Annotated in this window: 50 protein-coding genes (2 of these 50 cut by a window edge); 23 read left to right on the plus strand and 27 right to left on the minus strand. The window is 32.0% G+C overall.

What is annotated here, in order from left to right; genetic code table 11:
* The 7 genes from B0A65_RS07820 to B0A65_RS07850 all read left to right on the plus strand — a co-directional run.
* On the plus strand, positions 1-62 hold the 3' end of the coding sequence (locus B0A65_RS07820; protein WP_074660578.1) for a type III pantothenate kinase. The gene continues 673 nt to the left of window position 1, outside the view; only the last 62 of its 735 coding nucleotides appear in the window; the start codon falls outside the window, past its left edge; its stop codon occupies positions 60-62.
* Positions 55-1284: a hypothetical protein gene (locus B0A65_RS07825; protein ID WP_074660367.1), complete on the plus strand. Its 1230-nt coding sequence runs from the start codon at positions 55-57 to the stop codon at positions 1282-1284. The genes B0A65_RS07820 and B0A65_RS07825 overlap by 8 nt, the downstream gene beginning before the upstream one ends.
* 52 nt (positions 1285-1336) lie before the next feature.
* Entirely contained in the window at positions 1337-1888 is a 552-nt protein-coding gene (gene lptC / locus B0A65_RS07830; RefSeq protein WP_074660368.1) for an LPS export ABC transporter periplasmic protein LptC, read from the plus strand.
* 7 nt (positions 1889-1895) lie between these two features.
* Positions 1896-2090 carry a hypothetical protein gene (locus tag B0A65_RS07835; RefSeq protein ID WP_072970349.1) on the plus strand — a complete coding sequence of 65 codons (195 nt, stop codon included), beginning with the start codon at positions 1896-1898 and terminating at the stop codon, positions 2088-2090.
* 2 nt (positions 2091-2092) lie between these two features.
* Positions 2093-3352 (plus strand): hemolysin family protein, encoded by a 1260-nt coding sequence (locus B0A65_RS07840; protein WP_074660369.1) that lies wholly within the window; start codon positions 2093-2095, stop codon positions 3350-3352.
* 108 nt (positions 3353-3460) lie between these two features.
* Complete coding sequence (locus B0A65_RS07845; protein ID WP_074660370.1) at positions 3461-5560, plus strand: peptidylprolyl isomerase; 2100 nt, start codon at positions 3461-3463, stop codon at positions 5558-5560.
* A gap of 266 nt (positions 5561-5826) precedes the next feature.
* Positions 5827-6270, plus strand: coding sequence for a hypothetical protein (locus tag B0A65_RS07850; RefSeq protein ID WP_074660371.1), 444 nt, complete (start codon positions 5827-5829; stop codon positions 6268-6270).
* A gap of 32 nt (positions 6271-6302) precedes the next feature.
* On the opposite strand, the gene B0A65_RS07855 is transcribed toward B0A65_RS07850, so the two are convergent.
* Together B0A65_RS07855 and B0A65_RS07860 are read right to left on the minus strand one after the other, a co-directional pair.
* Positions 6303-7223: a GYDIA family GHMP kinase gene (locus tag B0A65_RS07855; RefSeq protein ID WP_074660372.1), complete on the minus strand. Its 921-nt coding sequence runs from the start codon at positions 7221-7223 to the stop codon at positions 6303-6305.
* A gap of 101 nt (positions 7224-7324) precedes the next feature.
* Entirely contained in the window at positions 7325-8647 is a 1323-nt protein-coding gene (locus tag B0A65_RS07860) for a hydroxymethylglutaryl-CoA reductase, degradative (protein WP_074660373.1), read from the minus strand.
* A 181-nt stretch (positions 8648-8828) separates the two neighbouring features.
* Here B0A65_RS07860 and B0A65_RS07865 point away from each other — a divergent pair, with 181 nt between their 5' ends.
* The 6 genes from B0A65_RS07865 to B0A65_RS07890 all read left to right on the plus strand — a co-directional run bounded on the left by B0A65_RS07865 (position 8829) and on the right by B0A65_RS07890 (position 16116).
* Positions 8829-11000 carry a S9 family peptidase gene (locus B0A65_RS07865; protein WP_074660374.1) on the plus strand — a complete coding sequence of 724 codons (2172 nt, stop codon included), beginning with the start codon at positions 8829-8831 and terminating at the stop codon, positions 10998-11000.
* A gap of 34 nt (positions 11001-11034) precedes the next feature.
* Positions 11035-12711, plus strand: a complete 1677-nt coding sequence (locus B0A65_RS07870; protein WP_074660375.1) for a peptide MFS transporter — start codon at positions 11035-11037, stop codon at positions 12709-12711.
* 1 nt (position 12712) lies between these two features.
* Positions 12713-14200 (plus strand): peptide MFS transporter, encoded by a 1488-nt coding sequence (locus tag B0A65_RS07875; protein WP_074660376.1) that lies wholly within the window; start codon positions 12713-12715, stop codon positions 14198-14200.
* A gap of 52 nt (positions 14201-14252) precedes the next feature.
* Positions 14253-14723 carry a thioredoxin family protein gene (locus B0A65_RS07880; RefSeq protein WP_074660377.1) on the plus strand — a complete coding sequence of 157 codons (471 nt, stop codon included), beginning with the start codon at positions 14253-14255 and terminating at the stop codon, positions 14721-14723.
* A gap of 217 nt (positions 14724-14940) precedes the next feature.
* Positions 14941-15393, plus strand: a complete 453-nt coding sequence (locus tag B0A65_RS07885) for a hypothetical protein (RefSeq protein ID WP_074660378.1) — start codon at positions 14941-14943, stop codon at positions 15391-15393.
* Positions 15394-15663: 270 nt separating this feature from the next.
* Positions 15664-16116 (plus strand): thioredoxin domain-containing protein, encoded by a 453-nt coding sequence (locus tag B0A65_RS07890; protein WP_074660379.1) that lies wholly within the window; start codon positions 15664-15666, stop codon positions 16114-16116.
* A 3-nt stretch (positions 16117-16119) separates the two neighbouring features.
* Here the strand turns inward: B0A65_RS07890 and B0A65_RS07895 are convergent, their stop codons facing one another.
* From B0A65_RS07895 to surE, 5 genes are all read right to left on the minus strand, one after another.
* Entirely contained in the window at positions 16120-18156 is a 2037-nt protein-coding gene (locus B0A65_RS07895) for a ComEC/Rec2 family competence protein (protein WP_074660380.1), read from the minus strand.
* A gap of 53 nt (positions 18157-18209) precedes the next feature.
* A complete protein-coding gene (locus B0A65_RS07900; RefSeq protein ID WP_074660381.1) occupies positions 18210-18704 on the minus strand; it encodes a C40 family peptidase in 495 nt (164 codons plus the stop codon).
* Positions 18705-18716: 12 nt separating this feature from the next.
* Entirely contained in the window at positions 18717-19835 is a 1119-nt protein-coding gene (lpxB, locus tag B0A65_RS07905; RefSeq protein ID WP_074660382.1) for a lipid-A-disaccharide synthase, read from the minus strand.
* A 66-nt stretch (positions 19836-19901) separates the two neighbouring features.
* Positions 19902-20174: a hypothetical protein gene (locus B0A65_RS07910; RefSeq protein ID WP_074660383.1), complete on the minus strand. Its 273-nt coding sequence runs from the start codon at positions 20172-20174 to the stop codon at positions 19902-19904.
* Entirely contained in the window at positions 20167-20946 is a 780-nt protein-coding gene (gene surE, locus B0A65_RS07915) for a 5'/3'-nucleotidase SurE (RefSeq protein ID WP_074660384.1), read from the minus strand. Before surE ends, B0A65_RS07910 begins: the two co-directional genes overlap by 8 nt.
* 211 nt (positions 20947-21157) lie before the next feature.
* Here surE and B0A65_RS07920 point away from each other — a divergent pair, with 211 nt between their 5' ends.
* Positions 21158-23341 (plus strand): carboxy terminal-processing peptidase, encoded by a 2184-nt coding sequence (locus tag B0A65_RS07920; protein WP_074660385.1) that lies wholly within the window; start codon positions 21158-21160, stop codon positions 23339-23341.
* A gap of 94 nt (positions 23342-23435) precedes the next feature.
* Positions 23436-24224, plus strand: a complete 789-nt coding sequence (locus tag B0A65_RS07925; protein WP_074660386.1) for a DNA/RNA non-specific endonuclease — start codon at positions 23436-23438, stop codon at positions 24222-24224.
* On the opposite strand, the gene rpe is transcribed toward B0A65_RS07925, so the two are convergent.
* The 14 genes from rpe to B0A65_RS08000 form a co-directional block, all read right to left on the minus strand.
* Positions 24201-24863: a ribulose-phosphate 3-epimerase gene (gene rpe / locus B0A65_RS07930; RefSeq protein WP_074660387.1), complete on the minus strand. Its 663-nt coding sequence runs from the start codon at positions 24861-24863 to the stop codon at positions 24201-24203. The genes B0A65_RS07925 and rpe overlap by 24 nt on opposite strands.
* A 410-nt stretch (positions 24864-25273) precedes the next feature.
* Positions 25274-26137 carry a sigma-70 family RNA polymerase sigma factor gene (locus B0A65_RS07940; protein WP_007804760.1) on the minus strand — a complete coding sequence of 288 codons (864 nt, stop codon included), beginning with the start codon at positions 26135-26137 and terminating at the stop codon, positions 25274-25276.
* Positions 26138-26277: 140 nt separating this feature from the next.
* On the minus strand, positions 26278-28011 hold the full coding sequence (locus B0A65_RS07945) for a hypothetical protein (protein WP_074660389.1): 1734 nt from the start codon (positions 28009-28011) through the stop codon (positions 26278-26280).
* The gene (locus B0A65_RS07950) at positions 27999-29201 is read right to left on the minus strand and encodes a DUF4249 domain-containing protein (protein ID WP_074660390.1); all 1203 of its coding nucleotides are present in this window, start codon (positions 29199-29201) and stop codon (positions 27999-28001) included. Before B0A65_RS07950 ends, B0A65_RS07945 begins: the two co-directional genes overlap by 13 nt.
* Before the next feature lie 5 nt (positions 29202-29206).
* Positions 29207-31948, minus strand: a complete 2742-nt coding sequence (locus tag B0A65_RS07955) for a TonB-dependent receptor (protein ID WP_074660391.1) — start codon at positions 31946-31948, stop codon at positions 29207-29209.
* Positions 31949-31968: 20 nt separating this feature from the next.
* On the minus strand, positions 31969-32685 hold the full coding sequence (locus B0A65_RS07960) for a hypothetical protein (protein WP_074660580.1): 717 nt from the start codon (positions 32683-32685) through the stop codon (positions 31969-31971).
* 206 nt (positions 32686-32891) lie between these two features.
* Complete coding sequence (locus tag B0A65_RS07965) at positions 32892-34640, minus strand: hypothetical protein (protein WP_083370457.1); 1749 nt, start codon at positions 34638-34640, stop codon at positions 32892-32894.
* A gap of 20 nt (positions 34641-34660) precedes the next feature.
* Positions 34661-35887 carry a DUF4249 domain-containing protein gene (locus tag B0A65_RS07970; protein ID WP_074660393.1) on the minus strand — a complete coding sequence of 409 codons (1227 nt, stop codon included), beginning with the start codon at positions 35885-35887 and terminating at the stop codon, positions 34661-34663.
* Positions 35888-35899: 12 nt separating this feature from the next.
* On the minus strand, positions 35900-38677 hold the full coding sequence (locus tag B0A65_RS07975) for a TonB-dependent receptor (RefSeq protein WP_074660394.1): 2778 nt from the start codon (positions 38675-38677) through the stop codon (positions 35900-35902).
* 2 nt (positions 38678-38679) lie between these two features.
* Positions 38680-39453, minus strand: coding sequence for a hypothetical protein (locus B0A65_RS07980; RefSeq protein ID WP_074660395.1), 774 nt, complete (start codon positions 39451-39453; stop codon positions 38680-38682).
* A gap of 180 nt (positions 39454-39633) precedes the next feature.
* Complete coding sequence (locus tag B0A65_RS07985; RefSeq protein ID WP_074660396.1) at positions 39634-41769, minus strand: polyribonucleotide nucleotidyltransferase; 2136 nt, start codon at positions 41767-41769, stop codon at positions 39634-39636.
* Positions 41770-41988: 219 nt separating this feature from the next.
* Complete coding sequence (gene rpsO / locus B0A65_RS07990) at positions 41989-42255, minus strand: 30S ribosomal protein S15 (protein ID WP_026983900.1); 267 nt, start codon at positions 42253-42255, stop codon at positions 41989-41991.
* A gap of 90 nt (positions 42256-42345) precedes the next feature.
* Positions 42346-43296: an energy transducer TonB gene (locus B0A65_RS07995; RefSeq protein ID WP_074660397.1), complete on the minus strand. Its 951-nt coding sequence runs from the start codon at positions 43294-43296 to the stop codon at positions 42346-42348.
* 36 nt (positions 43297-43332) lie between these two features.
* Positions 43333-43788 (minus strand): GAF domain-containing protein, encoded by a 456-nt coding sequence (locus tag B0A65_RS08000; RefSeq protein ID WP_074660398.1) that lies wholly within the window; start codon positions 43786-43788, stop codon positions 43333-43335.
* 71 nt (positions 43789-43859) lie between these two features.
* Here B0A65_RS08000 and xrtF point away from each other — a divergent pair, with 71 nt between their 5' ends.
* The 6 genes from xrtF (at position 43860) to B0A65_RS08030 (ending at position 48592) form a co-directional block, all read left to right on the plus strand.
* Positions 43860-44396, plus strand: coding sequence for an exosortase family protein XrtF (gene xrtF, locus B0A65_RS08005; protein ID WP_074660399.1), 537 nt, complete (start codon positions 43860-43862; stop codon positions 44394-44396).
* Positions 44386-44832 (plus strand): exosortase F system-associated membrane protein, encoded by a 447-nt coding sequence (locus B0A65_RS08010; protein ID WP_074660400.1) that lies wholly within the window; start codon positions 44386-44388, stop codon positions 44830-44832. Before xrtF ends, B0A65_RS08010 begins: the two co-directional genes overlap by 11 nt.
* A gap of 45 nt (positions 44833-44877) precedes the next feature.
* Entirely contained in the window at positions 44878-45276 is a 399-nt protein-coding gene (locus B0A65_RS08015) for an HYC_CC_PP family protein (protein ID WP_074660401.1), read from the plus strand.
* A 115-nt stretch (positions 45277-45391) separates the two neighbouring features.
* Positions 45392-47398 carry a TonB-dependent receptor plug domain-containing protein gene (locus B0A65_RS08020; RefSeq protein ID WP_074660402.1) on the plus strand — a complete coding sequence of 669 codons (2007 nt, stop codon included), beginning with the start codon at positions 45392-45394 and terminating at the stop codon, positions 47396-47398.
* A 33-nt stretch (positions 47399-47431) separates the two neighbouring features.
* Positions 47432-47773 (plus strand): heavy-metal-associated domain-containing protein, encoded by a 342-nt coding sequence (locus tag B0A65_RS08025; RefSeq protein WP_074660403.1) that lies wholly within the window; start codon positions 47432-47434, stop codon positions 47771-47773.
* Between the two features lie 132 nt (positions 47774-47905).
* The gene (locus B0A65_RS08030) at positions 47906-48592 is read left to right on the plus strand and encodes a DedA family protein (protein ID WP_074660404.1); all 687 of its coding nucleotides are present in this window, start codon (positions 47906-47908) and stop codon (positions 48590-48592) included.
* A 242-nt stretch (positions 48593-48834) separates the two neighbouring features.
* Here B0A65_RS08030 and rodA read toward each other — a convergent pair whose 3' ends face one another.
* From rodA to purH, 6 genes are all read right to left on the minus strand, one after another.
* Positions 48835-50070, minus strand: coding sequence for a rod shape-determining protein RodA (gene rodA / locus B0A65_RS08035; protein WP_074660405.1), 1236 nt, complete (start codon positions 50068-50070; stop codon positions 48835-48837).
* A 15-nt stretch (positions 50071-50085) separates the two neighbouring features.
* The gene (gene mrdA / locus B0A65_RS08040; protein WP_074660406.1) at positions 50086-52047 is read right to left on the minus strand and encodes a penicillin-binding protein 2; all 1962 of its coding nucleotides are present in this window, start codon (positions 52045-52047) and stop codon (positions 50086-50088) included.
* On the minus strand, positions 52044-52550 hold the full coding sequence (locus tag B0A65_RS08045; RefSeq protein WP_074660407.1) for a rod shape-determining protein MreD: 507 nt from the start codon (positions 52548-52550) through the stop codon (positions 52044-52046). Before B0A65_RS08045 ends, mrdA begins: the two co-directional genes overlap by 4 nt.
* Positions 52543-53367, minus strand: a complete 825-nt coding sequence (mreC, locus tag B0A65_RS08050; protein WP_074660408.1) for a rod shape-determining protein MreC — start codon at positions 53365-53367, stop codon at positions 52543-52545. The genes B0A65_RS08045 and mreC overlap by 8 nt, the downstream gene beginning before the upstream one ends.
* A gap of 110 nt (positions 53368-53477) precedes the next feature.
* Positions 53478-54506: a rod shape-determining protein gene (locus B0A65_RS08055; protein ID WP_072954825.1), complete on the minus strand. Its 1029-nt coding sequence runs from the start codon at positions 54504-54506 to the stop codon at positions 53478-53480.
* Between the two features lie 55 nt (positions 54507-54561).
* On the minus strand, positions 54562-56088 hold the full coding sequence (gene purH, locus B0A65_RS08060; RefSeq protein WP_074660409.1) for a bifunctional phosphoribosylaminoimidazolecarboxamide formyltransferase/IMP cyclohydrolase: 1527 nt from the start codon (positions 56086-56088) through the stop codon (positions 54562-54564).
* Between the two features lie 165 nt (positions 56089-56253).
* On the opposite strand from purH, the gene B0A65_RS08065 reads away from it, so the two are divergent.
* Positions 56254-57501, plus strand: coding sequence for an ABC transporter permease (locus tag B0A65_RS08065; protein WP_074660410.1), 1248 nt, complete (start codon positions 56254-56256; stop codon positions 57499-57501).
* Between the two features lie 87 nt (positions 57502-57588).
* Positions 57589-57671, plus strand: the beginning of a protein-coding gene (locus B0A65_RS08070) for a cupin-like domain-containing protein (protein ID WP_074660411.1). Its footprint extends 811 nt past the window's final position; only the first 83 of its 894 coding nucleotides appear in the window; it begins with the start codon at positions 57589-57591; its stop codon lies off the right edge, out of view.

Consider the following 57671-nt stretch of genomic DNA (forward strand, 5'->3'; position numbering starts at 1 on the left):
ATTCAAATTTCCTTCTGGAAAGTTTGAACCAAACATTTCAATATAAAATCGACAATGATTAAAAAAATTATAATAAGTGCTTGTTTACTTATCTCGTTCGTTTCATTTGCTCAGCAGGGTACAGCTTCTCCTTATTCTTTTTACGGAATTGGTGATGCAAGATTCAAAGGTACTCTTGAAAACAGGTCTATGGGTGGCGTATCAGTAGAGCAGGATAGTATTCACCTGAATATTGATAATCCTTCAAGTTATGCGAGTTTAAAACAAACTACATTTACGGTTGGAGGAAGTTTTGGAACATCTACATTAAAAAATACGAACCAATCTGAAAAAGCACAAAGAGCTACTTTTGATTATTTGGCAGTAGGAATACCGATGGGCAAATTTGGAGCAGCTTTTGGTTTGGTACCCTTATCTTCTGTTGGTTATAAAATCATGGATAATAATTCTGATGTATCCGGTGCAACAAACAGTCAATTCGAAGGAAAAGGTGGTGTTAATAAGGTATTCTTTGGTTTGGGATATAAAATTTTACCAAATTGGAATATTGGAGCGGATGCACAATATAATTTTGGACAAATTACAACAACAAGTGTTGAAGGAATAACAGATGTTGCGAGTGCAACCCGAGAAACAAATCAATCTGATTTATCAGGTTTGAATTTCAATATTGGTACGATGTATCAAAGAAAGATTTATAAAAAAACGACTTTATTTACTAGTTTAAGTTACACTTTTGCCAGTACTTTAAGATCGAATAATGCAAGAGTTATTTCGGTTTCAGGAGATCCTGATCCTTATCAATATCCATCAGTAGAAACAGATTTAAAATTACCTAATAAATTAACGATTGGTCTTGGTATAGGAGAGGCAAGAAAATGGTTAGTTGGTACTACATTAGCTTTTCAGGGAGACGGACGCTATGCAAATTACTATAATGCTAGTGACGATGTACGTTACGAGAAGTATTCGAAATACGCAGTTGGAGGATATTATATTCCAAATTATACTTCGTTTTCAAATTACTTCAGTAGAATTACTTACAGAGCTGGTTTGAAATATGAAAAAATTGGTTTGGTGGTTAATAATCAATCAATTAATGATGTTGGAATGACACTGGGAGCTGGTTTTCCTATTACAGGATCTTTTTCAAATGTGAATTTAGGTCTTGAATTTGGTAAAAGAGGTACTACAGCTGCTGGTTTAATTCAGGAAAATTACTTCAATTTTAGTTTAAGCTTCTCTTTTAACGACAGATGGTTCGTGAAGAGTAAATTCAACTAATCATAAGCTTTTATGTTTTTTTAAGCTCGATACAATTTACTACATTTGGCAAATGAATTTACCAAAGAAATATATTATAAACGCTGTCACAGTTCTTGCTGTGACACTGTTTTTTGGGTGTGAAAGTAATTTTAAGGAAGTTCAAAAAATTAACTTTTCAGAATTTGTTCCAGGAAGTGATGCGGATACGGTTAGTATAAAATATACTGATTCAGGACGTATTACCGGAATTCTAAAAAGCCGAAAAATGCTGGATTATTCTAATCTTGAATTTCCATTTACTGAATTCCCAAAAGGAATTGACGTTACACTTTATGATAAAAAACAAAAGCGTACTTTTATAAAATCAAATTATGCTGTTTCGTATAAAGAAACCGGAATTATAGATTTACAGGGAAAAGTGAAAATTACTTCAGAAACAGGTCAGATGCTCGAAACAGAGCAACTCTATTTTGATCAGAAAAATGAATGGTTTTATACTGAAAGAAAGTTCAAACTTACCGATGCTAAAGGTGTTTCATACGGTCAGGGAATCGATTTTAGTAAAGATTTTAAAGTGATAAATTCACAACGAATAACAGGCGAATTAGAAGCCAACGAATAATATAATTATGGGTTACTTAAAATATACACAATACGTTTACATTGCTTTCGCAGTTTACTTTATTTACGATGGAATTATAAAGTTAAATGAAGGTAGTGAGAATTACGCTTTGAGCTTTATCATTGCCGGAATGGCAGTTTTTATGTTTTTCTTCAGAAGAAAATTTGTTAAGAAATTTGATGATCGTAATAAAAAGCAGTAAAAATGGAAATTAGTATTATAATACTTTGTTTAATACTATCAGCCTTTTTTTCAGGAATGGAAATAGCTTTTATTTCCTCGAACAAAATTTATCTCGGAATAGAAAAGAAACAAGATAATTTTGCTTCCCAAATTTTAACCAAACTTACAGAAAACCCCTCAAAATTTATTGCAGCAATGTTAATTGGTAACAATGTTGCGTTGGTAATTTACGGGTTTTTTATGGGTGATTTAGTACTAAGATGTATCACCAAATTAGGATATCATTTCTCTGATATAACCAGTTTATTGGTTCAGACTATAATTTCAACTTTTATTGTTTTAATTACGGCTGAATTCCTTCCGAAGGTTTTCTTTCAGATTTACGCCAATTCGTTAATTAAGATTTTGGCTGTCCCTGCTTATTTATTTTACAGGTTATTCTATTACATTTCAACTTTTTTTATCTGGATTTCAGATTTTGTTTTGAGGAAATTTTTCAAAACAGAAGGAGATCAGGTACAGTTGTATTTTAGTAAAGTGGAGCTGGGGAATTACATCACGGAACAAATGAATTCTGTTGAAGATGACGAAGAGGTAGACTCTGAAATTCAGATTTTTCAAAATGCTCTGGAGTTTTCAGGTGTAAAAGCGCGTGACATTATGACGCCACGTACTGAAATTGTTGATATTGATTTATTTGATAGTATAACAGATCTGAAGGAGTTATTTATAGAGACCGGTTATTCTAAAATAGTGGTGAGCCAAAACTCGCTTGATGATATAGTAGGGTATGTGCATTCATTTGATTTATTTAAAAAGCCGAAAACAATAAAATCAGTTTTAATGACTGTGGAGTTTGTTCCTGAAACTATTTTGATAAAGGATGCTTTGAATCTTTTGATTAAAAAGAGAAAAAATGTTGCCGTTGTTTTAGATGAATATGGAGGTACTTCCGGAATTATTACTATTGAAGATATTGTGGAGGAGTTATTTGGGGAAATTGAAGATGAACATGATTTAGATGAGGAATTAATTGAGCAGGAATTGGGTGAGGGTAAGTATTTGTTTTCTACAAGATTAGATGTTGAATACCTGAATGAAACCTATAAATTAATGATTCCGGAAGAAGACTCATACGGTACTCTGGGAGGCTTTATTGTCAACTTTACCAAGGAAATTCCTCAAAAAGGAGAAGAAATTGTAATAGATAACTATCATTTTGTGATAGAAGAGGCAACAAATAAGAAAATTGAATTGGTAAAAATGACTATAAAAGAGTGATTTCTTTTATTAATTGAAAAAATTGTGCAAAATAAATTGTTAGTTGTATTGTTATTAACTAGATAATTGTATTTTCGCAAACTGAATATAAAATTAACGATAATAAAAATGGCAGTTTTAGCAAAAATTAGACAGCGTTCCGCTTTATTGATAGGAGTTATTGCACTTGCATTATTTGCATTTATAATACAAGATCTATTCACTAGAGGAACATTTGGTCAAAGTTCAAAAGATGTGGGAAGCATCGATGGAAAAGATATTTCATTTGAAGACTTTAGAGTTAAAGTTAGTAATGTTGAAAAAAGTGGGCAAGGGATAACTTCCACTGAAGCTGCAAACAGAGTTTGGGATCAAGAAGTTTCAATCGCATTATTATCAACTCAGTTTGATAAATTAGGATTGAGAGTTGGAGAAAAACACTTAATTGAAGTTTTGAAAGCAGATCCAAATATTGGAAAAAATCCAATGTTTTTAAATGCAGCAGGTATGTTTGACGTTGTGAAATTCAAAGAGTATTTCAAAACAAATCCTGAGGCAGCACAATACATTTCTGCAAAAGAAAAAGATGCTGAATTAAATGCAAAATTTCAAATCTACAACACGTTAATTAAATCTGGACTTTACACAACTGCTAGTGAAGGAAAGTTGAAATACGAAATGGAAGCTAACAAAGTAAACTTTGCTTATGCTGGTGCATTGTATTCTTCTATTAAAGATAGTGATGTAAAAGTTTCTGATGATGAAATTGTTGATTATATGAAGAAAAACGAGAAAAAATTCAAAGCGGATGAAACTCGTGAAATTCAATATGTTTTAGTAGAAGATAAAGCTTCAAAAGAAGATGAGGCTGAAATCAAAGCTAAAATCACAGGATTATTAAACGGAAGTGTTGTTTACAACGCTAAAACTGGTAAAAATGATACATTGGCAGGTTTTAGAAACGCAACGAATGTAGCTGAATTTGTAAACGCGAATTCTGATGTTCCTTATGATTCTACTTACGTACCTAAAAATAGTTTGCCTGCAGTAGATGCGGATAAATTATTCAGTTTGCCTGCTGGAGCAATTTACGGACCTTATGTTTTTGGAAGATACTACGCAATTTCTAAATCTTTAGGATTTAAAGCTGGAGTAAATGCAAAAGCAAGTCATATCTTAATTGCTTATGAAGGTTCTCAAACGCCAAGTCCAAAAGAAAAAAGAACTAAAGAAGAAGCTAAAGCTAAAGCAGAAGAAATTTTAGCTCAGGTTCAGGCTAATCCTGATAGTTTCATGATGTTGGCTTTTACAAGTTCTGATGATTCATCTGCACAACAAGGTGGTGATTTAGGATATTTTGGTCCAAATCAAATGGTGAAACCATTCAATGATTTTGTATTCAATAACGGAATTGGAAAAATTGGTTTAGTAGAAACTCCTTTTGGTTTCCATATTATCAAAATTACTGATAAACAAGACGGAATTCGTTTGGCTACAATCGCTCAAAAAATTGAGCCATCTGAAGCTACTTCTGATAAAGTATTTACATTAGCAACTAAATTCGAAATGGATGCTGCTAATAAAGATTTCGTTGCTACAGCAAAAGAATTAGGTTTAAAAGTAGCTGCTCCGGTAACGGCTAAAGCTATGGATGAGCAGTTTGGTCCTTTAGGAAACCAACGTAACATCATCAGATGGGCATATGACAAAGAAACAAGCAAAGGCGATGTGAAACGTTTTGAAATTGCTAATATTGGTCACGTAATTGCACAATACAAAAGCGAAAACAAATCAGGTTTAGTATCGGTTACTTTAGCAAGACCATATGTTGAGCCAATCTTGAAAAATAAGAAAAAAGCTGAAATCCTTAAAGCTAAATTGACAGGTTCAACTATTGAAGCTGTTGCAAAAAGCGCTGGTGTAGCGGTTCAACAAGCAACAAATGTTACAATGGATAACCCGGTTTTACCAGGTGGAGTTGGGCAAGAGCCAAAAGTTGTTGGTAATGCATTTGCATTAGCTGCAAACAAAATCTCTGCTCCAATTGAAGGAAATACAGGTGTATATGTTGTAAAAAACATCAGTACTGTAAAAGCTCCTGCAATTGCTAATCATGCAGAGTATGTTGCTAAAGTAAAAGCTCAAAGCGCATCTGATGCAAACAGAATTTTACCAGCGTTGAAAAACAATGCTAAAATTGAAGATAACAGACTGCAATTTAACTACTAGTATTTAGTACTTAATTACGATATAAAACCCGAAACATTTTAAATGTTTCGGGTTTTCTTTTTTAAACGCTTTTTGTACTAATTACCTACTCTTTTTCTTTAATTATATAGGAATAATCGAAATATAATTTAAAAAATTTGTGATATTCAAAATTATACAGTTAATTTGCTCGAATTTTTGTTTTAGGAAAGTTAAGTTGATTTAATGAGTGTTAAATAAAAATTGAGAAAAAATGATAAAAAATTACCTTAATAATCAAGTGTTTAATGTTTTTTGTGTTTAATCTTTTTAAAAGGAAGCCTAGAGTATATTCCAAAATTGAGAATCATATTTATGGAATAATAACGGAGCTTTTAAAAGTAAGCAGTACCGACATCAATGTTGATGAGCTGGGAGGTAAGTACTATTTAAGTAATGAAGAACAACATTTTAAAGTTACTATTTTAAGTAACGATTATGTTATTAGGTTAACTAATACTCGTGATTCTGTTGCTGAAAAGTACGATAAGATTTTTGTGGAAGATGTTTTAAAAGCAGTAAAAGAAGAAAAACATCGGCGGATGGAGTTAGTATATGATTCGATCAATAATAGTATCGAAAAAATGGCCGAACGTTTACACAATACACTCATAGAATCTAATGAGCAGGAAAGTCAGAAGGTTCGTCGTTTAGAGACGAAACATATTAAAAACAAAAAAGTGAATTATTAAATTCACTTTTTTGTTTTTAATAGTATCGCAATTTACATCTGTAAAATCATTTCATCATAAGTAAGGATTGTTTCATATCCTTTACTGGTAAAATAGTCCTTTGGATTCTCTTTTGAAACTGCCATTACAAAATCTCCGCCCCAGGCACCGAGACTTTTTATAACGCCATTAAAATTGGGAAAAGCAATTTCTTTAATCGTTTCTAGTTCCAGAATATTGCTCAAATGTATTTCATGTTTTTCTACAAAATGTGCAAACTCATTCAGTGTTTTTGCTTCGAGAATAGCCTTAGTTATTTTATTGTTATCCAAAATGTTTTCAGCTAAATTTTCATTTTTATTATTGTAATAAGCATTGATAGCTGCTTTACTACTTTGTTTTTTATTTAGGTAAACAAAAAATATATTTTTAGTGAAATCAGGATTAAATTCTGTTTTTTCTACAATTGGTAAATTTTGCTCTAATTGGTAGATAATAGGGGTACTGTTTTGAGCGCAGGCAATATCATATCCACTGCCTCCAAAACTATTCTTAAGTAGTGTGTACGCATCGATTTTGGTCCACTGTGCAATGTTGTTTAATAAGGTGGAGGAAGTGCCTAATCCCCAGTTTTTTGGAAATGTAAGATGTGTACTAATTTGGTATCCATCAGCATTACTAATAAAATCAGGATTTAAAAGATAAGCTTCATGTAAGATGGTAGTCAACGTAGTTTTTACAGTTTCGATTTTTGTGTCAACATTGCTGATGATTTCTGAAAAGGAAATAGAGTCTTCAAACCAAAGATGATCATCAAAATTGTAGCTTTTCCATATTATTTCTTTGTTAAAAGCTTTTTCAACAACTAAATCCTGACCAAATTTTGTGGGTAATGCAAATGCTTTAGCACCATCTAAAACTAGATATTCACCTGTTATTAAAAGTTTTCCGTTACTGTAAAAGGTCTCTTTCATTCTGTATTTTTTAACCCTGATATATCATATTATAATAAATTCCAAATCCCAACAATAATTGGAATTTGGGATTTTATTCGAAACTATAATATTTGGAATTTTTATTTATTTTCTTTTCTTAAGTTTTCGATAAATTCAACTACAGCACTATGAGAAACAGCATTTTTCTTAAAATGAGATTTAATTAAATGGCGCTCTTCTTCGTTGGCTTCAAATTGATTAATGATATTATTTAAGTGCATTTTCATATGACCTTCCTGAATTCCGGTTGTGGTTAAAGAACGTAAAGCGGCAAAATTTTGCGCCAAACCTGCAACGGCAACAATTTCCATTAGTTCTTGTGCTGAAGGTTTTTCCAGCATTTCTAAACACAATTTTACCAACGGATGCAAGGAAGTAAGTCCGCCGACAGTTCCTAAGGCAAGTGGAATTTCTAACCAAAAAGTAAATGTTCCGTTTTCGATTTTGGCATGTGATAAACTCGCATATTGACCATTTTTTGAAGCATAGGCGTGTACTCCGGCTTCGACAGCCCTAAAGTCATTTCCTGTGGCCAGAATTACAGCATCAACTCCATTCATGATACCTTTATTATGCGTTACCGCTCTAAAAGGTTCCACTTCGGCAATTTGAACAGCCTGAACAAAACGTTCGGCAAAATCTTGTGGATTAGTGATATGTTTTTCGGTTAGATCTTCAATTGGGCATGAAACTTCTGCTCTTACAAGGCAATTCGGAACATAATTGGATAAAATGCTCATAATTACTTTTATAGTTTCGTCATCTGAAAAGAGATCAGATTGCTGAAATTCTTCTTTTAAAGTCGTAGCAAATTGTTCTAAACAGGAATTAATGAAATTTGCACCCATACTGTCTTTCGTCTCGAAAGTCGCATGCAGCTGAAAGTAATTTTCAAGTAAACTTCTTTTGTCTTTAAGCTTAATATCTAAAATTCCGCCACCACGTTGTTGCATATTTTTGGTTATGCTTTGCGTTTCAGAGAAGAATTTAGGTTTTATCTGTTCGAAAAAAAATTGCAGTTTTTCAGCATCTCCATTAAATGTAAAATGAACCTGCCCAATTTTTTCGGTGTTAATAACTGTTGTTTTAAATCCTCCACGGGTTGCCCAAAATTTTGCCGATTTTGATGCTGCGGCCACAACTGAACTTTCTTCAATTGCCATTGGGATGGTTTTATATTTTCCGTTGATTAAAAAATTAGGAGCAACTCCAAGTGGAATATAAAAATTTGTAATGGTATTTTCGATGAATTCGTCATGCAATTGTTGAAGCTTCTCATCTGAATTCCAGTAATTTCTTATGATATTAAGTGCTTCATTTGGGGTAGAAAAATATTCATTGGCAATCCAGTTTATTTTTTCTTTTTTGGATAATTTAGAGAATCCAGCAACAGCATTGTTCATTTTCAGTATATTAAATAATAATGTAGCGACAAAGATACCAATTTAAGAGTTTTGTTTGCAATCTATTTGAAGTTTGAAAAGTACGCAATCGTTATTTTTTTTAACATTTAACACTTAAAATGTGTATTATGTTTATTTTTTTTACTAAAATTGGGCTCTTTTTATATTTAAAATAATTCTAATGAATACAAGTAAAATAACGGTAGTGCTTTTATTTTTAGTGGCTACTGTATTTGGACAACAAAAAATTACTGTCGAAAACATTTATGGAGGGACATTCAAGGCGAAAGGAATGGATGAGCTTCAATCACTAAAAAATACCGATCAATACACTGTTTTAAATGTCGATCAGACTAGCAGAAGCATGCAAATCGACTTATATGATTTTGCAACCTTAAAAAAAGTGTCCAACTTAATTGATACAAAAAATCATTCGGCACTTTCGAACGGAATTGACAGCTATACTTTTGATGCGTCAGAAAAGAAGATTCTAATTGCTTGTAATACAAATAAAATCTTCCGTCACTCCTTTACTGCAGATTACTTTTTATATGATATAGCTGCGAAATCACTAACGAAACTTTTCGATTTTCAGGTTCAGGAGCCAACTTTCTCTCCTGATGGAACTAAAATCGCTTATGCAAGAGAAAATAATCTTTACGTATATGATGTAGTTTCTAAAAAAACAACGGCAGTTACAACTGACGGAAAGAAAAATGCGGTAATTAATGGTATTACGGATTGGGTTTATGAAGAAGAGTTTGCGTTTGTCCGGGCTTTTGACTGGAGTAAAGACAGTAAAAAGTTAGCCTATATCCGTTTTGACGAAAGTGCGGTTCCGGAATTTTCGATGTCAATGTTTCATAAAGATTTATATCCAACAGTTGAAACGTTTAAATATCCAAAGGCAGGAGAGAAAAATTCAGTAGTTTCATTACATATATATGATGCGGCCGCAAATGCTACAAAAAAAGTTGACTTAGGAAATTATAATGATTTCTATATTGCGAGAATGCAATGGACAAATGATAATAATGTCTTATCAGCGCAGGTTTTAAATCGCCACCAGGACAATCTTGATTTATTATTTGTAGATGGAACAACGGCTGCAGCAAAAGTAGTTTTAAATGAAAAAGACAAGGCTTACGTAGATGTTACAGATAATTTGACATTCTTAAAAGATAACAGCTTTATCTGGACAAGTGAAAAAGACGGTTTTAATCATATTTATGTTTATGATAAAACGGGAAAACTTAAAAATCAGGTTACAAAAGGAAACTGGGAGGTTACTTCATACTACGGTTTCGACGAAAAAACAAAAACTATTTTCTATCAATCTACAGAAAATGGTTCAATCAACAGAGCAATTTACCGCATTGCATTAGATGGAAAAAATAAAGTAGCTTTAGCTACAAAAGTGGGTACAAATGCAGCTACTTTTAGTCCTAATTTCCAATTCTTTATTAATACATTCTCGAGTGCTTCTCAGCCAACTACTTATACTCTAAATGAAGCAAAAACCGGAAAAGAAATTCAGGTTATAGAAAATAATAAAGAGCTTTCCGCTAAACTTGTAAGCTATAATTTACCTAGCAAAGAGTTTTTTGTTTTAAAAACGGCTAAAGGTAATGAGTTGAATGCCTGGATTATGAAACCAAAAGATTTTGATCCTTCAAAGAAATATCCGGTTTTTATGATTCAATATTCTGGACCAGGATCACAACAAGTGGCTAATGCATGGGGAAGTTCGAATGAGTATTGGTTTATGATGTTGACTCAACAAGGTTATATTGTGGCTTGTGTTGATGGAAGAGGAACTGGTTTTAAAGGAGCTAATTTCAAAAAAGTAACACAGTTACAATTAGGAAAATATGAAGTTGAAGACCAAATTGATGCAGCAAAAGTAATCGGCAATTATTCTTATGTCGATGCTTCAAGAATTGGAATTTGGGGTTGGAGTTATGGCGGTTTTATGGCTTCAAACTGTATTTTTCAAGGGAACGATGTTTTCAAAATGGCAATTGCAGTTGCTCCGGTAACCAACTGGAGGTTTTATGACAGTGTATACACAGAAAGATATATGCAGACACCACAGGAAAATGCAAGCGGATACGATCAAAATTCTCCAATAAACCACGTTAATAAATTAAAAGGTAAATTTTTATTGATTCACGGATCAGGCGATGATAACGTTCATGTGCAAAATTCAATGCAAATGATGGAAGCGTTAATTCAGGCGAATAAACAATTTGATTCTCAGATATATCCGGATAAAAACCACGGTATTTATGGCGGCGCAACGAGAATTCAGCTTTATAATAAAATGACTAACTTTATCAAAGAAAATTTATAATATAACTTTATAACCTTAAACAATAATGAATAATATGGGAGAAACTCAAGTAAAAACTGCGCATCCAAAAGGACTTTGGGTATTGTTTGGAACGGAGATGTGGGAGAGATTCAATTTTTATGGAATGCGAGCTTTATTGACTTTATTTCTTGTGAACTCATTATTGATGAAAGAAGAAGAAGCTTCATTAATTTATGGTGGTTTCCTTGGACTTTGCTATTTGACACCAATGTTGGGTGGTTTTGTAGCAGACCGTTTTTTAGGAAACAGAAACTGTATTTTGTTGGGTGGATTATTAATGGCAACCGGACAAATGCTGTTGTTTACTAGTGGAAGTATTTTTGAAGGTAATTTAGAAATGGCTAAAGCTATTATGTATTGTGGTTTAGGGGTTATTGTTTTTGGTAACGGATTTTTCAAGCCAAACATTTCAAGTATGGTAGGAAGTTTATATCCTAAACAGGAAAAAACAAAATTAGATAGTGCTTTTACTATCTTTTATATGGGAATTAATATTGGAGCTTTCTTAGGGCAGTCCATTTGTCCTTTGTTGGGAGATGTTAAAGATGCCGGTGGAATTAGAGATATTCATGCTTTTAGATTTGGATTCTTAGCAGCTTCTGTTGCAATGCTTATTGGAACAGTTCTTTTTTACTTCTTAAAAAATAAATATGTGGTTTCTCCTGAAGGAAGACCATTAGGAGGTTTGCCTTCTAAAAATGAAGCTTCTGACTTTGAAGAAGGAGAAGCACAAAAAGCTAATTTTTCTACTAAATCTTTGACAATTGCAGGACTTGCGTTTATTGCGTTAGGATTCTTTTTTCATTATGTTGTGGGTCAGAATCTAATTTATACGTTGATTTATTCTAGTGGATTATCCTTGGCAGGATTAATTATTTCAGATACTTCATTGACTAAAATCGAAAGAGACAGAATTATTGTAATTTATATTGTATCATTCTTTATTATATTCTTCTGGGCAGCTTTTGAGCAAGCGGGATCTTCATTAACCTTTATTGCAGATAACCAAACAGACAGAAACTTCTTTGGTTTTTTAATGCCTCCATCAATGGTTCAGATTTTTAATGGACTATTTGTAGTAATTATGGCAGTACCGTTTAGTATTTTATGGGATACTCTTAGAGCAAAAGACAAAGAGCCTATTTCTCCGGTAAAATTGGCGGCAGGACTAGTTATAATTTCGATTAGTTTCTTTATGATTGCAACTCAGGTTTCTTACATTGGAACTTCTGGATTGTTATTGGTAAAATGGCTTATTTTATTGTATTTCTTAAATACATGTGCTGAGTTATGTTTGTCTCCAATTGGTTTGTCGTTAGTTGGTAAATTATCTCCAAAGCGTTTCGCTTCATTATTATACGGAGTATTCTTTTTATCTAATGCTTCTGGTTATGCTTTAGGTGGAACTTTAGGTTCGATCTTGCCTGCTACTGGAGATAAATTTGCAAAAGCAAAAGAATTAGGTATCGATCTTCAGGCTGTTTTAGATAATAAAATTACACCAACTCCTGAGCAATTAGCTTTACTGGATCAACACCAGATTAGTGCTCATAACCACTTTTTTGCCGGATTCGAAATTCATAATTTATATGAGTTCTTTATGGTATTTGTAGTTCTTACTGGTATCGCGGCAATTATATTATTTGCTTTGACTCCATTCTTGAAAAAAATGATGCACGGTGTTAGATAATATGGAAAACAATACAATTACTTTAGAGCAAATACAAAATTTTAAAGGCAAGTATCCAAAACAATTGTGGTACTTGTTTTTGGTTGAAATGTGGGAACGTTTTTGTTTCTACGGAATGAGAGGTGTTTTGGCATTTTTCATGGTTGATCAATTGGGTTTACTTGAAGGAAAAGCAAATCTTCAGTATGGAGCTATTCAGGCCTTTGTTTATGCTTTTACTTTTATTGGTGGAATATTTGCTGATAAAGTTTTAGGTTTTAAAAAATCCCTTCTTTTTGGTGGTATCATTATGATTTTAGGGAATCTGCTTATTGCGGCATCTCCTCATGACTTCTTTTATTACGGAATAACATTATCAATCATTGGAACAGGTTTCTTTAAGCCAAACGTATCTTCGATGGTCGGTGAATTATATCATGAAAATGATGGTCGTAGAGATGCTGGTTACGGTCTTTTTTATGCCGGAATCAATATTGGTGGAATGCTTGGGGGTGCTATACCTATTTATTTAGGAAAAAATTATTCCTGGAGTTTGTGTTTCCTTTCGTCGGCAGTCGTTATGATTATTGGAGTGGTGACATTTCTTTTAACTAAAAAACATTTGGCTCCAATTGGAAATTCTCCTTTAGAGGATCAAACTCCTAAGAAAAGGAGAATGAATGAAATTGCTGTTTATTTGGGATCAATAATTGTAATTCCGTTTATCTATATCATGGTGATTAATTCTGATTATACAGACTATTTCATGTATACGATTGGGGTAATTGCAATTGGTTATTTCTTGTTTGAATTGCTGCGAATTAAAGACAGAAAGCAGCAATACAAATTATTAGCGGCCTTCATTTTTATCTTTGGATATTTTATGTTTATGGCAATTTCTGAGCAATCAGGAGGATCCTTGTCATTGTTTGCAAAAGACAATTTATCAGATAAATTGTTGTTTTTTACTATCGATCCAAACGTAGTTAATAATAGTATTAATTCAATGTATGTTATTATTTTCAGTCCGTTAGTTGGTTTGTTGTGGATTGCTCTTTACAAAAGAAAAATTGAGCCCAATACAGTTATCAAATTCGGATTATCTTTTGTGTTGTTAGCAGCTGGTTTCTTTATTTTTTATAGCGCCAGATTTTTTATTGATCCAAAAGGGTTGAGTTCTTTAAATGTTTTTGCTTTGGGTTATTTGATTTATACACTTGGAGAATTATGTATTGGACCAATCGGAATGTCGGTAATTACTAAATTATCGCCGAAACGTTTGTTTGGAATGATGATGGGATTATGGTTTCTTTCTAGTGCTTTTGGACAATTAGCGGCAGGGAAACTTGGTTCTGAAATGTCAAATGCAAATACGGGAACAACTTTGATGTCTAAACTTATCGCCTATACGGATGGCTATTATCAATTGGCACTTTATTCTCTTGTTGCGGGTATCGTTTTGATCGTAACGACCCCACTAATTAAAAAATTAATGCAAGAAGTAAAATAGACGACATTTATCGATGGTTATTTTGTTTAAATTTGTATAAAATTAAAGCAGCATGAAAAAAATATTTTTAATTATTTTCTTTTTAACAGGTGTGTTTGCAATGCAATCGCAAGAGCTAAAATGGTATACTGATGTAAAAGAGGCAATTACAGAAAGTAATAAAGTACACAAGCCTATGTTGATGTTTTTTACCGGAAGCGATTGGTGTGGATGGTGTATTCGTTTGCAAAATGAAGTTTTAAAGACGCCTGAATTTACAAAATGGGCAGCTGAAAATGTAGTTTTGGTTGAATTGGATTACCCGAGACGAACGCCGCAAACCCCAGAGATTAAGAATCAGAATAGTGAGTTGCAACAGGCTTTTGGAGTTCAGGGCTTTCCTACTATTTATTTTACAAGTGCCGAGGCAAAAGACGGAAAGGTAAATTTTAAAGGTCTTGGTCAAACAGGATATGTTGCTGGTGGACCTACTGCATGGTTAGCAGTTGCGAATGGAATTGTGGCTCAAAAAAGCGTCAATTAGAGAATTACAAATTTAATATACTTTAAATCCTTATACTTTGTATAAGGATTTTTTTTGTTTAGTAGGAAAAGGTATCTTTAATTTGATGCCTTATTGTTAATTTGGTATTTTATTATAAGTAAAAAAACATATAATGTATTTTTTGTATTAATTAAAATTGGAAAATTAAAATAATATGTTAATTTCGTTTTACTAATCTAACCAAAACCAAAATTATATGACCAAAAAATTACTTATCCTACTATTTTTTTTCGGTTCATTTTTTACGCATGCTCAGAACTTAGTTTGGAAAACTAATATGACTGATGCAATTGCTATTAGTAATGAACAAAGAAAACCAATGTTAATTTTGTTTACCGCCTCAGGTGTGCCAGAAAATCTTCAGAATGAAATATTTAGAACACCGGACTTTGCAGTTTGGTCGCGTGATAATGTCATTTTAGTAAAGCTTGATTTGTCTGATTCATCGGCATCCGATGGTGATAAAGAGCAGAATTTAAAACTAAAAAATGCTTTTGGCGTTGAAGACCTACCGGAAGTGTGTTTTGCACTGGCATCTATCCGAAAGAACAAAACTACCTTTAGTGCTTTAGGAAAAATTTCCTATAAGCCCGGTGGAGCAAAAGCATGGATTGCAGAATCAAATGCTTTATTGCATCCAAGCGAATAGTATATTTTAAATTAACGTGTTTAATTTAATTTGTAGAATCCCTTTTTACTTAACGGTAAAAAGGGATATTTTTTTTGAACAAATTGTAATTATGGCAAATAGTTTTGTAATTTATTACATGATTTTTTTTCATTTTCTTAAAATTTTAATGTTTTATTAATAAATTCTGTTTTTTTATATTTTTATTAACTTTTTTGTTTAAATAAGGCTTGTTTGGTAGAGATATTATATTAATTTAGTCGCATTAACCTACTTAAACCCCAAATTATTATGACCAAAAAATTACTAATTCTGCTATTTTTTTTAGGTTCATTTCTTTTGCATGCACAGAACTTAGTTTGGAAAACAACTATGACTGATGCAGTTGCTGCAGGTATGGAACAAAAAAAACCGCTCCTAATATATTTTACGATTGAAGGTGCGCCACAAAAAATTCAAACTGAAATATTTAATACCCCAGATTTTGCAGTTTGGTCGCGAGACAATGTTATTTTAGTAAAACTTGATTTGTCAGATCCTAAGATATCAGATGCTGAAAGAGAGCAAAATGTTAAGTTAAAAGGCGCGTTTGGTGTCGATGAATTACCTCAGGTATGTTTTACGATCGGTTCTGTTAGAAGAGAGAAAACTACTTTCAATTTATTAGGTAAACTTCCTTACAGACCCGGAGGTGCAATTCCGTGGCTAAAACAGTCAAATCTTATTTTGAATCCGGAACAATAATTTTCAATTTAATTTGTAGAATCCTTTTTCGCTTGTAGAGTGAAAAAGGATTCTTTTTTTATGGCAGGATGTTTTCCAGTATTGCTGAAATGAATAGGTATTAGAACCGTCTGCTATAACTATTTTTGGTTGTAAATCTTCTAATATACGATCTAAGTTAATTTTTGGAGAAGCTGTCAATAAAAGAATATCTGGCTTAACTTTTTTTTCATAGATACCGGAGCTGTCAATCAATAAAATTTTCTTCCCATTAAAAAATAAGATGTTTTTAATTTTATTTGTCGATTTCAAAACTCCAAAATTGGCAACTAAATAAGTTTGCAAAACATCGTTTTTTGATTGTTTTTCTGAAGCGGCATTACTTGTGAAAAGTGTAATGCTTCTGCCAATTCTTTCCGTGATAATTGTTTTTTTCTTGACATGATATACAATTAATTCGTGCTTACTTTCAATTTCTTTTTTGGTTTGAATAAGTGAAAGCTGAACAAGAATTGTTGTTGTTAGGACAATTATAAATTTATTGTAATTAGGTTTTTTAAACCAGATAATGCTTGCAATTAGAAATAAGTAAAAAGAAATTAAGTGGTAAAAATTAAAACTAATGTTTTTAATTACAAAGGATTCGAATGAAGCTATATAATGAATAATTTGATTTAAAAGATAAATGCTTTTCTCAAAAACTTGAATTAGAATTAAAGGACAACTTGTGAACACAGAGATTAGCATAACGATAATACCAATTATCATAATAAAAGACAATACAGGTAAAATTAAAATATTGGTTACGAAAAAAAGGGCTGGAAATTGATGAAAATAATACAGACAAATTGGAAATGTACCAATCTGAGCTGCAAATGAAACTGTTAATGCTTCCCATAGATATTTGACGATTTTATTTTTTGGAAGCCAGCTATTTTTTAATAGTGGCTGCAACCAAAGGATAGAAAATAATGCGATATAACTCAATTGAAATCCTGCATCAAATAAAAAATAAGGTTCAAAAAGTAATAGCAATAAAATAGAAACCAATAAAGTATGATAGGTGTTGCTGTTTCTATGCAGATGATTTCCTGTTGCTAAAAACGAAAACATGACTACAGATCGTAATACTGGGGGAGAAAGCCCAGAAACAATTGCGAATAGTACTAATGAAATAATAATGGTAATTAATTTTATAAGTGAGCCTTTTTTAGTGTTCGGAATTGGTTTCAGCATAAATGATATAAATAACATGATGAAACCAACATGCAATCCTGAAACGGATAAGACATGCGTAACTCCTGAATATTGATAATCTTGTTTTATCTCAGATGAAATTTCTTGTTTCTGACCTAAAATTAAAGCCAGTGCAACATTCATTTCGGTTGTATTGAATTTTGCTTTCTCCAGGTTATGAATAATTCTTGCCTGTAAAGAAGAAGTATAAAACCATATGTCTTTCCTGATCTTTTTGTCAACAACGATAGCTGCTTTTGAAACATAAATCTGGGCATAAATTTGTTTGTTGTCCAGATAGTTGCTGTAATCAAATTGATCAGGATTTTTTGGCAGACTATTGTGTTGCAAAACTGTAGTTACACGAATACTATTTCCAGCAAATAAAGAATTTTTAATACTATCCCTGACTATGTTTATGATTATTCTGCCTGTATAATATTTAGTATCAATGCAATTTATGAAACCAATGTATCGATCATTATAAGCATTGCTTTTTAGTTTTTCCTTTATCGTGATATTGATATGATGTGGCTCCTTAAAAGCATTTTTAAAATGGATATAATTTGAGTTTTGAAGAGAGTTGGTGTTAATGGCTAATGCGATCATACCAATGCAAAACGAAGTATAATAAGTGCTTAATCCGAAAAAGAGATTCAGTTTTTTGTTCTTTTTTGATAAGAAATAAAAGATTGAAAGAAGTATAAATCCACTAAAAAGATATAGCAGGGAACTTAGAATTTGAGGTAGCCAAAAAGACGCAGCCAGAATGCCAAAAACAAAACTAAAAGTTATTTTAGTCAACGGAAAATCTAATACTTTCATTTTTTAAAAGTATTAAAAATTTGTAAGAAAAATAATATTTTTATTAAATAATATTACTCTACGATTCTGTTGATCTGGGCAAAAGAATTTTTGTAATACGGCTCTTTTGTTGATGAAATTATAACGCCCTTTGAAGTGGAGGAATGCACAAATTTTATTTCGTCTGGCTTTACCTCGGTAATTAATCCAACATGATTGATTTGTTTGCTTTTATTTGTCTTGAAGAAGATTAAATCGCCTTTTTGAGCATCATCAATATTGATTATTTTTCCAATTTTAGATTGCTCATAAGAACTTCTTGGGAGTTTTATGTTTTCAGATTCGAAAGAAGTATATACTAATCCCGAACAATCAAATCCGCTTTTTGTAGTTCCCCCGGCTTTGTATTTTACTCCAATATTATCAGTTGCATTCTCAATTAAGTGATTGACAATATGTTTGTTTTCCCGCTTTGTGTCTTTCGTGTCTTTATTGCTTACAGCAGTTGAAGTTGATTTACAAGATGTAAAAACGGCAGTTAATAGAAGAAAGATGAGTATTCTTTTCAAAACAAGAAATATTTAAGGTTGCTTTAAATCGGCTACAATTAATTTAGCCGTTTTTTTACTGGCACCAACTCCGCCTAATTTTTGCTCTAAAATATCATAATTTTTAAGCAGTTTTTCACGATACTGAGGTTCAAGTAATTTTTGAAGTTCCTCTTTGATTCGTTTGGTGTTGCAGTCTGCCTGAATTAATTCGGTTACAACTTCCTGATCCATAATTAAATTGACCAAAGAAATATATTTTAACGTAATAATGCGTTTTGCGATTTGATAAGAGATATTGCTTCCTTTATAACAAACTACTTCAGGAACTTTAAAAAGAGCAGTTTCCAATGTTGCTGTTCCTGATGTTACTAATGCTGCTGTTGAGGAACGTAATAAATCGTAAGTTTTATTCGAAACAAATGCGATATTTTCGTTAGAAATAAATTGTTTGTAAAACTCATATTCCTGGCTTGGTGCACCAGCAATGACAAATTCATAATTTTTAAAATCATCAACAACGCTCAACATTACACTAAGCATTTTGGTAATTTCCTGTTTGCGGCTTCCTGGTAAAAGTGCAATAATAGGTTTATCTCCCAATTGGTTTTCTTTTCTGAAAACGGCTTCGTCAAAAGGAGGCTGATTCTCAATAGCATCGATTAATGGATGCCCAACAAAGTCTACCGGAAAATGATGTTTGTCTTCATAAAAACTTTTTTCAAAAGGCAAAATCACAAACATTTTATCGACATCTTGTTTGATGGCTTTGATTCTGTTTTCTTTCCAGGCCCAAATTTGAGGTGAAATATAGTAATGTGTTTTGTAATTCAGTTCCTTGGCCCATTTTGCAATACGCATATTAAAACCCGGATAATCAATAAATATAATAACATCAGGTTTGAATTCTAAAATATCTTTTTTGCAAATAGTAATATTGCTTAAAATAGTTTTTAGATTAAAAACAACTTCAACAAAACCCATGAAAGCTAATTCACGATAGTGTTTTACTAAAGTTCCTCCGGTTTTTTGCATCAAATCACCTCCCCAAAATCTAATTTCGGCCTGAGGATCTTCCTCATACAATGCTTTCATTAAATTAGAACCATGTAAATCTCCAGAAGCTTCACCAGCTATGATGTAATATTTCATATGAATTTTTTTGACAGTAGTTTCTGTTTTAAGACAGAAATTATTTTTGCAATGCAAAGATAAGATTTAAATAAATAAAGTTGAAATTGCCAGAACAATCACAGCCAAAACAACTCCACGTGCCATCAGTTCTTTATTTTTTTTAAGTAAAATAAGAAAAACGGCAAGATCTAAAAGAGTACCTAAAGTGATTATCTTTCCTAAATAACCATAGTGTTTTATGGTTTGAATTCCGGATGAAATATCAAAAGTGGTAAAGAATGCGACAAACAAATAACTGCCAAGAAGAGCAGTAAAAATTCCGATAATAAAACCAATAATAATGTCTTTTTTATTCATTTAATTTCCATGTATTAAGTTGTTGCATAGTATGATGGGCTGTTAAATCAAATTGTACAGGAACGACTGAGATGTAGCCATTTTCGAGAGCCCATTCATCAGTATCTTCGCCTTTATCTTCGTTGGTGAATTTTCCTGTAAGCCAATAATAATCCTTTCCGTAGGGGGTTTGACGTTTGTCAAATTTTTGGGCATAGTAAGCTTTCGCCTGACGACAAATTTTTATACCCTTAATTTCTTTTTCTTTTAATTTCGGAAAATTTACATTTAATACTACTCCGGCCGGAAGTTTATTTGCCAGGGTTTCGAGGGTGATTTTTTTAACAAAGGATTTAATCGGTTCAAAATCGGCATTCCAGTCAAAATCTAATAAAGAAAAACCAATAGCCTGTATGCCTTCAATTCCTGCCTCAACCGCGGCGCTCATTGTTCCTGAATAAATTACATTTATAGAAGAGTTTGAGCCATGATTTATTCCTGATACACAGAGATCGGGTTTTCTATGCAGGATTTCATTTACGGCCAGTTTTACACAATCTACAGGCGTTCCGGAACAACTATATTGCGTAACAGGATCATTTTCTTTTGAAATTTTATCAAGAAATAGTGTGTTATTAATGGTTATAGCGTGTCCCATTGCGCTTTGAGGTTTGTCTGGAGCAACAACAACTACCTCACCAATAGTTTCCATGACACTAATCAAAGCTCTGATTCCGGGCGCCAGAATTCCGTCGTCATTAGTAACTAATATTAAAGGTTTTTCATTTTTCATGCCCAGATGTTATTTATGAATTGTCAAAATTAAAGCTTGTTAAAGCAAATGTAGTAACAGATTTTGGTAGATTACTAACAAATAAATAAAAATTGTCAACTAAATTAAAGAACGTTTTCGTGCATTAAACATTTTTATATCTTTAACAAAAAATTATAGTGAACTTGGCTGTCTTGGCATAGTTTTTACCGTAACTTAGATTAAAAAATTGATGAATGCTATTATTAAATTTATGAAAAGAAATTATAAAATACTTATAGCCGTATTATGCTTGTCATTGACTTTATTTGCTTTTAAAATAAATGCAGATAAGTCAGAAGATCCGGACCCAAATAGAGATAAAACACTTTTAGAATTACTTGCATTTGTTATTGAAAAAGGACATTATAGTCCGGCAGAAATAAATGACGAGTTCTCTAAAGGAATTTTTAAGGACTATATTGACGCTTTAGATCCTTCAAAAAGGTTCTTTTTACAGTCTGATATTGATGAATTTAAACAATATGAACTGCAATTAGATGACCAGTTTTTGAATAAAGATCTTACTTTTTTCAATTTGACTTATACCAGATTGATGAAGAGAATGGAAGAAAGCAAAAAACGTTATAAAACGATTTTGGCACAACCTTTCAATTATAACGTTGATGAAACATTTAATTCAGATTACGAGCATATTCCTTATGCTAAAAATACTGTCGAAATCAATGAAAGATGGAGAAAACAGATCAAATTATCTACACTTTCATCTTTAGTTACCAAGCAAAAACTAGAGGAAGATAAAAAGAAAACGGATCCTGCTTATAAAGCAAAATCTTTTGAAACTTTAGAAAAAGAAACGCGTGAGAGTTCTTTAAAATCTTTAGATGATAATTTCAGTTTAATTAAAGATTTGAATAAAGAAGATTGGTTTTCTGTTTATGTAAATTCGATCATGACCCGTTTTGATCCTCATACAAGCTATTTTGCACCGGAAGAAAAAGATCGTTTTGATGTTAATATCAGTGGAAAATTAGAAGGAATCGGGGCGAGGTTAACTAAGAAAAATGATTTTACTCAAATTGACGAGTTGATTTCTGGTGGACCGGCATGGAAAGGAAAACAACTTGAAGCTGGAGATTTAATTTTGAAAGTAGCACAAGGAAACGAGGAGCCTGTAGATGTTGTAGGTATGCGTTTGGATGATGTTGTGAAAAAAATTAAAGGGCACAAAGGAACCGAAGTAAAACTTACAGTTAAAAAAGTAGACGGTACTATTAAAGTAATTTCAATTATCAGAGATGTGGTTGAAATTGAGGAGACATATGCTAAATCAAGTATTGTAGAGAGAAACGGATTGAAATACGGCGTTATTTATTTGCCTAAATTCTACATTGATTTCGAAAATAAAGATGGGCGTGATGCCGGAAAAGACATTGCTCTGGAAGTAGAGAGATTGAAAAAAGAAGACATCAATGGTATTGTACTTGATGTTCGTGATGATGGTGGTGGATCTTTATCTACAGTAGTTGATATTGCAGGTTTATTTATTGAAGAAGGACCAATTGTTCAGGTAAAATCTGCTGGTAAAAAGAAAGAAGTTTTATACGATAAAGATAAAAAAATCGAATGGGACGGACCATTAGTAATTATGGTAAACAGTTTCTCAGCTTCGGCGTCAGAGATTTTGGCTGCTGCAATTCAGGATTACAAACGTGGAGTAATTATTGGAAGTAAACAAACTTACGGAAAAGGTACAGTGCAAAACGTTTTAGATTTAAATCAATTTGTTCGTAATGCAAATTATGGCGATTTAGGTGCTTTGAAAATTACAGGACAAAAGTTTTACAGAATCAACGGAGGGTCTACTCAGTTAGAAGGTGTTCATAGTGATGTGGTAATGCCAGATCGTTATGCTTACTTAAAAATGGGTGAACGCGATATTGATAATGCAATGCCATGGGATAAAATTGATCCGGCAGATTATAATATTTGGACTTCAAATGAGAAATTTAATCAGGCAATTGCAAATAGTAGAAATAGAATTGCAGGAAATGCCCAGTTTAAACTAATTGAAGATAATGCGAAGTGGATTGATGTTAAAAACAAGGAAAATACGTATAGTCTAAACATCACTAGCTTTAAAGCGACTCAGGAACAAGTTGAAAATGAAGGTAAAAAATATAAACCAATTGCAGATTACAAAAATGATCTGGTTTTTAAATCATTGCCTTACGAAGAGCTTGAAATGAATAACGATGCTACTTTAAAAGAAAAAAGAGAAGCTTGGCATCAGGCATTGGCTAAAGACGTTTATGTAGAAGAAGCATTAAATGTTTTAGATGATTTGCAAACTAAAGGTTATGTGAAAAATGCGGTTACTCCTAAAATGAAAAAAGATAAATTAGTGAAATCTTAATTTTAGAAAAGATATTTGTTGTTAAACGCTCCTGAAAATTTTATTTTTTGGAGCGTTTTTTTTGTAAGTTTAATAAACTAAAGATAGTGTGTAGATGAGAAATTGTTTTTTATTAGGTTTGATTGTTTTGATGTCTGTTTCCTGTAAAAAAGAAATGCCAGAAAGAAATGCCAATAAGGATTTAAAAGAGACGGAATCCAATTTTGTATCGAATGAAACCTATGCAGATTCAATTTATACTTTTGCTTATTTACCAACTTCAACAACCAAACAAATTGTAAAGCATAGATATTATACACTTTCATACAATGAAAAATTCGAACAGGCCGAATGGGTCGCCTATGAATTAAAGAGAGAATATCTTAAAAATAATGATTACAAAAGACCTTATTTTATAGAAGATCCCATGGTAACAACAGGTTCTGCTGATTGGAGAAACTATAAAAAATCTGGTTATGACAAAGGCCATCTTTGCCCTGCAGGCGATATGGAGTTTAGTAATGATGCTTATAATGATACATTTTATACTTCAAATATTTCACCACAAAAGCATGATTTTAATAGTGGAATCTGGAATAGATTAGAGCAGAAAACACGGTATTGGGCCGAAAAGTATAATGACATATATGTTGTAACAGGTGGAATTCTGAATGATTCAGACAGAAAAATAGGGACAGAAAAAGTTGCTGTCCCTAACTATTTTTATAAAATTATTTTGGCTAAATCAGGAAAGGAGCATAAAGCAATTGCTTTTTTGGTTCCGAATGAAGATAGTGATAAGTCACTTTATGAGTTTGTAGTTTCAATTGAAACTTTGGAAAAAATGACCGGAATTGATTTCTTCCCGAATTTAAAAAACTTAAAAAGTAGTAAGAGCTTTTAATTCAGCAATAGTTTGTGTTGGGTTTTCGGCTTTAAATACAAAGCTTCCGGCAACTAAAACATCAGCTCCGGCTTCTGCTAATTGTTTTGCATTTTTGCTTGTTACGCCACCATCAATTTCAATAATAGTCGATGCATTTTTACGAGTAATCAAAGCTTTTAGTTTCTCTACTTTAGTATAAGTGTTTTCAATGAACGACTGCCCTCCAAAACCAGGATTTACACTCATGATAAGTACTAAGTCAATGTCGTTGATTACATCTTCTAATAAATCAATATTAGTATGAGGGTTGATTGCTACTCCCGCTTTCATTCCTTCCGCTTTAATAGCTTGCAAGGTTCTGTGCAAGTGCGTACAAGCTTCATAATGTACAGTTAGTATATTAGCTCCTAAATCTGCAAAAGTTTTAATATAGCGATCCGGATCAATGATCATTAAATGTACATCAATTGTTTTTTTAGCATGTCTTGAAATCGCTTCTAAAACTGGCATTCCAAAAGAGATATTCGGAACAAAAACTCCGTCCATAATGTCAATATGAAACCAATCAGCCTGACTGTTATTGATCATTTCGATATCACGTTGTAAATTGGCAAAATCAGCTGCAAGAACAGAAGGAGCAATAAGTGTATTCTTCATTTTTTGTAGTTGTGTGTTATTTTGCAAAGATAAATTTTTAACCGCAAAGTTCGCAAAGGTTTTCGCAAAGTTTACTCAACCACAAAGGCTATAAAGGTTATACAAAGTTTGCAAAGAATTTTCGTAAGTTTTGTTAAAAAAGCTAAGTTCACAAAGCTTTGCGAACTCTGTAGTTTTCAACATTCCAAAAGATAAAAAAATCTTTGTGCACTTTGTGGTAAAAAAATCCAACCCAATAATAAATAAAAAACTCCGGTAATCAGCCGGAGTTTCAATCATCAATCAAAAAACGAACAGTCAATCAAACTGTTGTTTGCTTTACGGTCCAATATAGGCAGTTTCGCAATAAATTCCAAATTCCAATAAAATAATTGGGATTTGGAATTTCTAATATTGGATTTTGTGGGTTTTTATCCCAAATAAGTTTTAAGAATTTTACTTCTTGAAGTATGTTTTAATCTACGGATTGCTTTTTCTTTAATCTGACGTACACGTTCACGGGTTAAGTCAAAAGTTTCTCCAATTTCTTCTAATGTCATTGGGTGCTGATCACCAAGACCAAAGTACAAACGAACTACATCAGCTTCTCTAGGAGTTAATGTTTCTAATGAACGTTCAATTTCAGTACGTAATGATTCGTGAATTAATTCTCTGTCCGGGTTTGGAGATTCTCCAGAACGTAAAACGTCATAAAGGTTAGAATCTTCTCCTTCAACAAGAGGGGCATCCATTGATAAGTGACGACCAGAGTTTTTCATAGACTCTTTAACGTCGTTTACAGTCATGTCAAGTTCTTTTGCAATTTCTTCAGCAGAAGGCGGACGCTCATTAGATTGCTCTAATAACGCATACATTTTGTTGATTTTATTGATAGAACCAATTTTGTTTAATGGTAAACGAACAATACGCGATTGTTCAGCCAAAGCCTGAAGGATCGATTGACGAATCCACCAAACTGCGTAAGAGATAAATTTGAAACCACGTGTTTCATCAAAACGTTGAGCCGCTTTAATTAAACCTAAGTTTCCTTCGTTAATTAAATCGGGAAGCGTTAATCCTTGATTTTGATATTGTTTAGCAACCGATACTACGAAACGTAGGTTGGCTTTTGTAAGTTTTTCTAAAGCTCTTTGATCACCAGCCTTTATTCTTTGTGCTAATTCTACCTCTTCATCAGCGGTAATTAGGTCAACTTTTCCGATTTCTTGTAGATATTTATCTAACGATGCAGTTTCACGATTAGTTACCTGCTTGGTGATTTTAAGTTGTCTCATTTTCTTGTCTCCTTATTTTTAAAGTGTACAAATGGTTATACGTAAGAAGTTTCAAAAAAGTTACAACAATTATATAAAAAAATAAAAAAGATCCGTTTTCAACATGCTGAAGCGGATCTTTTATTTTAAGTTTTTAGGTTTTAATTTGAGATTAAATCCTGTATTTCAATGTTTTCTTTTATGAAAACAGGTTTTCCATTGGCCGAAAATCCTTCTAAAATTATTTCATATTTTCCAGAAACATCAGATGCATAAAATGTGATTTTAGAATCTGAATTAGCCAAATCAACTTTTGGCAGCCACAGTAATTGATGTCTGTAATCTGGAATTCTGGAATCTTTATTGTTTGCGTAATCAGGTTGAAAGTATTCTTTTTTATACTGAGGTCTTAAAAGTTCTGGTCTAATTATAAAATTACCTTTAAGATTAGTGTCAAAATCTCCATTTTTGGTTGTGAAATCAACAATTCCGTTGAATGATTTTGAGCCATAATAATAAAGTCCTTTTACAACATTTACTTTATCAATGTTTTTAGGATTATAAGTGAATAATTCATTTACATTTTCAATAAATAACCCATCAACAATGATTAAAGCTGGTATGGAAGATTCATAATTAGGGTCATAATCATAAACATGAATAGAATAATTATTATTTTCTTTTTTGAAATAAACGCCGGCTACTACTTCCGTGATTGTTTCTGCCATTGTTGGAAATCTTGTAAAGGCATCCAATTTAAATTCTTTAGACAAAGTGCCATAAAAAGGTGTACTATTGATAGGGACTATTGTGCTGTCTTTCTTTTTTGTATAATAGGCATTTTCGATTTGTGTAGCAACTAGTCGCTCAGTTACGTTGTTTACAAAGTCTGAATTGAATTCAACGGTAGGAAATGTTAAGCCCGAGACGTCTATGTCTTTTAACTGGTCAATTGTTAGGGTATATTCTTCTTTATTATCTTCAATTACCTGAACAATAATATTTGAATTTGGATTGGGTTCTTCCAGATTAAATAGAAATATTCCCTGATCATCAGTTTTGGTTATCTTTAGATCATTTTTCTTGCCTACGATAGATAGTGCAACTTTTTTGTTTTTAATTTCTAAAGTATTTGAAGATAATTTCCCACTAATAATTTCTCCACGCAATTCTGGCAGAGTAGCATTAATTCCACTTATTTCAGTATTGAGTTTTCCGGTTAGATTTTCATCTAATACTTCTTTGAAATTTTTTTTCTTTTGAGATAAAAAACCATCTGTTTTTCTAACAGATACTACATAATTTCCCTTAGCAAACTCATCAGAACTGGTGTTAATTTTAAATTCGATTTTGTCTCTGCTTTTAAATATTTTGTTTTTTAAATCAAAAGAGATATTCTCATTCGTTACAACTTCTGATTGTAAAGTTTTCTGAGAAATAACATTGTTTGATTTTTCTTTATAAGGGTTAAATATGAAAACGTCAAGATTAAAGTAAGCCGAAGCATTTTTATTTAACATCCAACTAGTATAACCAACGATCTTGTAGCTTCCTGTTTCTAATGTAGTCGGAATAAAAAAGTCGCCATTCGCAACTCCGTTATCAAGAAATAATTTGTGAGTAAAAACAGTTTTCTTGTTGCTGTCGATTAATTTTAGATAGGCTACTTTGGTATATTTTGACGGAATGTTTGTTGCATTGTTTACACAGAAAAACTTATAGAGTAAAGTTTCTCCGGTTAAGAATGAATTGCCATTTGTACTAACGTAAATTGACTCATTTAGTTTTTTGTCAATGTCATTCAGTTCGGTTATAGAATTGTTTTTCTGAGCAAAAGAAATTTGCTGAAAACTTACTATGAAAGTTATAACTAGTATATATTTTAATCTATCCAAAATGGTGGTTTTATATTTGATGAAAATGACGTGCAATCTCCGCATTCTATAGGGTACAATAAGTAAAGTGAACCGTCATTTGGAAAAAAGACTTTGATTTTTGTTTTGATATATTCTACTATTAAATTTCCCTGACAGCCTGCATTTGGATTCGTTGAAAAGCAATAATTGAAAAAATATTGGCCAAGATCTATCTCTGGGATGTCTGTAGGACAATCATATGGATATGGTGGTTTCGTTATAGTAAAAAGATCTGTATAGGTGAAAAATAATCTTTTTTCAGAATAAGACGATACATCAAAGTAACCTATAACTTTTTCTGAAGGATTATCTACAGATTTAATATTTCCATAAAAGAATCCCGGTTGTGTTTGAGATAAAATACTTCCATTATTGGATATTTCTTTTAGTGTTTCAGAAAAAGTATGAGCAGCCAAACTTTGAACATATTGTTTTACTAAAATACTATATCTGTTTCTTATGAAATTATCTGTACTGGGAATAAATCTCACAGGAAAATTAGTTACTTTATCTTCTGCTAAATTACTGGTACTTGTTAGTAACAAGGTGTTTGATTTTTCTGTTGTATAGCAAATTCTGGCTTCAGTTGTTCTTGGTTGAAAACTTACAGTTCCATTATTTGCAACTAATTGTTGTTTGTACCATTTTGGTGCAATTATTTGAGACGTCTCTTCATATTCATATCTGTAATATTTTGATGAATTAGTAGGGTCTGTGCTATTTACAGTAATTTCAGCTCCAAGAACTCCTTCTTTGGTAACCGCGGCAACGTTTACACTTTCAATCTGGGTTTGTTGCGGTAATTTTTCTGCACTTGAAATGTATGATCTCCCATCTTGTGTGCGAATATGTAATTCATAAGTTCTGCCTGTACTTGCCTGAAATTCATTTATTGAAGTATATGTTCCTGCATTTTCCTTAAAATCATATCTAGTTCCCTTGTCATCGGTTACAAAAACAACAGCTTTAGTTTCTGGTGTAGGTGTTTTTTCTTCAAGTTTATAGGTTCTTGTAAGTTTTACTTCCTGTGTTTTCAATTGATCAGTTATAGTCGCTTCTATTGTAATAACATCGTCGAAACCATTAGTTTGATATTCATATGGGGTGGTACACCCAACGATTGTTGAGAGTATTGATAGGGTAAGAAATCGGAGAAATATTGTTTTCATAATCCTTAAAATTTAAAATTATAAGTAATAGTAGGTATCGGAACTGCAAAAATGGAGGTCTGATAGGCTTTTATCTGTCCTTCTTTTGTTACGAAAAAGATGGAGTATGGATTATTTCTGCCTAATACATTGTAGATTGAAATATTCCAGAAACTATGTGCTAATTTTTTTATTTTATGATTTCCTTCAATGTTAAGTCCTATATCAAGTCTGTAATAATCGGGTATTCGGTATTTATTTCGGTCGCTATACATAGTGTATTCAGCACCTTGATAATAATATTTACCAATTGGATACGTAACGGGTCTTCCGGTTTGATATACAAAATTAGAAGAAAAACTATAGCGATGGGTGAATTTATAATTCATAACAATGCTAAAGTCGTGTGGTTTATCAAAATTAGTTGGAAAATACTCTCCATTGTTTACTTTTTCATCATTAAACTGGCTGTCTAATTTTATAAATGCTCTTGAATAAGTATATCCAATCCATCCGTTAAGTCTTCCGTTTGGCTTCTTTAGTAAAAACTCAACTCCATATGCCTTTCCGTCTCCCTGTAATAATTCAGTTTCTAAATCTTGATTTAAGAGAATATTGGCACCTACTTTATAATCTAAAATGTTTTTAGAAGTTTTATAATATCCTTCTAAGCTTAGCTCAATATCTTTATATTCTAATTTTTTGAAAACGCCCAGAGAATATTGCAGCCCGCTTTGAGGTTTTACATTCAAATCAGATAATTTCCAGGTATCGGTTGGTGATTGCGTTGTATTGGTTGTCAGTAAATGAATATATTGGTAGTTTTTGTCGAATCCGGCTTTTACAAATAAACTTTCATCAAAAATATAGCGCAAACCAATTCGAGGCTCAAAGCCACCTGAGGTATTAATTACGTCGTTATTGCCATATGTTTTTTCTTCAACTACCGTTGAAGGAGTCATAGGAACACCATCTTCATAAATTTTTTGCGTCGATGGACCTAAAGCCGCATATAAGGAATATCGGGCTCCAATATCTAATAATAACTTCTCGGTTATGGTAAATTTATCAGAGAAAAATACTGCCGATTCTAAACCTTTTTCATCATCAACTTTTTTAGGACTGACAATGGAAGCTGCACCATTTGGATTTAATTCTCCCGGACTAACGTTGTACAATTTGCTTTCGATTCCATAAGTAAATTTATGGTTTTCATTCAATTCGGTATTGAATTTCAAATCTACCTTAGTTTCATTTATTTTAAATTTAAACAGAAATGATTCAGGATTAGCTGATTCGTAGTTAATGCTGAATTTATAACCACTGTTGGTAAAGTTTAATTCGCTTCTGTTTTTTTCGTTAAACGCATGTTTCCATTTCAAAGAAACAAGACTGTTGCTGTATTTATAAATAGAATCAGGAGTAATACTGTAAGCGTCTTTACTGTAATATCCGGTTCCTTCTACTGAATTATTTTTGTTTATTTTGTGACTGTATTTTGCAAATAAATCATAAAAAGAAGCCTGACTATTTTTTAGGTCTTCGTCATCCAATTGCTTTAAAATCCAATCTGAATAGGTGGCTCTTCCACCTACTAATAAACTGGCTTTGTCTTTTACAATAGGAATTGAAACAGTAAGATTGCTGGTTACAGGGCCTATTCCTCCTTCTCCGGAAATTTTTTCGGTATTTCCATTTTTAGAAACAATATCAAAAACTGATGATAATCTACCTCCAAATTCTGGTGGAATTCCTCCTTTATAAATGTCAACTTTATTTATTGTATAAGGATTCACAGATGAGAAAAACCCAAAAAGATGAGTAGGGTTGTAGATCGTTGCGTTATCCAATAATATTAAATTCTGATCTTCTTTTCCTCCTCTGACATTAAATCCTGAAGAACCTTCACCGGCAGTTTTTATCCCCGGAATAGTTAATGCCACTTTAAAAATATCCCGTTCTCCCAGTACTAAAGGAATGTTTTTAATTCCTTCGGCCTCGATTGTGGTAACACCAGTAATGGCTGTTCTTACATTTTGACTGTCTTTTCCTTTTACTAAGACTTCATCTAATTGATTTATTTTTTCAATTATCGAAAAATCCAAAGTACCATTACTGTAAATCATAATTTTTCGAGAAGCGCTATTATGAAATATCGATTCAATTTCTATTGTACTAAGACCAGTGGGAAGTTTTAAGCTATAAAATCCTTCGGCATTGGTAATAGTTGAACTGGTTGTGTTTTTTGCTTTAACGGTAATATCTGCCAGGGGCTTTCCATCTTTTAAGTCAGTAATGTGACCAGAAAGTGTATAAAGTTCTGTATCTGAATCTAATGTCTCTTTACCAATTAATGCAATTGGAGCGATTGCTTCTGATTTGTTTTTTTTGACAGAATCATATTGCTGAAAAAAGATTGGTGCATTAGAATCTTTCGTTCCATTACTTGGTAATTTGCTGTAAACAATACTGTTTTTTGTTAGGATGATTCTATTTCTGTCTATAAAAAAGTTAAGATCGGTGTCTTCTAAAACTTTTGATAATAATTCTTCAATAGTTTTATTTGAGTAGTCTCCTGAAATTAAAACAGTAGGATCGAACCAATCGTCCTGAAAATAAATTTTGTAATTGGTAGAGGTCTCAATTTTTTTTAAAGCATCTGTTCTGCTGATATTGCTGTAATTAATGCTAAATGTATTTTTTTGAACTTGTGAATACATTAATTGATTAAAACCGAAAAATAATAGAAGGATTGTGAATATTCTCATTTGAATGATTTCTGCAAATTTTAATTATTAATGTATTTGATAAGGTTTTTCATAAATAGAGAAGGATTATCTTTTCTCAGGTCTCTATTCATAAGATAGAAATCATTTATTTTTCTTTTACTGTCTGGAAACAGTGTGATGATTTCTTTTTTTTCACTTATCAAATTATACTTGTTTTCTTTAAATAAGATAAACTCGTATTTTGGTACATAATCAATTAAATTAATTTCATCCTTAGTACTTTTCTTTTTTTCTTTATAATATTTAATATAAAGCGTAATGTTTTTTCCAATTACTACCTCTTCATAATACCCACCTTTAAAGATCGTTGTGTTTAAATCTTTAAGATTAGTAAATTTTTCAGTTCCAATAGTAAAAGTCTTTATATTGTCTTTAACAAGGTTGATTTTGGTTGTGTTCGTTTCATCGTAAGGTCTTAAGACCAATTCGTCATTATAGATGTCATATTTTAGAAATAAATCAAAATAAAATTGCCCATCGTAATTAATGTTTCCTTTTCTGAATTCATCAATTAGGTAACGATTTTGATTTGGAGCAGTTTTGTCAAAATTTAAATGTGCTAATCCATTTTTGAAATCTAAAGATTCTAAACCTAAATTTTTATCGAACCAATTATAGACTATAATTTCGTCATTTGTTTGGCTATAAGAGGAGCAAATATTTAAGAATAATCCAAATAAAACAAGGAAAAAAGTTTTTTGCTGATGATTTTTCAAAGGATTGGTCGTTTTAGTTTTGTTTTTGGCTGATTTCAAAAGTATTAAAAAAATGTTATAGATTATGTCTTCATATGTTAAAATGTAGTAATTTATTTGTTTTTATTAACGAAATACCTCAATTGAAATAAATAAATTAAGGTATTTTATGAATAAATCTTTTAAAATAAAACCTACCGCTCTTTTAATAACAAAAACGTTTGTTTTTAATTGGCGACTGCATTTTTTACTTCTATAGTTTCTTTTAGAGAAACAGGAATTCCTTTTTCTGTAAATCCTTCGAGGTTTATTTCATAAATTCCCGGAACATCAGAAGTGAAAAAAGAAACGGTATTTTCAGTTTTTTCCAGTTTCAATTCTGGTTCCCACAGCAATTGATATCTATAATCCGGAATTCTGCTGTATTTGGCTCTGTCTGCATAATCTTCTTTGAAGTATATAGTTTTGTTTTGAGGTCTTTGAATTTCAGACTTCAAAATATAATTTCCTTTTTCGTTACTTAAATAATCATTGTTTTTTGTAGTAATACTAATGATACCATTAAAAGCTTTTGGTCCATAAAGATAAATTCCTGGAACAATGCTGATTTTGTATATATTATCAGTTTTATAATCTTTTAATTCATTGGTGTTTTGAATTAATAATCCATCGACTAATACTAATGCTGGTTCTGAGAAATATTTCAAATCATAATTGATATCTCTCACATTTAGTGTGAAATTGTTGTTTTCTTCACGATAATATACTTCTGTAATTACCTCTGTAATCGTTTCTTTTAAACTTGGAAATTTTGTATAATCTTCAAGAACATAATCTTTTTCTAACGGATGATAAAAAGGAATTGCTTTGATGTTGCTTTGTACGCTATCTTTTTTGATAGGATAATAAGCATTCTCAATTTGGTTTGCAATTGATCTTTCTTCAATGCTTTTTTTATAATCAGCTGTAAGATTTACTTCATTTGTAAATTTCAATTCAGATAAATCATAACCTTTATCATTGTTCAGTTCTATTTTGTAATCACTTTTATCAGCTTCGACTACCTGAATAACAGCAGTTGAATTATTAGGGTTTTTATCTAAAATAAAATTGAATTTACCATCCGCATTCGTTTTGACAACTTTAAAAGCAAAATCGGTTCCGGGTATTGATAACGCTACGTCTTTTCCGGCAATTTGATTTGAGTCTTTTGTGTTTGTAATACTTCCAGATACCATTTCTCCTCTAAGCTCAGGCAAAAACAAGATACTATCATTAACCGTGTTTGCTAATTTATTGTCAGAATTAGATTTTGCAAACTCAAAAGAAGTCAATGGTTTTATACCAGGTAAATGGTCTACTTTTTTTACTGAAAGCGAAAAACTTCCTTTATTAATAGTAGAATTTGCTGCTTTTATTTTAAGTGAAATTTGATCTCTTTTTGTTGCTGTTTTTTTATCTACTTCTAAAATAAAAGATTCATCCTTTGATTGGTTTGCAAGGTTTTCTGCCTCAGAAATTTTTGTTTCTTTTTCGGGAGTGTTAGCATCTTTTTTAGAAATGTTGGTTTTATTTGATGAATAAGGATTTATTATAAAAAGATCTGTTTCAGAAACTTTTGAATCTTTTTTGTTTAACATCCAGTTTGTGTAGGCAATCAGTTTATAATTCCCTGTGCTAAATGTTGTTGGTATAAAAAAATCTCCTAATCCAGTTGCATTATCCAGATAGATTTTGTTCGTTAAAACGACTTGATTTTTATCATTAACAATTTCTACATGAGCTATTTTACTTATGCCACTTAAGTTATTATTTAATGGATTTAAACAATAAAACTTACAATGCAACGTCTCTCCGACAACTAAAGTTGTGGTGTTTAAATGAGCAAATATATTTTCGCTCGTCGCTTTACTTATAGTTTCATTTTTACTTAATGAACTATTCTGTGCCATAGCAGAATGAATTGCTATTAACATCACAATGCGTATTATTTTTTTTAATCTATCCAAAATAAAGGTTTAATGTTAGATGAAATTCTGGTACAATCTCCGCAAGGTGCAGGAACAAATATAACTGTTTGAAAGTTGTCTTGCTCTCCTAAATAGACTGACTCTGGCATTGGTGATTTAACCAGAGAATATATAGTAAAGCCTCCACAGCCTTTATAAGGCCAGCAATTTGATAATTCGATCGATTTACAGTCAACATAGAAAGGAGGATATGGGTCATTAACAAAAAGATCCCTAAAATTAAAAAAGATTCTTTTTGATGATACGGATGACACTTCAAAATAACCCACTACTTTCTCATCAGGATTGTCATCTGATTTTAAATTACCGTAATTAAAACCAGGCTGAACTTGCGAAAAAAGACTTGAAGAAGTAGAAAGACTTTTTAATGTATTGTAATAAGTGTACGATTCTGAATTTTGAATATATTGACGCACTATTATACTGTAACGCTCATTTAGAATAGGGCTTTTCATATCTATGAAACGAATTGGTAAATTGATACGATCTTCACTTGAACCTACTGTACTTAATAAAATTAAATCATCTGATTTTTTTGTTGTAAAGCAAGTCCTCGTTTCGCCTTCTCTTGGAACAATCAGATAATTCGGCTGTTCCGGATTAGGACTGGCAGGATCTATTTTGAGTTTATCAGGACTCCATGAGGGAGAGATCACTTTATAGGTTTCTTCATATTCGTATCTGTAAAACTTCGATTTCGCCTCTGGATCATAGCTACTAACTTCTATTTGTACTCCCTTAATGCCATCTATAGTTTGTACCTTAGGTTCTACCTGAACCTGGTTTACTGTTGTTAAAGTTTGTGCCGCAGAGGAGTACGATTTCCCATCTTTTGTAATAATATTTAAACGATACGATTTTCCTGGAATTGCCTGAAAATCATTTTTTGAAACGTAAAGACCTGAAAAATCTTCTAGTTCAAATTCAAAGGTGTTTTTATCACTGTCGGTTACATAAACGTGTGCCCCTTTTTCAAAAGTGGGTCCATCTTCTTCAAGACGATACGATCGGGTAATTTTTATTTCTTGTTTTTTTAATTCATTTGTAATATTTGCCTGAACGATCAGGATGCTTTCAAACGTAGAATTGTTTTGAAAAACATATTGTTCTGTACAACTGCCTGCAGAAAGACATAAAACTATTAAAACAAATGTTTTATATAAAAGTCTCAAAGGTCTGATTATAAGTTCCATTTATTTTGATTGTTAAAATTTGACATTATAAGTTATGGTTGGTATCGGTACAGAAAATATAGATGTTTTATAAGCTTTTATCTGACCCTCTTTTGTAATAAAAAAGATGGAGTAAGGATTGTTTCTTCCTAAAACATTGTAAACAGATATATTCCAGAAACTGTGCGATAATTTTTTTATTTTATGATTGCCTTCAATATTGAAACCAAGATCTAGTCGGTAGTAATCAGGAATTCTGAATTTGTTTCTGTCACTATATAATGTGTATTCCATGCCATTATAAACATAACTTCCAATAGGATAAGTGATTGGTCTTCCTGATTGGTATACAAAATTACCAGATAAACTATATCTTTTAGTGAATTTGTAATTTAATACAGCACTAACTTCATGTGGCTTATCGAAGCTAGTTGGAAAATAATGCCCATTATTAACTTTTTCATCAATGAACTCAGTGTTTACTCTAATAAAAGTTCTGGAATAAGTATATCCTAGCCAACCGTTAAGTTTTCCGGCATTCTTCTTTAGTAAAAATTCAACACCATATGCTTTTCCTTCACCTTGTAATAGTTGTGTTTCAGTATTTTCATTCAGTAACAATTCAGATCCGACCTTATAATCCAGTAAATTATTAGATTTTTTATAATAACCTTCTAAGCTTAGCTCTATATTGTCGTTATCGAGATTTTTATAAAATCCTAAAGAATATTGTTGGGCTTCTTGAGGGGCAATATTTAAATCAGATAACTTCCATGAATCAGTTGGCGATTGAGTCGTATTATTTGTTAGTAAATGGATGTATTGATACGTTTTATCAAAACTTGCTTTTACAGAGAAATCATCGGTAAACAAATAGCGTGCGGCTATCCTTGGTTCAAAACCTCCATAAGTTTTAATGACTTCATTGTTTTTATAATGTTGTGTTCCAACAACGGTATTGTCATTAACCGGAGCGTTGTTTTCGTAAATTCTTTGTGTTGATTCACCCAGTGCAGAGTAGGATGAATAACGCAATCCCATGCTAATTAATATTTTCTCGCTAAGAGTATAATTGTCTGAGAAATAAACCGCAGACTCTAATGCTTTTTCATCTTCTATATTTATTGGAATAATAGTCGATTTAGGATCTTTAGGATTTAAATATCCCGGGTCAACATTGTAAAGTTTACTTGAAATACCATAATTAAAAGCATGTTTGCTATTAAGTGAATAATTAGCATTTACGATAAATTGAGTTTCATTTAGTTTGTAACCGTAATTAAAAGAATTTGGAGTTCCGTTATCATAGTCAATATTAAACTTGTAATTACTATTGGTAAGTATTAAGTCGGCTTTACTTTTGCTGTTAAAGGCGTGATTCCATTTTAAAGAAACCAATGCATTACTATATTTATAAACGGAATCAGAAGAAATGCTAAAACGATCTTTACTATAATATAGTGTTGATTCAATATTATTATTGGTATTTATTTTATGATTGTATTTTATAATTCCATCAAAAAATGCTGCCTGACTATTTTTTAATTGTTCATCATCGAGACTTTTTAAAATCCATTCAGAATAAGTAGTTCGTACACCAACTAATAAACTGGATTTGTTTTTTACTATTGGCGTTCCTATAGTAAGATTACTGGTAACAGAACCAATTCCACCTTCGCCAGAGAATTTTTCGGGATTACCATTTTTAGAAGCAATATCAAAAACAGAAGATAATCTTCCTCCAAATCTCGCAGGAATACTACCCTTATATATGTCTACTTTACTGGTTGTATAAGGGTTTACGGCAGAGAAAAAACCTAAAAAGTGAGACGTATTATATAAAACTGCATTGTCTAAAAGAATTAAATTTTGATCGTCTTTTCCTCCTCTAACATTAAATCCTGCAGAACCTTCTCCTGTAGTTTTAATACCCGGCAAGGTTGTGGCAACTCTAAAAATATCTCTCTCTCCAAGAACTAAAGGGATGTTTTTTATTCCTTCAACATCAATACTGGAGACACCGGCAATAACATTTTTTACATTTTTGTCTGCATTTTTCTTAATAATGACCTCGTCTAGTTCGTTTATGTTTTCATAAAGGTCAAGATCTAATTTACCATTGTCATAAACCATTAAGGTTTCTACATCTTTTTTATGATTGATTGACGCGACTTCAATGTAATTAAGACCAAACGGGACTTCAATGGTATAATGACCATCATTATCCGTTACGGTACTTATGTCCTTACCACGTACTTTAATGCTTACATTAGAAACTGTTTTTCCGGTTTTTTTATTTTTTATGAACCCTGAAAGTGTATAGAATTTTGATTCCCCACCTTTTTTCTCTTTACCAATATAAGTAATGCCAGAGTTAACTTTGTTGTATTTCAATGTATCATATTGCTGCTGAAATACAGGTTTTGCTACAACGACAGCTTCTACTTTGTTTGGCTGAGCAGTTGTTGAAGGTTCAAAATAATCATCTGGTAAAGCATCGTAAATAATGCTGTTTTTGGTTAGAATTATTTCTTTGTCAGATATGAAAAAATTTAGATCCGTTTTCTCAAAAATACTAGTTAATATATCCTCAACTGAAGTATTTTCATATTTTTTATTGATGATAATAGGCTCGTTTTTAAACCAGTTCTGATCAAAGTAAAATGTGTAATCAGTAGTTTTTTCAATATTTTCTAATGCTGATTTTAAATCCGTATTATTAAATTCAATGGATATTTTTTTTGTTTTTTCCTGACTAAAAGATAATGCATGAAAAGTTAATAAAAACAGGGCTAATATAATTTTTCTCATTTTTAATTGGATACATTATTAGAGATAGTGTTTATTTCTTTTATTAAATTTTCAATAAAAACAGTATTATCTGATTCCTCTAATTGAACATTCTTATTGTAATAATTTTTTATTTTACTTTTGTACTCAGGAAAAATTTTGATAACGTCACTTTTTGAAATTATCCTGTAATAGACCTCTTTGTATTTTAAAATAAATTCATTTTTATCTTTAAACTCATCAGTACTATTTTGGTTGACTCCATCGGAAATAGTTTTGGTGTCAATTACTTTTTTTCTGCTCTTATGGTGTTTAATGTAAAGAATGTTGTTTTTTGAAAAGATAATTTCCTGATAATAGCCATTCATATCTGGAGGGCATGAAGGATTGTTGTAGTTTATATTAACAAATTGCTTATCGTAAATACTAAATCCGGCTGTTTTTTCTTTGATGACATTTATTCCCATATAGTCATATGCGCCAACTGGTTTGCAAACCAAAACATCATTGTTAACGTCATATTTAAGTTCAACGTTATAGTAGTTCTGATCTTCATATCTAAGAGAGCCCGTGGTAAATTTTCCGGAAACATAATAACTATGGCTATTGTCCAGTGTTCTGTAATAATTTACATGGCGAGAACCATTGTAAATAGGTAGGTTTTCTTTGCCAACAGTGTTATCAAACCAATTATTGATAGAAGTTTTATTGTTGCTTGTCTGGCTGTGTGTAGTGTAAATGTTTAAGAATAATCCAAATATAATAAGGAAAAGTGATCTTTTTTGGTGATTTTTCAAAGGATTGTTTGATTTTGATGATTTGTTTTGATGATTTCAAAAGTATCAAAAAAATGTTACAAATTTCACCTTTAAGTGTTAAAATGTAATAAAATATCTATGTTTTGAAACGAAAAACCCCAATTCAAATAAATGAACTGGGGTTTTCTATGAATAAACCTTTAGTAAACTAAGATCTGATTACTCTTTTTTCTCCTCACGTGGAGGTCTTTGTAAAAGTGCTTTTCTTGACACTTTTTCTTTTTTAGTTTTAGGATCAACACCTAAGTATTTCACTTCAAAAACATCGCCCATGTTCACTACATCAGTAACGTTTTCAGTACGTTCCCAAGCTAATTCAGAAACGTGTAATAAAACCTCATTTCCTGGCGCAGCAGTATATTCTACTACAGCTCCAAAATCTAACATTTTAATTACTTTTACTTCGTAAGCTTCTCCCATTTGTGGTTTAAAAGTGATTGACTTAATTTTAGCCAATACTGCTTCAATTCCAGCAGGATCTGTACCTAAGATTTCGATAACACCTTCTTCGTTTACTTCGTTGATTACAATAGTTGTTCCTGTAGCTTTTTGTAATTCCTGAATTACTTTTCCACCAGGTCCAATTAATGCTCCAATAAAGTTTCCAGGAATAGTTCTGGTAATGATTTTTGGTGAATGCGCTTTTACATCTGCTCTTGGAGCTGCAATAGTCTCAGTCAGTTTTCCTAAGATGTGTAAACGTCCTTCACGTGCTTGCCCTAAAGCCTGCTCCATGATATCGTAACGTAAACCATCAATTTTGATATCCATTTGACAAGCTGTGATACCATCAGCAGTTCCAGTTACTTTAAAGTCCATGTCTCCTAAGTGATCTTCATCTCCTAAAATATCAGACAATACAGCAAATTTTTCACCGTCAGTAATCAATCCCATAGCAATTCCAGAAACTGGTTTTACCATTTGAATACCAGCATCCATCAAAGCCATTGTTCCAGCACAAACTGTTGCCATAGAAGAAGAACCATTAGATTCTAAAACTTCAGAAACAATACGAATTGTGTAAGGACAATCTGCAGGAATCATATTTTTTAATGCTCTTTGAGCTAAGTTTCCGTGACCAACTTCTCTTCTTGAAGTTCCTCTTAGTGGTTTTGCTTCACCAGTAGAGAAAGGAGGGAAGTTATAGTGTAAATAGAATTTTTCTTCACCTTGTTCAGATGGAGAGTCGATTTGATTAGCTTCTCTTGAAGTTCCTAAAGTAACTGTAGCCAAAGCCTGAGTTTCTCCACGAGTAAATAAAGAAGAACCATGAACTCTTGGTAAATAATCAGTTTCACACCAGATTGGTCTGATATCTGTAGTTTTTCTACCATCTAAACGAACACCTAATTCTAATACTACATTACGAACAGCTTCTTTGTTTGTTTTGTAGAAATATTTAGAAACCAAATCTCCATCAGCAGCTAATTCTTCTTCAGTAAATAGAGCTTTCACTTCTTCTTTTACTTCAGCAAATGCAGCCGTTCTTTCGTGTTTAGCAGATCCAACTTTTGCAATAGCATAAATTTTATCGTATGCTGCAGCTTTTACTTTTTTGTAAATTTCTTCGTTTTCTTTCTCACCTTCGTAAGTACGAATTTCTTTTTTACCAAAAGCAGCTTGCAAACGCAATTGTGCCTGAATTTGAACTTTAATAGCTTCGTGAGCAAATTTGATAGCTTCTACCATTTCTGCTTCTGAGATTTCTTTCATCTCTCCTTCAACCATTGCAACAGAATCCATAGAAGCACCAATCATCATATCGATGTCAGATTTTTCTAAGTCTTCTCTACTTGGGTTGATTACAAATTTTCCATCGATACGTGCAACACGTACTTCAGAAATTAAGTTGTAAAAAGGAATATCTGAAACAGCTAATGCTGCAGATGCAGCTAAACCAGCTAAAGCGTCTGGCATAACAGTTTCGTCATGAGACATTAACTGAATCATAACTTGAGTTTCAGCGTGGTAATCGTCTGGGAAAAGCGGACGTAAAACACGGTCAACCAATCTCATTGTTAATACTTCGCTATCACTAGGACGTGCTTCTCTTTTAAAGAAACCTCCTGGAAAACGACCTGCTGCTGCAAATTTTTCGCGATAATCTACCGTTAATGGTAAAAAATCAACATTTGGGTTAGCGCTACGTGCAGATACTGCTGTTGCAAGTATCATCGTATCGCCCATTCTTACTACTACAGAACCGTCTGCTTGTTTAGCTAAACGACCTGTCTCGATTGTGATGCTTCTGCCATCACCTAAATCGATTTTTTCTACAAATAATTGTGGAATCATAATTTTTCCTTATTGGTTATACAATGGGTTTTAGTTGTGTTGTAGTTGTTGTGTGTGTAGTTGTTGTTTCTAAAACCCAATGAAAAACCAAACTTTTTTTAATGTCAATATCAATTTTAAAAATCAATATTTATGCGTTTGTTAAGTTAAAAATCTAAAAATCTGATTTTTAATTTAAAATAAAAAAAGAGGCACTTTCGCACCTCTTTTCTATATTGATTATTTTCTGATATTCAATACTTTGATAATCTCACGATATCTGTTGATCTCTTTCTTTTTCAAGTAATCCAACAAAGCTCTTCTTTTACCTACTAATAGTACAAGTGAACGCTCAGTGTTGTAATCGTGACGATTTTTTTTCAAGTGTTCAGTTAAGTGTGAAATTCTGTAAGTGAACAATGCAATCTGACCTTCTGCGCTTCCAGTGTTTGTTGCAGCACCGTGTTGAGCGAAAATCTCTTCTTTCTTTTCTTTAGTTAAATACATTCCAATATTATTTAATGATTTTTATGTATGTCTTTACAACTTTTGTAAGACGGGTGCAAAATTAATACTTTTTTTTCGAAAAATAAATTTTTAGTACCCATTTTTTGCAATTGTTATAGGAAGCGAATATAAAACTTGTACAGGGACACCTCTAATTGTTCCCGGAATCCACTTTTTAGCACCTTTAATTAAACTAATTGCGTTTTCATCCAGACCATAGCCAAGTCCTTTTATTATTTTTGGCTCGACCAAATTTCCTTCTTTATCAACGATAAAAGTTAAATATATTTTCCCGTAAACTTTGTTTCTGGCTTCGTTAGGAATATACATTGATTTTCCAACGTAGCTATAAAAGGAATTAATACCTTTTTTTGGACTCGGAGGTTGATTTTTTACTGTATAAGGATGTTCAACATTTAAAGAATCTATTGTAACTCCTGAAATTAATTTGCCATTTTCATAATTTTCAGTGAAAGTGGATTTCATTTTTAGGTTTTTCCCTTTCCAAATACCGTCTGGAAATCCGTTTTTTATTCTGCCACTTTCTTCGGAGTGTTCTTCTGTATCAGAGTAATCTCCGTTTCCGTCTGCTATTGTTTGTTTTTTTTGAGGATTCCAGAAGTTGTTGATCTTGTACTCAGTATCTCCTTTTTTATTCTCAAAATATTCAATTTCAGATTTTATATTTCCGTTTTCATACCAGTTGAATTCTTTTCCTGATTTTTTTGTCTTCACAAAATTTACGTTGGACTGCTTGTTACCATTTTCATAATAAGAAATAAATTGCCCCTCTTTTCTAATAACATCTCTGTCTAAAGTTGTTCCAATAGATTTTAATACTTTGGATTTGTAATATTCTTTGTAGACATATAATTTCTTATCGGTATAATAATCTTCAACAATTCTAATATACTTGTAGTTTTCAGCTGAGCTTTCTGTCCAGCAAGAATCAAGAAAAGTTACTTTACTTTCTGCAAGAGATTGCGAGAATAAATTAGTCGAAATTAAAAGGAAAAATAGTATACGCAAAAATGGTTTCATAAATTGGCTAAAATAAGATATTCAAATGTATTATTTTTAGTACAATTTAGCAACTTCTTGATTTACAAACTCCAAAAATCTTTCATCAGCTTCAGTAAACGGATCGATAACATGGCTGTCAATATCAATTTGCCCAATGTTTACGCCATCAACAAACAGAGGTACCACAATTTCTGATTTTACTGTAAAGCTACAAGCTATATAGTTGTCCTGTGCAGCAACATCAGGAACTACAAAATTGGCATTGCTTTCTGCAACTTGTCCGCAAATACCTTTTCCAAAAGGAATTACAGTATGATCTGTTTCTGCACCTACATACGGCCCAAGATGTAAGGTTTTGTTTTCGTGATTGGCGAAATAAAATCCAACCCAGTTGTAGTATTCTACGTTTTCGTTTAATAATTGACAAATTGCCAATAGTTTTTCGTCTCTAATTATATTGTTGTCAGCAACAATAGCACTTATTTTTGGTTGTAATTCCTGAAATGTCATGATGTAAAAATTTTATACAAAAGTATTTAAAGCTAATCTCAAAAAATACATAAATTTGAAAAAAAATTCTCTTGAAAAAATATTTAGTACAATTTAAGCCTTTCTTGATTTTTATAGGCACTTTCTTTTCGGCTTATATTGTGCTGACGTTGCTTTATAAGTTTTATTTAAACAGTTTTGCCACTAATGATGTTGACGGAATAACAAATGTAGTTGGGCATAATGTAAAACAAATTATGCAATGGTTTAATTGTGATATTAAAATTCAAAAAAGTGTATTATATCCTTATTTGGAAGTGTGGTATAATAAAAAATTTACCCTACGAATTGTAGAAGGCTGCAACGCAATAAGTGTCATTATTTTGTTTGCCTCTTTCGTGATTGCCTTTTCCGGAAAATTTAAAACAACTTTATTATTTATAGTTGCAGGAAGTATTTTAATTTATGTTTTAAATGTGCTTCGGGTGGCGATTTTAACAGTGTTGTTATTTCGTTTTCCTGAAAATGAACATATTTTACACGGCGTTTTGTTTCCTTTGATTATTTATGGTTTAGTTTTTATTTTATGGGTATTTTGGGTTAATAAATTTTCAAAATATGCTAAGTAAAATAGGGGAATATAAGGTCGAAATTCTAATCACAGTTTTCATTGTCATTTGTTTTGGACTTATTAGGGCTTTTGAGGGGCAGTTGTTTTATGATCCTTTTTTGGATTATTTTGAATCAAATTTTAAAAATTTACCATTCCCTAAAGTTGATGTTTTAAAGCTTTTTTACGGGCTTTTCTTTCGATATTTTTTAAATACTATTTTATCATTATCACTTATTTATGCTCTATTTCCTGACAAGGAAATTTTAAAGTTCAGTACTTTTCTTTATGCGTTTATGTTAGTGTTGTTGTTCGTTTTATTTTTTGTGATTTTGAATTATTTTCCTGATGGAAATTGGTTGCTCTTTTATGTCCGACGATTTATTATTCAACCCATTTTGATTTTGCTTTTTATTCCGGCATTCTATTATCAGCAACAAAATTTTAAAAAATAACATTTCATTAAATCTTTTCTGCCGTTTTTTAGATAGTTTTGCAATATGAATATAAAGAAGTGCGCAGTATTATTTCTAGCGTTCCTATTGTTGGTTTCCAACATTGGGTTTGCTTTTGACGTGCATTATTGTGGAGGAGAAATTGCTTCTGTTTCGTTAAATACTTCGGTCGCAGCTACACCAGAAAAAAGCTGTTGCGGATCGACTGAAAAAAAATCATCTTGTTGTAAAGATAAAGTAGTTCATATCGAAAAAAAATCAGATGATGCTACTTTCAAAATATTCTTTTTTCAAATCGCTTTTCCGGCAGTAATTCAGGAATATAAACCAATTGCGTTTTTATCTGTTCCGAATTTTAAAAGCAATCAAATCACTTCGTATTATTCTGATGCGAATGCGCCGCCCTTATTCAAGTTATACAATCAATATATTTTCTACTCCTGATTTTAATGTTTTAGAATCAAGTCTGTTATGGCTTGAAATGTGCTGTTTTGGTTTCTCTGTTTTAAGATAAACTTTGAAGAAACAGTTTTCTAATTACTATTAAAATCATTTTTTTATGCAAAAAAATATCATGCTGTTTGGTATGATTTTGCTTTCAGTATCTGTTTTTTCACAAGAAGATTTGCAGGAAGTAAAAGTGACCAAAAAGCAAAAAGGAATAAAAAAATCCTATACACTTACAGCCAATACAACCGTAATTACAAGCAAAGAATTGCTAAAAGCGGCTTGTTGTAACCTGGCTGAAAGTTTCGAAACTAATCCATCCATAGATGTTAATTTTTCAGATGCTCTTACAGGAACTAAACAAATAAAAATGTTAGGTTTAACGAGCCCGTATTTAATGATTACAGAAGAAAATATTCCTTCTGTTCGCGGAGCTTCGCAAGCATATGGTTTGTCTTTTACACCCGGAACCTGGATCGAAAGTGTTCAGATTACAAAAGGAGCAGGGAGTGTTATTAACGGTTATGAAAGTATTTCGGGACAAATAAATACCGAACTTTTAAAGCCGTTAAGCGATATTCCGTTTTTCTTAAATGTTTATGGTTCTACGGATGCCCGTTTTGAATTGAATACACATTTCAATAAAAAAATATCGGATAAATGGGCGACAAGTTTGTTCGTTCATGGCAATACCCGTGTAGCCAAAAACGATATGAATAACGATGGATTTCTTGACAACCCCTTAGCAAAACAAATCAATGTTTTAAACCGATATCAATATTACAACCCCGAAAGTGGCTTGGTGAGTTTTATCAATTTCAGATATATGAATGATAAAAAACAAACCGGCGAAGTTGATTTTGATAAAGACAGAGATCGCGGAACAACGAATCACTGGGGCTCAGAAATCAATACCGAACGTTTTGATGTGTCGACTAAAATTGGTTATGTTTTTAAGGATATGCCCTATCAGAGTATTGGTTTTCAAAATGCTTTTAACAGTCATAATCAAAATTCTTACTTCGGATTAAATTTGTATGACATTAAGCAGAATAGTTTTTATTCGAATTTAATTTTCAATTCGATTATTAATAATACGAAGCACAAATTCACGACAGGTTTAAATTTTACGTACGATCAATATCAGGAATTTGTAAACGTAACAGATTACAGTCGTATTGATAATTCAGTTGGAGCTTTCTTTGAATATACCTACGATAATACAGATAATTTCAGTTTAATCTTGGGCGGAAGGGTAGACAACCATAATCGATTAGGATTTTTTGTAACGCCTCGTTTACACATGCGGTATAATCCCTGGGAAAATGGGGTAATTCGTTTTTCTGCAGGAAGACGAAAACGTTCAGCTAATATTTTTGCCGAGAACCAACAGTTGTTTGCAAGTTCGAGAACTTTTTCAATATTAGATAATAATGGAAAAATTTATGGTTTGAATCCTGAAATTGCATGGAATTATGGAGTAAGCTTTTCGCAGAAATTTAAGCTTTTTAATAAAAATGCCGAAGCTGGTTTTGATTTCTACAGAACCGATTTCCAAAATCAGGCTGTTGTCGATTTGATGCAAAGTCCTCAGGATGTTTTGTTTTATAATTTAAAAGGAAGTTCATTTGCGAATAGTTTTCAACTAGAGTTCAATTACGAGTTAATTCATAACCTGAATTTGAGAACGGCCTACAAATATTATGATATTCAAACAGATTATTTGAGGGGAACTTTTCAACGTCCGCTTCAGGCAAAACATCGTTTTTTAGGCAATTTGGAATATGAAACTCCAATGACTGATACTAAACAGTGGAAGTTTGATTACACGTTTAATTGGTCGGGAGCACAACAATTGCCTTACACGGCATCGAATCCTGCTGAAGACCAATTTCCGAATTTTTCTCCTTCTTATGCTTTGATGAATATTCAGGTTACAAGAGTTTTTTCGCCTGTTTTTGAAGTGTATATTGGTGGAGAAAACATTGGGAATTATAAACAGAAAAAAGCAATTTTAGGTGCCGAAGATCCATTTGGACCAAACTTTGATGCTTCTGTTGCATACGCACCAATATTTGGGCAAATGTATTATGCGGGATTGCGTTTTAAAATAAAATAAATACAATATAAATAACTTTAAATAATTAATAAAATGAAGAATTTAATTTTAATTGCAATGATCACTTTTTTAGGGTTTTCAGTTCAGGCTCAAACTAAAAAGAATAAAAATTTAAAATATACTACTGAAGTTAACGGAAACTGCGAGCAATGTAAAAAACGTATTGAAAAAGCGGCTTTTAGTGTGCCGGGTGTAAAAACAGTTAGCTGGGATATTAGTTCACATCAGCTTACGGTTATTTTGAATGAAGAGAAAAGTTCTCCTGAGGATTTAAACAAAGCAATTGCAAAAGTAGGTCACGATACAAAAGAAGTAAAAGCTACACAGACAGATTACGATAATTTGCACACCTGTTGTAAGTACGAAAGGGATTAATATTTTTTAGAAAGCCAGGCGAATGTCTGGCTTTCTTTATCGTTAATTTATCTTTAAAATGCCGTAATTTATTGTGGTTAAACTAAATTATTCTTACTTTCACAAACTTATAAATGTAACCAAACTCATTTTATGAATAATTTTGATTGGACTCAATTAGTCAACCCTGAATTTTATATAACTTTAAGTATCGGCGGTTTTCAAATTGGTTTATACATAGTGCTGTTTATCGTTTTTGCTGAAACAGGACTTTTCGCAGGTTTTTTTCTTCCCGGAGACAGTTTGCTTTTTTTATCAGGGATTTATAGCCGCGATTTAATTCAAAATGTTCTTTATATTCCGAGCGATTTTATCAATGTTTTTTTACTTTCGACCTTAGTTGGGATCATGGGAGTTTTTGGGAACATGACCGGATATTGGTTTGGAGCAAAAAGTGGTTATTATCTGTTTAAAAAAGAAGATACATTTTGGTTCAAGAAAAAGTATTTACTGCAATCAAAAGACTTTTTTGAAAAATACGGTGGGAAAGCAATTATCTACGCTCGTTTTCTTCCAATCTTCAGAACTTTTGCACCAATTATTGCAGGAATAGTTTCAATGGATAAAAAGAAATTTATGTTCTACAATATATTAAGTTCCTTTTTATGGTCTTTCATATTGATCTTTTCAGGGCATTATTTATACGGAGTTTTTCTTCAACAGGGTATCGATTTAAAAGAACATATTGAAGTCATCGTAATTGGAATCATAATATTATCAACATTTCCTGTTTTCTTAAAGCTTATTAAAAAGAGAACAAGTACAAGCGAAAAAATATAATTAAATAAAAAAGTCCGAAGTTTTAAACTTCGGACTTTTTTATGTTTAATCAACTTAGTAAGATTTTGTAAGTTGAATTTATAGAATACTTCGATTACAGCCCACTTTTTCAACCAATTGTAATCTTAATATATTTGTATTCCAATGATTGAAACCTAAGTTAATGTAGTAGAGTAATTTATACTTGTAATTTAAGGTTTTATTGGAATTTGGAATTTCAAAATTGGAATTTTAAAAGATTACTACCATTCATTTACCTTATTAGCATCCATTTTTAAGAATATAAACAATAGAATAGTGAATCCCCAGAGTCCGGAACCTCCATAAGAGAAAAAGGGTAGTGGTACTCCGATTGTTGGAAAAATTCCGATAACCATTGCAATGTTTACAAAAAAGTGCGTGAATAAAATGGCGGCAACACAATAACCATAAACTCTGCTGAATTTTGTTTTTTGTCTTTCAGCCAGATATATTACACGTAAAAATAGCCCAACGAAAAGCGCAATAACCACAAGCGAACCTACAAATCCCCATTCTTCACCCACTGTTGTAAAAATATAATCGGTATGTTGTTCCGGTACGAATCCACCTTTGGTCTGAGTTCCTTCTAAGAATCCTTTTCCAAGCCATCCTCCTGATCCAATTGCAATTTCTGACTGATTGGTGTTGTATCCAATACCCTTCATATCGACACTTTTTCCTAACAAGATATTAAAACGATCTCTATGATGCTGTTTAAAAACGTGATCAAAAACGTAGTCGACAGATAGAACAAAAGCCGAAATACCAAGTAATATTAGTCCACTTAAAATGATATTTCTGTCTACAACTCTTCCTTTAAAATGAATAATCATTAAGACACCTAACGCAATTAGTATAACCACGTAGGGTTCTAGAACGAGTGTCAGGACAAATAATAAAATGGTAATAAAACCTGTCCATACATACCACGCAGGCAGTCCTTCTCTGTACAGTACAATAATGAAAATACTATAAATTAGGGCACTTCCGGGATCGGGTTGGGGTAAAATTAGTAGTACCGGTAAAAAAACAATGGCTAAAGCCTGAATTTGTCTATTAACGTCTTTTAGATTTATTTGAGTGTCACTTAAATATTTAGCTAATGCCAACGAAGTTGCTGCTTTGGCAAATTCAGAGGGTTGTAAGGTAAAACTTCCTATGGCGTACCAGCATCTTTGTCCTGCAATAGTTTTCCCAAATAGAAATAAACCTGCCAATGATAATAGAGAAACCCCAAAAATAATACTGGCGTATTTTTCGTAAAATTTTCCATCAACAAAAAGGACTATGAAAATTAAAGGTATAGTACAACCAATAAAAATTAATTGTTTTTGATAAGTTCCTTCTGTCGATAGAAATGATGAAGAATAGATGTTCAGCCACCCTAATATTACTAGAGCAGCATAGATAAAGACACATATCCAGTCGATATTATTTTTTACACTTTGATTTCTCATTTGAAATAATCTTTCTTAGTTGTCTGTGGTGTCTGCAGTTGTTTTTTTAATTTCACTCTTTGGATTTACCGCTTTTGGAGCAATAATTTTAGCTTTTAAAACGGAGTCTTTTGGTGTTGATTCAATAGCACTGGCTTCATTCATTCCGCCTAATTTGGCATATTCAACAGCTAAGCTTTTGTTTAAAACTCTTGTTTCTAAATCTGTTCTGGTGATCTTTTTTCTAAGATATTTTTCAATCATCAAACTAGCAATCGGACCCGCAACAGTTGCACCAAAACCTCCATTTTCAATCATAATGGCTATTGCAATTTTCGGATTATCTTTTGGAGCAAAAGCCACAAAAATGGAGTGATCCTTTAATTTTGTCCTTACACCATCAATTTTTGCGAAATTCTCGGCTGTTCCTGTTTTTCCACAAATATCAATTCCTTCTACTCTAAGAGCATAGGCTGTTCCTTTATTATAAACGTCAAATAAACCGTTTATTACAGGAGGAAAATACTTTTTGTCAATAGTAGTTTCGTGTTTGGTTGTAAATTTAGCGTCTATCTTTTTACCCTCAATTTTTTTAATGATATGAGGTGTAAAATAATAACCCTGATTGGCAACTGTAGCCATCATATTGGCTAGCTGAATCGGCGTCATTAAAACCTCTCCCTGACCAATAGCGTTCGATACAATTGTTGTACTTCTCCATCCGCCATTCGGATATATTTTTTTGTAGGTTTTAGAAGTTGGTATATTTCCTCTTTTACCAGTGGGTAAATCATACCCCATAAACTGGCCTAATCCAAAACTTTTTACGTGATCACTCCAAACATCTACAGCCTGACCAGGATCTTTATATTTATTGATCGTTAGCATGTAAGATTGTGCAAAATAGGTATTACAAGAATTGTAAATTCCATTATTTAATTGATGCGGGCCAAAACCGTGACATTTCATAAATCGGCCTCTACCATAGCTAAAACCATGATGACACATAAAAGTAGTATGTTCATCAATTACGCCTTCCTGAAGCGCTACCAATCCTGTTAAAATTTTAAATGGAGAACCTGGAGGGTATTCCGCCAGAAGACCTCTGTCATATAATGGTTTAGCAATCGAATCGTGATATAAAAGGGTATAGTTTTTAGATTTTTGTCTTCCAACCATAATTCCCGGATCATATGATGGAGCGGTAACCAATGCTAAAATTTCACCCGTTTTTGGTTCAATAGCAACGATTCCTCCTCTTTTATTGATCATCAATTCTTCGCCGTACTTTTGTAGTTCAGCATCAATAGTTATATTGATATCTTCTCCGGCGACAGCGATTGTGTCATATTTTCCATTTTTATAGGAGCCTATTTCCCGGTTGTATTTATCTTTTTGAATGTATTTTACACCTTTTATACCGCGTAAAATTTCTTCGTAGCTTTGTTCAACTCCTTGTTGTCCTATTAAATCACCACTATTGTAGTAAGGATTTTTGGCAATTAATTTTTCATTTACCTGAGTAATGAAACCAAAAATGTTTGCGCCATAATCCACTTCATAATCACGAAGCGATCTTTTTTGGAAATAAAATCCTTCGAACTTTCTGATTTTCTCCTGAAAAGCAGCAAATTCACTTTTGTTTAATTGAGATAAAAATACAGAAGGTAATCGCGGACTATAAACTCTTGCCTTCGCAATTCTTTTTTCGTAATCTTCTTTAGTAATATTTAATAAAGAACAAAATTCATCGACATTAAGATCCTCTTTAATGTCGCGAGGAATAACCATAATGTCATAAGAAGCCTGATTGGCAACTAATAATTTACCATTTCTGTCATAAATATAACCTCTTTCAGGATAGTCATACTGTTTTTTTATCGCGTTATTTTCTGATTTTAATTTAAATGAATCATCAATAATTTGCAGATAAAATACCCTGATCAGCAGCAAAGATGCTGCGATAATAATTAAAGAGGGCAGCAAAACTTTTCTCATCGTTTATTGGGCTTAATAAGATATATTATTATGATTGAAATAATTATTGTAAAAATGGTACTAAACAGAGTTCGGAGTAAAATATCCCAAATAAATTTAAACTGAAAAGCTTCGAGTATAAATAATATTATGTGATGCAATAAAACAGAAACCAAAATGAATGAAAACCGTTCAGGTGTTAGAGATTCGTTTAGTTTTATCGTTTGATATTCATAACTCAATCCAAATGAAAATTTGAAAATATAAGGCCTGTAATAAGCGAGAATAACACATGCAGTAGCATGAATTCCTCCCGAATTACAAAACATATCCATTGTAAGACCAAGTAAAAAACTTGAAATTATCAGGCCTGATCTGTTGCTGTTTACAGGATAAAGAATAATATATAAAATGTACGGAAACGGACTTATGTATCCTAAAAAATTCATATTATTAAAAATAACAATCTGAATTGCCAGTAACATAATGAATCGAAAAATATTGACTAACAATGCGCTATTCATCTTTTTCCTTTTTTTCTAAATTAATAAGTTCGTCTCTGTCTTTACTTTTAATGATGTAAACATGTCCAAGATTCGTCATGTCGTTAAATAGCTTAACGTTTATAACGTAGTAACTTGTTTTATTTTTGATATATATTTTGTCAACGGTTCCAATATTGATTCCTTCAGGGAAAATAACAGATTGGCCTCCGGTTACAATAGTATCTCCTTTTTTGATAGAAGCCAGCCTTGGTACATCTTCCAGCTGAACAAATCCTGTGCTTTTTCCATCCCAGGTCAATGAACCAAAATGATTTGATTTTTTGATTTTCGCATTGATTTGTGATTTCATATTCAAAATACTAACCACGGTTGAATATCTTGGTGATGTATTGTCTACAACTCCAATAATTCCTAAACTATTAATTACTCCCATATCTGGTTTAATTCCTTCATTTGCTCCGGAATTTAACGTAATATAGTTTTCATGTCTGTTGTAAGAGTTATGAATTACTTTTGAAACAATAATATCTGCAGGTTTTACACCTTTTACACTATCCGGCAACGGTAATTTTGTAGTGTCCTCTTTATTAAAAAGGAGACTTTTTAATCTTGCGTTTTCAAGTACAAGTTCGTCATTTTCGGTTCTTAAATTCAAATATTCATTAACATGATTGATTCTTTCGTAAACACCTCCGCTTAAAAAATTAGCTGAGCTGATTACTTTGCTTCTATGATAAGAATGCGATTGAATTGTGAGAGCCAACGAAATACCTAAAAGCAGCAAAAACAGCAATCGATTACTGTTTCTTATAATAAAATTAAAAATTTGCTGCATTTCTTGTTTGGTTATTTTGTTTCAGGATATGCTTTTGGTTTCCAATTTCATTAGAGCCAAATTTATTATTTGACTCTAATAAAAAAAAATATTGGTTATTATTTTGAATCTTATTTAATTAAGATGCTTTTAAATTTTGCAATGTTTTTCAATGCCATTCCGGTTCCGCGAACAACTGCTCTTAAAGGATCTTCAGCAATGTAAACAGGTAAGTCTGTTTTTAATGAAATACGTTTGTCAAGACCTCTTAACATAGATCCACCACCAGCTAAGTAAATACCTGTATTGTAGATATCGGCAGCTAATTCTGGAGGAGTTTGTGATAAAGTCTCCATTACAGCATCTTCAATACGTTGGATTGATTTGTCTAATGCTTTTGCAATTTCACGGTAAGATACATCTACTTGTTTTGGTTTTCCGGTAAGTAAATCTCTACCCTGAACCGACATATCTTCTGGAGGGCTCTCTAAATCTTCGATAGCAGCTCCTATTTGAATTTTTATTTTCTCAGCAGTACTTTCTCCCACAAAAAGATTGTGTTGAGTACGCATGTAATAAACGATATCATTTGTGAAAACGTCACCTGCAATTTTTACAGATTTATCACATACAATTCCGCCTAATGCAATTACAGCAATTTCAGTTGTACCACCTCCAATATCAACAATCATATTTCCTTTTGGTTGCATGATATCGATACCAATACCAATTGCTGCTGCCATTGGCTCATGAATCAAATAAACTTCTTTTCCGTTTACTCTTTCACAAGATTCTTTTACAGCACGCATCTCCACTTCAGTAATACCAGACGGAATACATACTACCATTCTTAAAGCTGGAGTAAACATTCTTTTTTTCAATGCTGGAATGCTTTTAATGAACATATTGATCATTTTTTCTGAAGCATCAAAATCGGCAATTACACCATCTTTCAAAGGCCTTATGGTCTTTATGTTTTCATGCGTTTTACCTTGCATCATATTGGCTTCCTTACCAACAGCAATGATTTTGCCTGATATTCTGTCACGTGCAACGATTGACGGACTATCAATAACAACTTTATCATTATGAATGATTAAAGTGTTTGCGGTACCAAGGTCTATCGCAATATCCTCGGTCATGAAATCAAAAAATCCCATAAGTTTTTTAGGGGTTTAAAATGTTATAAATAATTATCGAACAAAGTTAAACAAATTAATGTTTAAAATGACGTGTTCCTGTAAATACCATTGCAAGATTATTTTCATTGCAATAATTTATGCTTAATTCGTCTTTTATTGATCCTCCTGGCTGAATTACAGCTGTAATTCCTGCTTTTTTGGCTAATTCTACACAATCCGGAAAAGGGAAAAATGCATCACTCGCCATTGAAGCTCCGGTTAAATCAAAGCCAAAAGCTTTCGCTTTATCAACAGCCTGCATCAAAGCATCAACTCTTGATGTCTGACCAGTTCCTGATGAAATTAAAGTTCCGTTTTTAGCAAATACGATTGTATTTGATTTTGTGTTTTTACAAATTTTAGAAGCAAAAATTAAATCTTCTATCTCTTGTGCAGTTGGCTCTGTAATAGTAACGGTTTTTAAATGCTCTTTAGTATCTGTAATAGTATTTCTGTCCTGAATTAACAAACCATTAAGACATGTTCTTACTTGTCTTGAAGGTAATTCAACTTCATTCTGAACTAATATAATTCTGTTTTTCTTTTCTTGTAAAACGGCAATTGCGTCATCATCATAACTTGGAGCAATTACAACCTCACAGAATAATTTGTTGATTTCTTGTGCTGTAGCCAAATCAATTTTAGTATTTGCGATCAAAACACCGCCAAAAGCCGATGTAGGATCGCAAGCCAAAGCCGCTAAATAAGCTTCGCTAATTGTTTTTCTTGAAGCTAAACCACAAGCATTATTATGTTTTAAAATAGCGAATGTTGGTCCGTCAGTTTTAAATTCGTTAATTAAATTTACTGCAGCATCAACATCTAACAAATTGTTATATGACAATTCTTTTCCGTGAACTTTTTTGAACATAGCGTCAAAATCTCCAAAGAAAAATCCTTTTTGATGTGGATTTTCTCCGTATCTTAAAACTTGTCCGTTTGCAATGCTTTCTTTATAGATGGTTTCATCTGTATTGAAATAATTAAAAATAGCGCCATCATAATGAGAAGAAACATGGAATGCTTTTGTAGCAAACAATCTTCTGTTTTCTAATGTTGTTGCTCCATTTTGCTCTGTAATCAAATCTAAAAGCAAACTATATTCATTTACAGAAGCTACTATTACAGTGTCTTTGAAATTTTTTGCACCGGCACGAATCAATGAGATTCCACCAATATCAATTTTTTCAATAATATCTTGTTCACTTGCACCTGAGGCAACTGTTTTTTCAAAAGGATATAAATCAACAATTACTAAATCAATTTGCGGAATATCAAATTCCTTCATTTGCTGAACATCGCTTTCGTTATCCTGACGATTTAAAATTCCACCAAAAATTTTCGGGTGTAAAGTTTTTACTCTTCCCCCAAGAATTTCAGGAAACGAAGTAATATCTTCTACTGGAACTACAGGAATTCCAAGATTTTTTATAAAATCTTCAGTCCCTCCAGTTGAATAAAGTGTTACGTTTTGTTCGTGTAATTTTCTAACGATTGGCTCTAGTCCATCTTTCGAAAAAACAGATATTAATGCTGATTGTATTGTTTTAGTTGTGCTCATTGTGTAGTTATAATTTTCAGACTGCAAAAGTAGTTTTTTTAAATATTATTTTAAAGAAAATTAATGTAACATTATCTTAAAAAAAACTACTGATGAGTAAGTTAACTTTTATTAGGTTTTTGATTTTAATTTATTGAATTTTACTTTACTGAAAAATACGAAAATATGCTGCTTTATTTAAGATTGTTAAAGGAAAGTCTGAGCTTTGCCATAAATGCTTTACGAAATAACAAATTGCGTACATTATTGTCGTTGTTAGGAGTTACAATTGGTATTTTTTCAATTATTGCTGTTTTGGCCGCTGTTGATTCTCTGGATCGTAAAATCTCTAAAGATTTGAGCAGCCTAGATAAAAATACAATTTATTTAATGAAATTTTGCTTTGGACCTTCTGAAATTCCACAATGGAAAAGAGAGCAGTTTCCAAATGTTAAATATGATGAATATATCGCCTTAAAAAATTCCCTGAATAATACAGAACAGGTGGGGTACCAGCTTTTTGTAAATCATGAAAGTTTAAAATATGATTCAAAAACCGTAGCAGATGTAAATATGGTTCCATCTTCTTATGAAATGGTTGATATTGACGGATTGACTTTTGATAAGGGAAGATTTTATACCGAATCTGAATCGAATTCCGGATCGCCAGTAATTGTTTTAGGATATGAAATTGCAACCGGCCTTTTCGGTTCTGATGATCCTGTCGGAAAAAGTATTCGTTTGTATGGACAACGTTTTACGGTTATTGGCGTTATGACAAAACAGGGCGCGGGTTTTTTTGGTGATAGTAATGATACATCGGTTTATTTTCCGGCCAATTTTTTACGCAGAATGTATGGGGATAGTGATGCGATGACACCGGTAATAGTTTTAAAACCAGTTAAAGGGATCGATATGGATGCTTATAAAGCAGAAGTTGCACAGAAACTAAGGGCTATTCGCGGAATGAAAGCAGGTGAAATCGATAATTTCTTTGTGAATGTTCTTTCGGGCTTTACAGATTTTATTGACGGAATTTTGGGTCAGATGAATGTTGTAGGTTGGATTATTAGTGGATTTTCTCTTTTAGTAGGAGGCTTCGGAATTGCCAACATAATGTTTGTTTCCGTTAAAGAGCGAACCAATTTAATTGGGATTCAGAAATCATTAGGAGCAAAAAATCGTTTTATATTATTTCAATTTTTATTTGAAGCCATAATTCTTTCTGTTATTGGGGGAATAATTGGACTGATAATGGTTTGGGGAATTGCACTGATTTTAACGAAAGTGCTTGACTTCGAATTCGTTTTAAGTTTTGGGAATGTAATTTTAGGAACTACTTTGGCAGCCATTATTGGATTAATATCCGGGATTCTTCCGGCAATTTCAGCAGCCAATTTGGATCCGGTTGAGGCTATACGAACCGGGATGTAAAATATTTTGTGTTATTTAATTGTGATTTTTTTAATATGGATAATCAAATACTTACTTAGTGAGTAGGTAGTTTAAATCAATAAATAAATGAGCTTTAATTTAAAACCTGTCGATACCGTTGAGTCTATTTCTAGAGAAGATTTTAAAAAGAATTATTTAGATAAAAGAAA

The sequence above is a fragment of the Flavobacterium frigidimaris genome, from assembly GCF_002217275.1.
GTDB lineage: Bacteria > Bacteroidota > Bacteroidia > Flavobacteriales > Flavobacteriaceae > Flavobacterium > Flavobacterium aquidurense.

Excerpts from the sequence above, each read along its gene's own strand:
- B0A65_RS07855 (WP_074660372.1), bottom strand. The coding sequence starts at position 7,223 with ATGAAAGAGACCTTTTACAGTAACGGAAAACTTTTAATAACAGGTGAA.
- B0A65_RS07870 (WP_074660375.1), top strand. The coding sequence starts at position 11,035 with ATGGGAGAAACTCAAGTAAAAACTGCGCATCCAAAAGGACTTTGGGTA.
- B0A65_RS07825 (WP_074660367.1), top strand. The coding sequence starts at position 55 with ATGATTAAAAAAATTATAATAAGTGCTTGTTTACTTATCTCGTTCGTT.
- B0A65_RS07995 (WP_074660397.1), bottom strand. The coding sequence starts at position 43,296 with ATGAAACCATTTTTGCGTATACTATTTTTCCTTTTAATTTCGACTAAT.
- B0A65_RS07950 (WP_074660390.1), bottom strand. The coding sequence starts at position 29,201 with ATGAAAACAATATTTCTCCGATTTCTTACCCTATCAATACTCTCAACA.
- B0A65_RS07860 (WP_074660373.1), bottom strand. The coding sequence starts at position 8,647 with ATGAACAATGCTGTTGCTGGATTCTCTAAATTATCCAAAAAAGAAAAA.
- mrdA (WP_074660406.1), bottom strand. The coding sequence starts at position 52,047 with ATGAGAAAAGTTTTGCTGCCCTCTTTAATTATTATCGCAGCATCTTTG.
- B0A65_RS07955 (WP_074660391.1), bottom strand. The coding sequence starts at position 31,948 with ATGAGAATATTCACAATCCTTCTATTATTTTTCGGTTTTAATCAATTA.
- B0A65_RS07850 (WP_074660371.1), top strand. The coding sequence starts at position 5,827 with ATGTTTTTTGTGTTTAATCTTTTTAAAAGGAAGCCTAGAGTATATTCC.
- B0A65_RS07865 (WP_074660374.1), top strand. The coding sequence starts at position 8,829 with ATGAATACAAGTAAAATAACGGTAGTGCTTTTATTTTTAGTGGCTACT.
- lpxB (WP_074660382.1), bottom strand. The coding sequence starts at position 19,835 with ATGAAATATTACATCATAGCTGGTGAAGCTTCTGGAGATTTACATGGT.
- B0A65_RS07975 (WP_074660394.1), bottom strand. The coding sequence starts at position 38,677 with ATGAGAAAAATTATATTAGCCCTGTTTTTATTAACTTTTCATGCATTA.
- rpe (WP_074660387.1), bottom strand. The coding sequence starts at position 24,863 with ATGAAGAATACACTTATTGCTCCTTCTGTTCTTGCAGCTGATTTTGCC.
- B0A65_RS07845 (WP_074660370.1), top strand. The coding sequence starts at position 3,461 with ATGGCAGTTTTAGCAAAAATTAGACAGCGTTCCGCTTTATTGATAGGA.
- B0A65_RS08015 (WP_074660401.1), top strand. The coding sequence starts at position 44,878 with ATGAATATAAAGAAGTGCGCAGTATTATTTCTAGCGTTCCTATTGTTG.
- B0A65_RS07925 (WP_074660386.1), top strand. The coding sequence starts at position 23,436 with ATGAGAAATTGTTTTTTATTAGGTTTGATTGTTTTGATGTCTGTTTCC.
- mreC (WP_074660408.1), bottom strand. The coding sequence starts at position 53,367 with ATGCAGCAAATTTTTAATTTTATTATAAGAAACAGTAATCGATTGCTG.
- B0A65_RS07895 (WP_074660380.1), bottom strand. The coding sequence starts at position 18,156 with ATGAAAGTATTAGATTTTCCGTTGACTAAAATAACTTTTAGTTTTGTT.
- B0A65_RS07965 (WP_083370457.1), bottom strand. The coding sequence starts at position 34,640 with ATGTTAATAGCAATTCATTCTGCTATGGCACAGAATAGTTCATTAAGT.
- B0A65_RS07890 (WP_074660379.1), top strand. The coding sequence starts at position 15,664 with ATGACCAAAAAATTACTAATTCTGCTATTTTTTTTAGGTTCATTTCTT.
- B0A65_RS07970 (WP_074660393.1), bottom strand. The coding sequence starts at position 35,887 with ATGGAACTTATAATCAGACCTTTGAGACTTTTATATAAAACATTTGTT.
- B0A65_RS07940 (WP_007804760.1), bottom strand. The coding sequence starts at position 26,137 with ATGAGACAACTTAAAATCACCAAGCAGGTAACTAATCGTGAAACTGCA.
- B0A65_RS07875 (WP_074660376.1), top strand. The coding sequence starts at position 12,713 with ATGGAAAACAATACAATTACTTTAGAGCAAATACAAAATTTTAAAGGC.
- B0A65_RS07910 (WP_074660383.1), bottom strand. The coding sequence starts at position 20,174 with ATGAATAAAAAAGACATTATTATTGGTTTTATTATCGGAATTTTTACT.
- B0A65_RS08045 (WP_074660407.1), bottom strand. The coding sequence starts at position 52,550 with ATGAATAGCGCATTGTTAGTCAATATTTTTCGATTCATTATGTTACTG.
- B0A65_RS07985 (WP_074660396.1), bottom strand. The coding sequence starts at position 41,769 with ATGATTCCACAATTATTTGTAGAAAAAATCGATTTAGGTGATGGCAGA.
- rpsO (WP_026983900.1), bottom strand. The coding sequence starts at position 42,255 with ATGTATTTAACTAAAGAAAAGAAAGAAGAGATTTTCGCTCAACACGGT.
- B0A65_RS07835 (WP_072970349.1), top strand. The coding sequence starts at position 1,896 with ATGGGTTACTTAAAATATACACAATACGTTTACATTGCTTTCGCAGTT.
- B0A65_RS07880 (WP_074660377.1), top strand. The coding sequence starts at position 14,253 with ATGAAAAAAATATTTTTAATTATTTTCTTTTTAACAGGTGTGTTTGCA.
- B0A65_RS07885 (WP_074660378.1), top strand. The coding sequence starts at position 14,941 with ATGACCAAAAAATTACTTATCCTACTATTTTTTTTCGGTTCATTTTTT.
- B0A65_RS08065 (WP_074660410.1), top strand. The coding sequence starts at position 56,254 with ATGCTGCTTTATTTAAGATTGTTAAAGGAAAGTCTGAGCTTTGCCATA.
- rodA (WP_074660405.1), bottom strand. The coding sequence starts at position 50,070 with ATGAGAAATCAAAGTGTAAAAAATAATATCGACTGGATATGTGTCTTT.
- B0A65_RS07920 (WP_074660385.1), top strand. The coding sequence starts at position 21,158 with ATGAATGCTATTATTAAATTTATGAAAAGAAATTATAAAATACTTATA.
- B0A65_RS07840 (WP_074660369.1), top strand. The coding sequence starts at position 2,093 with ATGGAAATTAGTATTATAATACTTTGTTTAATACTATCAGCCTTTTTT.
- B0A65_RS08010 (WP_074660400.1), top strand. The coding sequence starts at position 44,386 with ATGCTAAGTAAAATAGGGGAATATAAGGTCGAAATTCTAATCACAGTT.
- B0A65_RS08055 (WP_072954825.1), bottom strand. The coding sequence starts at position 54,506 with ATGGGATTTTTTGATTTCATGACCGAGGATATTGCGATAGACCTTGGT.
- lptC (WP_074660368.1), top strand. The coding sequence starts at position 1,337 with ATGAATTTACCAAAGAAATATATTATAAACGCTGTCACAGTTCTTGCT.
- B0A65_RS08020 (WP_074660402.1), top strand. The coding sequence starts at position 45,392 with ATGCAAAAAAATATCATGCTGTTTGGTATGATTTTGCTTTCAGTATCT.
- B0A65_RS08030 (WP_074660404.1), top strand. The coding sequence starts at position 47,906 with ATGAATAATTTTGATTGGACTCAATTAGTCAACCCTGAATTTTATATA.
- purH (WP_074660409.1), bottom strand. The coding sequence starts at position 56,088 with ATGAGCACAACTAAAACAATACAATCAGCATTAATATCTGTTTTTTCG.
- surE (WP_074660384.1), bottom strand. The coding sequence starts at position 20,946 with ATGAAAAATGAAAAACCTTTAATATTAGTTACTAATGACGACGGAATT.
- B0A65_RS08000 (WP_074660398.1), bottom strand. The coding sequence starts at position 43,788 with ATGACATTTCAGGAATTACAACCAAAAATAAGTGCTATTGTTGCTGAC.
- B0A65_RS08025 (WP_074660403.1), top strand. The coding sequence starts at position 47,432 with ATGAAGAATTTAATTTTAATTGCAATGATCACTTTTTTAGGGTTTTCA.